Annotated in this window: 40 protein-coding genes and 1 tRNA gene (1 of these 41 only partly in view); 22 read left to right on the top strand and 19 right to left on the bottom strand. The window is 62.1% G+C overall.

Annotated features, from left to right (window positions below; genetic code table 11):
• The 3 genes from galE to dapD form a co-directional block, all read right to left on the bottom strand.
• Window positions 1-340, bottom strand: partial view of a UDP-glucose 4-epimerase GalE gene (gene galE, locus HMPREF2527_RS08115; RefSeq protein WP_049341848.1) — the beginning only. The gene continues 674 nt to the left of window position 1, outside the view; the window shows 340 of its 1,014 coding nt (coding positions 1-340); the start codon lies at window positions 338-340; its stop codon lies beyond the left edge, outside the window.
• Window positions 341-541: 201 nt separating this feature from the next.
• Window positions 542-1,423, bottom strand: coding sequence for a DUF4253 domain-containing protein (locus tag HMPREF2527_RS08110; RefSeq protein ID WP_070507646.1), 882 nt, complete (start codon window positions 1,421-1,423; stop codon window positions 542-544).
• A 261-nt stretch (window positions 1,424-1,684) separates the two neighbouring features.
• Complete coding sequence (gene dapD, locus HMPREF2527_RS08105) at window positions 1,685-2,650, bottom strand: 2,3,4,5-tetrahydropyridine-2,6-dicarboxylate N-succinyltransferase (RefSeq protein WP_070507644.1); 966 nt, start codon at window positions 2,648-2,650, stop codon at window positions 1,685-1,687.
• A gap of 101 nt (window positions 2,651-2,751) precedes the next feature.
• Between dapD and dapE the strand changes: the two genes are divergently transcribed.
• From dapE to HMPREF2527_RS08085, 4 genes are all read left to right on the top strand, one after another.
• Window positions 2,752-3,945 (top strand): succinyl-diaminopimelate desuccinylase, encoded by a 1,194-nt coding sequence (dapE, locus tag HMPREF2527_RS08100; protein WP_049349379.1) that lies wholly within the window; start codon window positions 2,752-2,754, stop codon window positions 3,943-3,945.
• 104 nt (window positions 3,946-4,049) lie between these two features.
• On the top strand, window positions 4,050-4,451 hold the full coding sequence (locus tag HMPREF2527_RS08095) for a taurine ABC transporter substrate-binding protein (RefSeq protein WP_070507642.1): 402 nt from the start codon (window positions 4,050-4,052) through the stop codon (window positions 4,449-4,451).
• A 5-nt stretch (window positions 4,452-4,456) separates the two neighbouring features.
• Window positions 4,457-5,827: a hypothetical protein gene (locus HMPREF2527_RS08090; RefSeq protein ID WP_070507640.1), complete on the top strand. Its 1,371-nt coding sequence runs from the start codon at window positions 4,457-4,459 to the stop codon at window positions 5,825-5,827.
• A gap of 193 nt (window positions 5,828-6,020) precedes the next feature.
• Window positions 6,021-6,398, top strand: coding sequence for a twin-arginine translocase TatA/TatE family subunit (locus HMPREF2527_RS08085; protein ID WP_049349385.1), 378 nt, complete (start codon window positions 6,021-6,023; stop codon window positions 6,396-6,398).
• A gap of 104 nt (window positions 6,399-6,502) precedes the next feature.
• Here the strand turns inward: HMPREF2527_RS08085 and HMPREF2527_RS08080 are convergent, their stop codons facing one another.
• Genes HMPREF2527_RS08080 through HMPREF2527_RS08070 form a run of 3 tightly spaced genes read right to left on the bottom strand, consistent with a single transcriptional unit; the run spans window position 6,503 to window position 9,960 of the window.
• A complete protein-coding gene (locus HMPREF2527_RS08080) occupies window positions 6,503-7,705 on the bottom strand; it encodes a P-loop NTPase (RefSeq protein WP_070507638.1) in 1,203 nt (400 codons plus the stop codon).
• Complete coding sequence (locus tag HMPREF2527_RS08075; protein WP_070507636.1) at window positions 7,695-8,639, bottom strand: DUF1003 domain-containing protein; 945 nt, start codon at window positions 8,637-8,639, stop codon at window positions 7,695-7,697. The genes HMPREF2527_RS08080 and HMPREF2527_RS08075 overlap by 11 nt, the downstream gene beginning before the upstream one ends.
• The gene (locus HMPREF2527_RS08070; protein WP_070507633.1) at window positions 8,632-9,960 is read right to left on the bottom strand and encodes a magnesium transporter MgtE N-terminal domain-containing protein; all 1,329 of its coding nucleotides are present in this window, start codon (window positions 9,958-9,960) and stop codon (window positions 8,632-8,634) included. Before HMPREF2527_RS08070 ends, HMPREF2527_RS08075 begins: the two co-directional genes overlap by 8 nt.
• Window positions 9,961-10,091: 131 nt before the next feature.
• Here HMPREF2527_RS08070 and HMPREF2527_RS08065 point away from each other — a divergent pair, with 131 nt between their 5' ends.
• Complete coding sequence (locus tag HMPREF2527_RS08065; protein WP_070507631.1) at window positions 10,092-11,111, top strand: hypothetical protein; 1,020 nt, start codon at window positions 10,092-10,094, stop codon at window positions 11,109-11,111.
• A 147-nt stretch (window positions 11,112-11,258) separates the two neighbouring features.
• Here the strand turns inward: HMPREF2527_RS08065 and HMPREF2527_RS08060 are convergent, their stop codons facing one another.
• A complete protein-coding gene (locus HMPREF2527_RS08060) occupies window positions 11,259-12,788 on the bottom strand; it encodes an aminopeptidase P family protein (protein WP_005508501.1) in 1,530 nt (509 codons plus the stop codon).
• 215 nt (window positions 12,789-13,003) lie between these two features.
• Here HMPREF2527_RS08060 and HMPREF2527_RS08055 point away from each other — a divergent pair, with 215 nt between their 5' ends.
• Together HMPREF2527_RS08055 and HMPREF2527_RS08050 are read left to right on the top strand one after the other, a co-directional pair.
• On the top strand, window positions 13,004-13,972 hold the full coding sequence (locus HMPREF2527_RS08055; protein ID WP_083294481.1) for a PHP domain-containing protein: 969 nt from the start codon (window positions 13,004-13,006) through the stop codon (window positions 13,970-13,972).
• Window positions 13,973-14,152: 180 nt separating this feature from the next.
• A complete protein-coding gene (locus HMPREF2527_RS08050) occupies window positions 14,153-14,980 on the top strand; it encodes an S-layer homology domain-containing protein (protein ID WP_246823834.1) in 828 nt (275 codons plus the stop codon).
• A 53-nt stretch (window positions 14,981-15,033) separates the two neighbouring features.
• On the opposite strand, the gene HMPREF2527_RS09915 is transcribed toward HMPREF2527_RS08050, so the two are convergent.
• Window positions 15,034-15,480, bottom strand: a complete 447-nt coding sequence (locus tag HMPREF2527_RS09915) for a hypothetical protein (protein ID WP_246824795.1) — start codon at window positions 15,478-15,480, stop codon at window positions 15,034-15,036.
• A 129-nt stretch (window positions 15,481-15,609) separates the two neighbouring features.
• Between HMPREF2527_RS09915 and HMPREF2527_RS08040 the strand changes: the two genes are divergently transcribed.
• Window positions 15,610-16,449 carry an S-layer homology domain-containing protein gene (locus HMPREF2527_RS08040; RefSeq protein ID WP_246824794.1) on the top strand — a complete coding sequence of 280 codons (840 nt, stop codon included), beginning with the start codon at window positions 15,610-15,612 and terminating at the stop codon, window positions 16,447-16,449.
• A gap of 133 nt (window positions 16,450-16,582) precedes the next feature.
• Here the strand turns inward: HMPREF2527_RS08040 and HMPREF2527_RS08035 are convergent, their stop codons facing one another.
• The 4 genes from HMPREF2527_RS08035 to HMPREF2527_RS08020 all read right to left on the bottom strand — a co-directional run bounded on the left by HMPREF2527_RS08035 (window position 16,583) and on the right by HMPREF2527_RS08020 (window position 21,761).
• Window positions 16,583-17,848: a DNA-methyltransferase gene (locus tag HMPREF2527_RS08035; RefSeq protein ID WP_070507622.1), complete on the bottom strand. Its 1,266-nt coding sequence runs from the start codon at window positions 17,846-17,848 to the stop codon at window positions 16,583-16,585.
• 8 nt (window positions 17,849-17,856) lie between these two features.
• On the bottom strand, window positions 17,857-19,542 hold the full coding sequence (locus tag HMPREF2527_RS08030) for a DEAD/DEAH box helicase (protein ID WP_070507620.1): 1,686 nt from the start codon (window positions 19,540-19,542) through the stop codon (window positions 17,857-17,859).
• Window positions 19,543-20,056: 514 nt separating this feature from the next.
• Window positions 20,057-20,284, bottom strand: a complete 228-nt coding sequence (locus tag HMPREF2527_RS08025; RefSeq protein WP_070507618.1) for a DUF3107 domain-containing protein — start codon at window positions 20,282-20,284, stop codon at window positions 20,057-20,059.
• Between the two features lie 214 nt (window positions 20,285-20,498).
• Window positions 20,499-21,761 carry a glutamyl-tRNA reductase gene (locus tag HMPREF2527_RS08020; protein WP_070507616.1) on the bottom strand — a complete coding sequence of 421 codons (1,263 nt, stop codon included), beginning with the start codon at window positions 21,759-21,761 and terminating at the stop codon, window positions 20,499-20,501.
• 222 nt (window positions 21,762-21,983) lie between these two features.
• Here HMPREF2527_RS08020 and hemE point away from each other — a divergent pair, with 222 nt between their 5' ends.
• From hemE to hemB, 7 genes are all read left to right on the top strand, one after another.
• Window positions 21,984-23,183, top strand: coding sequence for a uroporphyrinogen decarboxylase (gene hemE, locus HMPREF2527_RS08015; protein WP_070507614.1), 1,200 nt, complete (start codon window positions 21,984-21,986; stop codon window positions 23,181-23,183).
• A gap of 141 nt (window positions 23,184-23,324) precedes the next feature.
• The gene (gene hemG / locus HMPREF2527_RS08010; protein ID WP_049341863.1) at window positions 23,325-24,875 is read left to right on the top strand and encodes a protoporphyrinogen oxidase; all 1,551 of its coding nucleotides are present in this window, start codon (window positions 23,325-23,327) and stop codon (window positions 24,873-24,875) included.
• Window positions 24,876-24,992: 117 nt separating this feature from the next.
• A complete protein-coding gene (gene hemQ, locus HMPREF2527_RS08005; RefSeq protein ID WP_070507612.1) occupies window positions 24,993-25,814 on the top strand; it encodes a hydrogen peroxide-dependent heme synthase in 822 nt (273 codons plus the stop codon).
• A complete protein-coding gene (locus tag HMPREF2527_RS08000) occupies window positions 25,811-27,259 on the top strand; it encodes a ferrochelatase (RefSeq protein ID WP_070507610.1) in 1,449 nt (482 codons plus the stop codon). Before hemQ ends, HMPREF2527_RS08000 begins: the two co-directional genes overlap by 4 nt.
• Window positions 27,260-27,443: 184 nt before the next feature.
• Window positions 27,444-28,577, top strand: a complete 1,134-nt coding sequence (locus HMPREF2527_RS07995) for a hydroxymethylbilane synthase (protein WP_070507608.1) — start codon at window positions 27,444-27,446, stop codon at window positions 28,575-28,577.
• 5 nt (window positions 28,578-28,582) lie between these two features.
• Window positions 28,583-29,464, top strand: coding sequence for a uroporphyrinogen-III synthase (locus tag HMPREF2527_RS07990; protein WP_083294479.1), 882 nt, complete (start codon window positions 28,583-28,585; stop codon window positions 29,462-29,464).
• 55 nt (window positions 29,465-29,519) lie between these two features.
• The gene (gene hemB / locus HMPREF2527_RS07985) at window positions 29,520-30,521 is read left to right on the top strand and encodes a porphobilinogen synthase (protein WP_049358985.1); all 1,002 of its coding nucleotides are present in this window, start codon (window positions 29,520-29,522) and stop codon (window positions 30,519-30,521) included.
• 89 nt (window positions 30,522-30,610) lie between these two features.
• On the opposite strand, the gene HMPREF2527_RS07980 is transcribed toward hemB, so the two are convergent.
• From HMPREF2527_RS07980 to HMPREF2527_RS07960, 5 genes are all read right to left on the bottom strand, one after another.
• The gene (locus HMPREF2527_RS07980; protein WP_049349423.1) at window positions 30,611-31,783 is read right to left on the bottom strand and encodes a hypothetical protein; all 1,173 of its coding nucleotides are present in this window, start codon (window positions 31,781-31,783) and stop codon (window positions 30,611-30,613) included.
• 131 nt (window positions 31,784-31,914) lie between these two features.
• Window positions 31,915-33,096 (bottom strand): hypothetical protein, encoded by a 1,182-nt coding sequence (locus HMPREF2527_RS07975; protein ID WP_049349425.1) that lies wholly within the window; start codon window positions 33,094-33,096, stop codon window positions 31,915-31,917.
• A gap of 32 nt (window positions 33,097-33,128) precedes the next feature.
• Window positions 33,129-34,478, bottom strand: coding sequence for a glutamate-1-semialdehyde 2,1-aminomutase (gene hemL / locus HMPREF2527_RS07970; protein WP_049349427.1), 1,350 nt, complete (start codon window positions 34,476-34,478; stop codon window positions 33,129-33,131).
• Between the two features lie 209 nt (window positions 34,479-34,687).
• Window positions 34,688-36,055, bottom strand: a complete 1,368-nt coding sequence (locus tag HMPREF2527_RS07965) for a threonine/serine exporter family protein (RefSeq protein WP_049354247.1) — start codon at window positions 36,053-36,055, stop codon at window positions 34,688-34,690.
• A 151-nt stretch (window positions 36,056-36,206) separates the two neighbouring features.
• Window positions 36,207-36,902 (bottom strand): 3'-5' exonuclease, encoded by a 696-nt coding sequence (locus HMPREF2527_RS07960; RefSeq protein ID WP_012903182.1) that lies wholly within the window; start codon window positions 36,900-36,902, stop codon window positions 36,207-36,209.
• A gap of 171 nt (window positions 36,903-37,073) precedes the next feature.
• Here HMPREF2527_RS07960 and HMPREF2527_RS07955 point away from each other — a divergent pair, with 171 nt between their 5' ends.
• On the top strand, window positions 37,074-40,937 hold the full coding sequence (locus tag HMPREF2527_RS07955) for a UrvD/REP family ATP-dependent DNA helicase (protein ID WP_049349432.1): 3,864 nt from the start codon (window positions 37,074-37,076) through the stop codon (window positions 40,935-40,937).
• A 79-nt stretch (window positions 40,938-41,016) separates the two neighbouring features.
• On the top strand, window positions 41,017-45,792 hold the full coding sequence (locus HMPREF2527_RS07950; RefSeq protein WP_070507606.1) for an ATP-dependent DNA helicase: 4,776 nt from the start codon (window positions 41,017-41,019) through the stop codon (window positions 45,790-45,792).
• Window positions 45,793-46,885: 1,093 nt separating this feature from the next.
• Here HMPREF2527_RS07950 and HMPREF2527_RS07945 read toward each other — a convergent pair.
• Window positions 46,886-47,887, bottom strand: a complete 1,002-nt coding sequence (locus tag HMPREF2527_RS07945; protein ID WP_049358995.1) for a phosphotransferase — start codon at window positions 47,885-47,887, stop codon at window positions 46,886-46,888.
• A gap of 345 nt (window positions 47,888-48,232) precedes the next feature.
• Between HMPREF2527_RS07945 and HMPREF2527_RS07940 the strand changes: the two genes are divergently transcribed.
• Window positions 48,233-50,137 (top strand): ATP-dependent helicase, encoded by a 1,905-nt coding sequence (locus HMPREF2527_RS07940; RefSeq protein WP_070507604.1) that lies wholly within the window; start codon window positions 48,233-48,235, stop codon window positions 50,135-50,137.
• A complete protein-coding gene (locus HMPREF2527_RS07935; RefSeq protein WP_083294478.1) occupies window positions 50,121-50,744 on the top strand; it encodes a M48 metallopeptidase family protein in 624 nt (207 codons plus the stop codon). The genes HMPREF2527_RS07940 and HMPREF2527_RS07935 overlap by 17 nt, the downstream gene beginning before the upstream one ends.
• A 162-nt stretch (window positions 50,745-50,906) precedes the next feature.
• Here the strand turns inward: HMPREF2527_RS07935 and HMPREF2527_RS07930 are convergent, their stop codons facing one another.
• Complete coding sequence (locus tag HMPREF2527_RS07930) at window positions 50,907-52,370, bottom strand: zinc-dependent metalloprotease (protein WP_070507602.1); 1,464 nt, start codon at window positions 52,368-52,370, stop codon at window positions 50,907-50,909.
• A 297-nt stretch (window positions 52,371-52,667) separates the two neighbouring features.
• Here HMPREF2527_RS07930 and HMPREF2527_RS07925 point away from each other — a divergent pair, with 297 nt between their 5' ends.
• The 3 genes from HMPREF2527_RS07925 to HMPREF2527_RS07915 all read left to right on the top strand — a co-directional run bounded on the left by HMPREF2527_RS07925 (window position 52,668) and on the right by HMPREF2527_RS07915 (window position 57,671).
• Window positions 52,668-53,891, top strand: coding sequence for a YlbL family protein (locus HMPREF2527_RS07925; RefSeq protein WP_070507600.1), 1,224 nt, complete (start codon window positions 52,668-52,670; stop codon window positions 53,889-53,891).
• 251 nt (window positions 53,892-54,142) lie between these two features.
• Window positions 54,143-57,250 (top strand): UPF0182 family membrane protein, encoded by a 3,108-nt coding sequence (locus tag HMPREF2527_RS07920; protein ID WP_070507599.1) that lies wholly within the window; start codon window positions 54,143-54,145, stop codon window positions 57,248-57,250.
• 348 nt (window positions 57,251-57,598) lie between these two features.
• Window positions 57,599-57,671, top strand: a tRNA-Met gene (locus HMPREF2527_RS07915).

The raw sequence follows: 57,671 nt of genomic DNA, 5'->3' as shown, positions 1-57,671 counted from the left end.
CCTCGTCCATTGCGTACAGCAGGTTCAGGGTGCCAGCCACGTTGGTCTGGTAGTACCACAGCGGCTTCTCTGCGGACTCGCCCACAGCCTTCAGGCCCGCAAAGTGAATCACAGCGTCGGGGCGAACCTGCTTGAAGAGAGCCTTCATGCCTTCGAGGTCGAGCAGGTCAACCTTGTGGAACTCGGGGGCGCGGCCAGCGAGTTCAGCGACGCGCTTGAGGGACTCCTCGGAAGAGTTCGCGAGGTTATCCATGACGACGACGTCGTGGCCTGCCTTGAGCAGTTCAAGTACAGTGTGGGAGCCGATGTAGCCGGCGCCGCCGGTAACGAGTACCTTCATGATGTCCTTTCGGGCTTTATATATCCGGAAAAAGTGCTCCGGATGGGGGACAAAAGCTGTTGAGCTGTATCTAATGGTACAGCCGTGCATGGGGTGTAAGTACCCTCGGACACTGTGCGCTTGTGCACTCTGGTGTGAGCATGTGGGAAGCGTTCTTTAGGTGTGTCGCCACTCGCCCCCACCTCGCTGTATAGTTTGCGTCTAATCCCACCAGAAATACCACTGGCGGCTCTGGTGAATAAACTCCGTCAGCTGCTCAAAATCCTCAAACACCTGGAACGGAAGATCGGAACAGAATGCGAATTGCTCGACCGCCACCTTCTTCGCCTCGACCGGGTCTGCTACGGGGCGTTCCACCAGAAATTCCAGACAATCGGCATTGTCAAGAGCCGCCGGGATTGCGCCGTACTTTTCACGCCAATAGTGGGTGAACGCCAGCTGCGTTTCGGCGTTCGGGCAGTCATTCCAGCCGCCGAAGGGCAGGTACGCGGGAATATCGGCGGGGTCATCGGTCGGAATCTGCAGCAGGAGCATCTCGCCCTGCTCCTCATCCTGGAGCTCGTAGCAGAGTAGGGCAGAAAGAATCGGGGCGTCATCTTCGGGCTCCTCATCGGGCAGAAAATCGGAGCCCATAAACTCGTCAACAAGCTCATTGAGGTTGAAGTCGTCCGGGTCGTCTTCGCTAGTATCTTCGCCATCGTCCATAACCCGGCGCAACTGCTGAGCAATGACTGCGCTACCGTACTCTTCGGCGGAGGCGGCACCCCGGGCGGTACGGTAACGCTGCAGGACGGCACGAGTGTAGGCGCTCACCTGCTCGGGGGTCAGAGTCTCAACATCGTCAATGATGTCGTGCTCAAGGGATACCGCAATGACCATGCTTTCAAGCACCGTATCGTTCAGGTTCAGGAAGAAGGGGACGAACCCCTCCGTGCGCCCCAGCTGAGCCAACTCATCGTAACGAGCCATGGCATCAGTAGCAGGAACGCCCACCGCAATACGCTCGTGCGGGTAGGGGAAGAGGCGCGTAAAGTGCCGGTAGGTTTCGCTCATCGTCGACTCTGACTTAGTTGATTCAGGCATCTGAGTTCCTCTCTGAACTGTACAAGTGGTCAGTCATGGCGGGTACGCTGTACCCGGTACTACCAGCCTAGCGAAAGCCCAAGCATCCCGCCCTGAAAACGGTCATCGTAGCCACCGCGGATTCGCGCCCAGCCTGTGAAAGCGGCGGAAGAGAGAACACAGGGCACAGAAAAGGGGCCGGGATGCTTCACGCATCCCGACCCCGAAAGTTCACGAACCCCCAACGTTCGCAAGGGCAACCAGCGCTAGTCCAGGTACAGACTAGTTCAGGTGCAGCGCCTCGTTCAGCTCCACGGTGTTCTTCGCACGCGGCAGAACCTCAATCGCGCCGCTCAGCGAATTACGGCGGAACAGCAGGTTCGACACGCCGGACAGCTCCGCAGCCTTCACCACGCGCGCCTCCTGACCGGGCAACAGAACACTCACGCGCGACCCTGCGGTCACGTACAGGCCCGCCTCAACCACGCAGTCATCACCCAGGGCAATACCGATACCGGACTCCGCGCCCAGCAGGGAACGCTCACCAATGGATACGCGCTTCTTGCCGCCGCCGGAGAGGGTGCCCATCGTGGAGGCGCCGCCACCCACATCCGAGCCGTCGCCCACCACAACGCCCTGCGAGATACGGCCCTCAACCATGGAGGTGCCCAGGGTGCCGGCGTTGAAGTTCACGAAGCCCTCGTGCATCACGGTCGTTCCGGAGGCCAGGTGCGCACCCAGGCGCAGGCGATCGCCGTCGCCAATACGCACGCCGGCGGGAACCACGTAATCCACCAGGCGCGGGAACTTATCAATGTGGCTCACGCTCAGGTGGCCCAGCTTGCGCAGACCAATTGCGAGCTTCTGGAACTCGGCAGCGAGCACCGGGCCGTGGTTGGTCCACGCCACGTTCGCGAGGGTGCCGAACAGGCCGTCCAGGTTCAGCTCGTTGGGGCGAACCAGGGTGTGGGAGAGCAGGTGCAGACGCAGGTACGCGTCGAGTGCGTCTTCGGGTGCCTCATCCAGGTTGATGGAGGCGGTGCGCACCTCGGTGCGGGCATTGCGCGCCGGGTGCTCGGCGGCCAGTTCCTCCAGCTCGTCCGCGATGGACAGGTCGGGGGTCTGGGTGAGGGAGGGGGCGGGGAACCAGGCATCCAGGACGGTGCCGGCGTGCTCGCCAGAGACAACAACATTGACCAGTGCGACGCCGGAGGCGTAACGGGGAGTGTTTTCAGACATGCCTTCCATTATAGGTTTGGGGCTTGGCGCCCCTTCAAGACCGTCTCATATGCTCGATATGGGCGTTGTGTGCGCGGGTATGCGCACGGGGGAACCTGTAAGGTTGAAGGATGAGCGTTTCCCCGAATACTTCTGAACGTCACCCGGTTCCGGCACCGCCCCTGAATTTGGACGTGTCTATGCCCGAGCTGACGCGTGCCCTGCTGGATCTTGAGTCGGTTTCTGGTAACGAACGAACGATTGCTGATGCCGTGCACACGGCGCTGTCGTTCTGCCCCCACCTGCACCTGACCCGTGACGGGGACGCCATCATTGCCCGCACCGAATTCCCGCCGCTGCCTGGAGCTGAGGGGGAGAGTGCTGAGGGGGAGCGTACCCGCATTATCCTCGCCGGTCACCTGGATACCGTGCCCCTGCCTACCGTCGAGGGTTCCCTGGGTACTGTGCCCTCTACGGTGCGTGAAGAAGAGGACGGGTACGTGCTCTACGGCCGCGGCGCCACCGATATGAAGGGCGGCGTTGCGGTGCAGCTGAAGCTTGCCGCCGAGCTGACCGCGCAGGACACCGACTACAACCTGACCTACATCTTCTACGACAACGAAGAGGTCGCTAGCGAGCTTTCCGGCCTAGCGCGCCTGATCCGCAACCACGGTGAGCTCATCACCGACGCAGATTTCGGTGTGCTGCTCGAACCGACCAACGGCACCATTGAGGGCGGCTGCAACGGCACCATGCGTTTCTTCGTGCGCACCCGCGGCCTGGCCGCCCACTCGGGTCGCGCCTGGCGCGGTGAGAACGCGATTCACGCCCTGGCACCGGCGTTGGCGGCGCTCGCCTCCTACGAGCCGAAGACCATCGCGGTGGAGGGCCTGGACTATCGTGAGGGCCTGAATGCGGTGCAGATTTCTGGTGGCGTTGCCGGTAACGTGATTCCCGATGCGGCGGCGATGCACGTGAACTACCGATTCGCCCCGGATAAGACCCTGGATGAGGCGGTCGCCCACGTGCGTGAGGTTTTCGCCGGATACGAGCTGGATTTTGTGGACCTGTCCCCGGCGGCTCGCCCCGGCCTGGACACTCCGCTGGCGGCATCTCTGATTGAGGCGGTGGGCGAGGAGCCCCAGCCGAAGTACGGTTGGACGGATGTGGCTCGCCTGAGCGAGATTGGTATTCCCGCCGTGAACTTTGGGCCCGGTGACGCCCTGCTGGCTCACACCGATAACGAACACGTGAGCTTTAGCCAGCTGACCCGCTGCCACGCGGATTTGCGTGCCTGGCTGCTCAGCGACCGTGACGAGGACTAGCCGCGGCGCTAACTCTGTTGGTGCTGATTCTGCCGGTGCTGGCGCTACTATTTGAATTTAGGTGACCGTCAGGGGTTGACGGTCCTGCATGATATGAGATTGACATGAACTTTCTTCTGATTCTGCTTGCCCTGCTGATTTCGGGCATCGCGGTGCTCTCCGTTGTGGCGCTCGGCGGTGAGCGTGCCGTGCCCGGCGCCGCGTTCTTCAGCGGCGTGGGCCGTGACGGCCTGGGCACCTTCGACCGTGTGGAGGATTTGAGTACTTCGGTTCGTTTCTTCGGCGATCCCGAGGACGAAAAGGCGCTTGAGCCGGCATCCGGTGATGCTTCTGCCGATGCAACCGCAGAATCTGCTGATGCTAACGTCGCTGCCGCTGAGCCGGTTCGCCGCGGCGCGGTTCCCCTGTCTGATGATGCGGAGAGCACCTTGAGCGCGCATGACTTTGTGGAGAAGCGAAAGAACCCGCAGGCTGAGGGTGTTCCTTCGGTGGCTGAGGGGAGCTAGCGCCGGTGAGTGTTCCTTCTGCGCACACTAGCCCTGTTCCGCCCGCCCGCGCTAACTCCGCCGCTGACTCGGCACCTCGCACCTCCTCCGCGAAGGAAGAGCAGGGTGAGTCCTTTGACGAGCTTCTGACCTGGGCGTATACCGCCTCCGGTGAGCGCCTGCACCGGGTGGGGGAGCGTCTGCGTGCCCTGCCCGCGTGGCTGTCGGTACTGCTGATTTACGGTCTGTCCCGCGTGTGGGGCTTCATCGTGTTTGCCGTGGTCGGTCAGCAGCAGCTGCGCAGCCCGTGGGGTCAGCACCTGGATTATTTGTCGTTCATTAGCATCTGGGATGCCGGCTGGTATGAGCAGATCGCGGTACAGGGCTACCCGAGTGAGCTACCGGTGAACGCAGCGGGTGTGGTTCAGCAGAATCAGTGGGCTTTTTACCCGATTTTCCCGCAGCTTTCCGGTGCTATTAGCCATGCGACGGGCATCGGGTACTACCCGGTGGCGGCGACGGTTGCTCTGCTTGCTGGTTTTGCGGCGGCGTGGGTGATTTACCTGCTGTTTGAGGCGTCCTTGAAGGCGACCGGTTTCAAGAGCGAGGAGTCGCCTTCTGCCCTGTCCATGTGGGCTGTGGCGTTGGTGTCGTTCTTGCCGGTGGCGCCGGTGCTTCAGGTTCCGTATGCGGAGTCGCTGAACCTGGTGTTCCTTGCCGGTGCGCTGCTGTGCCTGGTTCAGGGACGCTACGGCCTGCTGGTTCCTATGGCGGCGTTGGCGTGCCTGTCCCGCCCGGTGGGTGTGCCCCTGGGTGCGGCTGCTGGCCTGTGGTGGTTTGCGTGCTGGGTGCGTTCGAGCCGCCAGTCGGGTATGGGTGCGGCGTTTGTGCGTCATCTGGGGCAGCTGGTGAGTGCCTTGGTGGTGTGTGCGTGTGCGCTGGTGTGGCCTGCGATTGCGTGGTGGGCTACGGGCCGTGTGGATGCGTACACCGCCACGGAGACGGCGTGGCGCGGCACCCATTTGGCGCCGATTCAGCCGTGGCTGTCGCAGGGTTACCTGTACTTTGGGTATGCGGCTCCGGTGCTGTTGACTCTGCTGATTTTGGGCTTTATTGCTCTGTGTCTGAGCCCTCTGGCGCGTAGGGTTTTGGCGGCTCCGCTGAACCTGTGGTGCCTGAGCTATTTTGCGTATTTGATTCTGTTTTTGAATCCGCAGTCGTCGACGTTCCGCCTGTTGTTGCCGTTGTTCCCGTTGGTGATTGTGGTGGCGGCGGCGAGCCGTTCGCGGGCGTATCGTTGGGCGTTGCTGGTGGCGGGGGCGTGTGCGCAGTGGGGCTGGGTTGGCTGGCTGTGGCATTGGAAGCAGCTGCCCGGCGGTGGAGATTATCCGCCGTAAACCGCTGATTCTTTCCAACGGGTGCTTGAGACCGCCGGTGTGCTGCCGGCGGTCTTGTGCGTTCTTAGCCGTGGGCGCAATGCCCCTCCGTAGCGCGGTAGCGTACGCCTTCTGCTTGTCCAGAGCTTAAAGACACGTCCAGAAAGCGCCGTGGGTTCGGCGGTGCTGGCTTGGAACTGATAATCTATATTCTGTGTTTGGTATTAGTGGCACCGAGTTTATTATTTTGGCCGTTATCACGTTCTTTGTGATCGGTCCCGAACGCATGCCCGAATACGCCCGCCAGATCCGTGAATTCGTCAAGACCGTGCGCCGCATGGCGTTCGACGCGAAGGACGACTTCAAGGAAGCCCTGGGCGAGACGGGTCTGGAAGATATTAACTGGCGCCAGTACGACCCCCGCCAGTACGATCCGCGCGTGATTGTGAAGCAGGCGTTCGCTGAGGATGACGCTGAGCGTGAGCGTGAGGCGAGGGAACGTGAAGAGGCGCTGCTGAAGGAGAAGGAGAAGGCTGAGAGCCGTGCTCTTCCGCGAGGCGCATACGCCCCCTTCGACGTGGACGCCACCTAAGATTTTGAAACGAAAGAACCCCGCACCGTGATGGTGCGGGGTTCTTTCTGTATCAGCTGTCTGACCGTCAGCTTCTAGATGCTTGGGCCTAGACGGCTACATCTCTAAACGAAGAGCGGCAGGCTCTGACCCGCCCTCGACTCGCCGGATTGCAACAGCTGCGAGGCGATGGACTGGATTTCTTCTGCGGTGGCGGAGTCGGGGTGACCCCACACGACGGGCATGCCATCGTCGCCGCCGGTACGCAGGTTCACATCCAGCGGGACAGAACCGAGCAGCGGTACCGGGTAGGAGAGCGCCTCCGAAAGACGCTCAGCGAGCACCTGACCGCCGCCAGAACCGAACATGTCGAGCACGGTACCGTCCGGTAGGGTCATTGCCGCCATGTTCTCCACCACGCCCACGACCTTCTGACCGGTCTGCAAGCTCAGGGTACCGGCACGCTCCGCCACATCCACCGCGGCGTGTTGCGGGGTGGAAATGAGCACCAGCTCCGCATTCGGCAACAGCTGAGCCATGGAGATGGCAATATCGCCGGTGCCGGGCGGCAAATCGAGCAGCAACACATCCAGGGCGCCGAAGTGCACATCCATGATGAACTGCTCCAGGGCACGGTGTAGCATGGGGCCGCGCCACGCCACCGGCTCGTTGCCCTTGAGGAACATGCCGATAGAAATCACGCGAATAAAGCCGCCGCTGACCTTCTGCTCACCCCAACGCTGGGCGGGGGCGGGCACATCCACGGTCGGCGGAAGAATCAGGTCATCCAGGCGGGTCGGGGCGTCGGTAATACCCAGCAGACCCGGGATGGAGAAGCCGTGCACATCCGCGTCAATAATGCCCACCGCAAGCCCGCGCGAGGCGAACGCGGCGGCAAGGTTCGCGGTCATGGAGGACTTACCCACGCCACCCTTACCGGAGACCACGCCGAACACGCGGGTCAGCGAACCGGGCGCGGTAAACGGGTTAGAACGCTCCGGCTTGAGCATCGAACGCAAGGCAGAACGCTGCTGCGGGTTCATCGCACCCACCTGCAGCTGCACACGCTCAATCCCCTCAACGGTTGCGGCGGCGTCACGAACCTGCTGCTCGATGGTGTTCTTCAGCGGGCAGCCCTCAATGGTGAGCAGCACCGTGACCTCAGCCCAGTGGCGGCCGGGAATCGGCTCACCGTGCTCATCCAGTTCAGGATGCACGAGCGCCGTCTCAACCATGCCCAGCTCCGTAATGGGGCGGCGCAGTTCGGGGTCCTCGACGCGGGCAAGCGCCGCGTAGAGGGCATCCTGCAGCGGGTTATCAGCGGTCACGGGCACCTCCCTCACGGGTGCGCTCTGCATGCTGCTGTGCTTGCTGAGATTCGCGGCTCTGAGGCTGGCTCAAATCGCCGTGACGGGAATCCTGCGCGGAGTCCTTTACAGAGTCCTTCGCGGAGCGTTCAGCCTTATCAGAGGACTTATCGGCGCCGTTATCGGCACCCGCAGACTCCTTCTTCTCAGAGTTCTGGTCCTCAGAGCCCTGCTCCTCAGCGTCCTTTTCCTCGCCCTCGGAGATATCGATATCGTCGATAGCCTCCTCCAGGTCCTCAATGTCCTCACTGATGTCCTGCAGTTGCTCGGCGTGACGCTCCTGCTCCTGCGCAATGTTCTGCAGTTCCTCAAGAATGTCACGCAGCTCGCTACGAACGAAGTCACGGGTCGCAACCTCACGCAGAGCAATACGCAGCGAAGCAATCTCGCGGGTCAGGTACTGGGTCTCCTCCAGGTTCTGCTGGTCACGCTTACGGTCCTCAGAGGCCACCACGCGGTCGCGGTCATCCTGACGGTTCTGCGCCAACAGCAGCAGGGGAGCAGCGTAAGAAGCCTGCAGGGACAGCATCAGGGTCAGCAGGGTGAAGTTCAGGCTACGCGGGTCGAACTGCATCTCCTCCGGCGCCAGGGAGTTCCAGGCAAGCCACACGCCACAGAAAATGGTCATCCACATCAGGAACTGCGGGGTACCCATGTAGCGTGCAAAGCCCTCGGTCATGCGGCCGAAAGCGTCCGGGTTGGGGCTCGAGAACAGCTTCGGCTTGCGGGTGCCAGGGGTGCTCAGCTGTGAGTCGCTACGCTGCGGGCGGGAGTCGCCGCGCTCGCGGTTGCGTTCAGCGTACTTCTTCTCCAAGCGGTCTTTGAGAATGCGCGCTTTATCGATGCGGGGGTTCTCTTCGGTACGGTTTGCGTCGCGGCGGTTCGAATCAGCCAAAGCGTCGTCCTACCTTTCGTACGGGAGTTCCATCATCGTAAGTTCGCCAGTCTTCAGGCAGGAGCGCATCGAGCACGTCGTCGATGGTCACTGCGCCTACCAGGCGGTGCGATTCGTTCACAATGGGAACGATGGTCAGGTCGTAGGTTGCCAGCACGCGTGCCAGCTCTTCCAAACTTGCCTGGTCAGAGACAGGCTCAGTATCGGTATCGAGGATGTGACCAATCGGCTCGCTCGGCGGCACACGCAGCAGTTTCTGCATGTGCACCAGGCCCAGGTACTTGCCGGTCGGGGTTTCCAGGGGCGGGCGGGTCACCATGACGGCAGCCGCCATCGCCGGAGGGATCTCCTCGGCGCGGATGTGCGCGAGCGCCTCCGCGACGGTCGCCTCGGGGGAGAGGATGATCGGCACCGGGTTCATGAGCGAACCGGCGGTACCTTCGTCGTATTCGAGAAGTCGACGCACGTCGTCTGCTTCGTCGGGTTCCATGAGTTCGAGCAGCTTTTCACGCTGGGTGTCGTCCAGTTCGATGAGCAGGTCGGCGGCGTCGTCCGGTTCCATCTCTTCGAGGACCTGCGCGGCACGCTCGTCGTCCAGGTGCGAGAGAATCTGCACCTGGTCCTCGGCGGGCAGCTCCTGCAGAACGTCCGCGAGGCGTTCATCCTGCAGCTCGGCGGCGATTTCGACCATGCGCTTATCGCTCATCTCGTGGATGGCGTCCGCAAGGTCGGCGGGCTTGGAGTTCTCATGGTTCGCCACGAACGCGGTTGCCGCCTGCGGCTCCACGTCGGTGGAGAGCAGAGCCTCGTCCCAGTCGACGATGAGGGTCTCCTTGGAGCGGCGGCGCCACGTGCTGGAGGAGGAGCTGACGCGGGAAACGAACAGTTCGGTCACGCCCCAGTCGCCGTTGCGGCGCTGCTCAATGGCGACGTCCTCAATGACGGCGTCGCCGCTGCCGTCGAGCAGACGCACGCGGCGGTCGAAGAGCTCACCGACGATGAGAGTCTCAGAGTTGCGCTGTTCGAAGCGGCGCAGGTTCACCAGGCCGGTTGAAATAATCTGGGAGGCGTCGATGCTACGCACTCGGGTCATGGGCATGAACACGCGTTTCTTGCCGAGCACCTCAACGATGATGCCGACAACAATGGGTTCGCTGCCCTTGGCGGGGCGGGCGCCCGCAATGGATGCGCCCAGGCCGCGTTTGAGCACGACGACGTCTCGGAGACGGCCGAGGCGGTCACCGAAGGGGTCAAAAACGTCGAGGCCCAAAAGGCGGGCAATGTAAATCTTGCTGGGGGTGCTGAACTTCGAATTGCTCACCTCTCTAGGGTACGCTCCGCCGCGGGGATTCGCACTTTGAGAAGCCGAAATTGAACGGGTGTTCGCTACGCCTATAGAGGAGCTAACTGCCCACCGGGTCCAGGGTTGGGGCGGGCGGTAGAATAGAAGCCATGACTTCTAACCTGCCGAATATTCCCTCGACCCCGACTTCTTCTTTCGTTGCCTCGCGCCTGGCGCAGGCTCAAGGCAAGCCCCTGCCCGCCGGTGAGGCGATCGCCTCCTTCGTGCGTCACGATGATGCGCTCGCCGCCTTTGACGTGCTCAGCGAGCAGGATTACCCGGTCACGGCGCTGTACCTGGTCAATGACGGTATCCGCCAGGTGGAGTACCCGGTACCGTTGCCGTATGGCCGTATCTTGACTTTTGCAGCGCTTCGAGGGGCAGGATTCGGTGCGTTTTTTGCACTGCTGGTTATAGCCTCGACTAATGACTCCTCTGCGTTTGAGGTAATAAAGTATGTGCTGCTGTCGATGGCTATGTTTGTGCTCTGGCAGATGTTCGTTTTGCGTCGCTCTCATGGGAGCCGCCATCCGATGCGTGCCGAATCAATTCCCTCGCGTACCGTGATGTACGCTCTGCCGGAGTACGCTCAGGATGCGCGCCGCGTGCTGGGTGCGCATCCTCGCTTTTCGGCGGCGGTTGCGGCTGCTCGTGCGGCGGCTGCCCCGGAGGCTTCGCAGGCTCGTGCGGCTCAGAGCACCGTCTCGATGAATGGTGCACCGGTTCCGACCGGTGCGCCGAAGGCTCCTTCGTACCGTGCGCAGGCGGGTAGCCAGCCGGCGCCGAACCAGAACCTGCCCGAGCGTGATGCGACCGCGCAGAACGCGGTGGCTCAGAGCGCGGCGCAGAACATGCCCGCGCCCACCCAGCCTACGCAGACCGTTCAGCCCGCTCAGCCTTCTCAGCCTGCTATCCAGGAGCCGGCAACCACTGAACCGGCGACCGCCCTGAAGTCGGATGCACAGAAGTCGGAGCCGCAGAAGCGCCCGGCACAGCGGTACGGTCTGCGCGTGGACGACCCGGAAGAATACGCGAAGCTGATTCAGCCCAAGCCGCAGCGTCCGACCCCGCGCCCGCAGGGCCTGCACGATAAGTCCTCGCACGATAACTCCTCGCAGGACTCCGAATAACCGAACCTGCAATGGCGGTAGCCACCCACAACGGCGGGAAACCGGCATAGAAGACAGCACTTAGAAGACACGCGAAAGCCCCTCACCGAACGAATCGGTGAGGGGCTTTCCCTATAAAACGTTACTAACGTAACTGGGAGCTAGACGTTACTTCGCCAGCTTCGCCATCCACTCCTCAATGCCCTCAACGGTGCGGGGCAGTGCAGCGGAGAGGTTCACGTTGCCGTCCTCGGTGCAGAGCACGTCGTCCTCCAGGCGGATACCGATACCGCGGTACTCCTCGGGAACCGACAGGTCCTCGTCCTTGAAGTACAGGGCCGGCTCAATGGTGAAGACCATGCCCGGCTCCAGCTCAGCCCACATGTACAGCTCAGCCTTTGCCTGCGCGCAGTCGTGCACGTCCAGACCCAGGTGGTGGCTGGTGCCGTGCGGCATCCAGCGGCGGTGCTGACCGCCCTCAACGGTGAGCGAAACATCAGCGGAAACCGGCAGCAGGCCCCACTCTTCCAGACGGTGCGCCAGAACGTTCATGGCAGCTTCGTGAATCTCGTAGAACTTGGTACCCGGCTTAGCCACAGCGAATGCGGCGTCAGCGGCATCCAGCACAGCGTTGTAGACCTTCGCCTGAACCTCGGTGAACTTACCGTTCACGGGGAAGGTGCGGGTCACGTCTGCGGTGTACAGGGTGTCGTCCTCAACGCCTGCGTCCAGCAGCAGCAGCTTGCCGTCATCGACGGTGCCGTTGTTACGGATCCAGTGCAGGATGGTTGCGTTGTTACCGCACGCTGCGATGGTGTCGTAGCCCAGGTCGTTACCGTCGGTACGTGCCACGGAGAAGAACGCAGTCTCAACGACGCGCTCACCGCGGTGGTGCTCCTTAGCCTTCGGCAGTGCACGAATGACCTCTTCGAAGCCCTTGACGGTCATGTCAACGGAACGCTGCAGGTTCTCAACCTCGATAGCGTCCTTAATCAGGCGAGCCTCGGAGAGAGCCACAGCCAGCTCGGAGTCCAGCTTGTCAGCCTGCTCCAGCTCCACGCCGGTGTTGTAGCGGGAGGTGTCAACCAGCGCGTCAACAGCCGGGTCAACGTTGCGGACCAGGCGGATGTTCACGCCGCCCAGGCCCTGGTTACCGGCGTTCTTGGTGATAGCAACCTCAAGCTCGGACAGGTCGCGGGTACGCAGACCGAAGCGCTCGGAGAATTCCTTCAGGGTGGGGCGGGGACCAACCCAGAACTCGCCGTAGCGTGCATCCGCGTAGAACTCGGTGGTGTCGCGGCCAGCCAGCGGGCGGAAGTACAGGGTGACCTCGTGGTTGGAGCCGTTGTCGCCGGTACCCTCTTCGACGGGCTCGAAGATCAGCACGGCGTCAGGCTCGTGGTCGATGCCCAGGCCGGTCTGGTGCGCAAACGCCGAGTGGGGGCGGAAGCGGTAGTCGCAGTCGTTGGAGCGGACCTTCAGCGGGCCTGCAGGCAGGACGAGGCGCTCGCCGGGGAATGCCTTGGAGATCTTGGCGCGGCGCTCAGCTGCGTAGTCTGCTACGGGCTCGCGGGTGTAGCCGTCATCTTCGGCCTTGGCCCAGTCCTTAGCAATGAATTCGGTGAACGCAGACGCCTTAGGGGTGCTGCGGTGGTCGTTCTTCTGAGCTTCGGTGCTCTTCTCGTTGTTCTCAGTCATGGGTTAATCATATCTCCTTCACCACAGGTGGGCAGGTGTTTTAGCGCTTTTGACCATAAGAGGGGCGCGGTGGGGCAGAATATATCTTTGACTTGCGACCGGGTGCCTGATATTGCGCCGCCGATATTGGTAGGGTTGAATCAGAAGAGTAGATGACATACCTTAAAACCCCGCTGAGGTGGCGACGAACTAGCAGGGGCGGGGAAGGAGAGAATATGACGCAGACAGAACACCGAAATAGTGCACCTAATGCGCAGCAGGCACTGCAGCCCGCTGAATCGGGTGCGCCTGAAAATCTGAACCGTGCCGGGCGTTACGATTTGCATATTCACTCCGCTATTTCTGACGGCACGCAGAGTCTGACCGAGCTGGTGCCGCTGATTGCTCGCGCCGGGTTGGCTGGGTTTGCGCTGACTGATCACGATACGACGGCTGGTTGGGCGCAGGCGGCTCAGCTGGCGGATGAGCACGGTCTGGATTTTCTGCCGGGTGCAGAGTTCTCTTGCCGTTACCGGTACACCGACGGTGAGGGCCGCGCACGCACGAAGACTATTCATCTGCTCGCTTATGGTTTTGATTCGGTGGGTTCGGAGTTGGCGTGCCGTGTGGAGGCGATTCGTGCCAGCCGTGAGGGCCGTGCGCAGGCTATTGTGGGCCGTCTTGCCGCTGACTACCCGCTGACCTGGGATGACGTGTTGGCGCAGGTGGGGGAGGGGAACACGGCGGTGGGCCGCCCCCATATTGCTGATGCGCTGGTTGCTGCCGGTGTGGTTACTGACCGTTCTGAGGCTTTCGCGAAGCTGCTGTACACGGGCAGCCCCTACTATGTGCCGCAGGATGCGCTGGACCCGTTGGAGGCGGTGCGTCTGGTGCGTGAGGCTGGGGGCGTGCCGGTGATTGCGCATCCGATGAGTACGATGCGTGGACCCGCGTTGAGCCTGGAGTACCTGGGTTTGATGGTGGATGCTGGCCTGGCGGGCGTGGAGGTGTATCACCGTGAGAACTCCCCGGAGGACCGGGCGCGTCTGCTGGAGTTCATTGAGCGTCAGCGTGCGGCGGGCCGTGAGGTGCTGGTGACGGGTTCGAGTGATTATCACGGTGCGGGTAAGCCGAACCTGCTGGGTGAGAATACGACGGATGCGGTGACGGTGGCGCGTATCCGCGAGCAGCTGGCGGCCCAGTAGTAAGACGAAAGAGTGTGGGGCGGGTTCCCGGTAAAGGAACCCGCCCCACACTCTTTTGTTTTCACCTCATTGCATATTCTCTAAATCTCTACCTGAAGGTTAGGATTTTTGATACGCTGAGAACGTTCTACTCATGAGGGTGCACAAAGATTGTGCCTCCCCTCTTATTTTGAAGGAGCTATGATGCTTCGACAATTATTCGCCCGTCCTACGAAGCGGGCTATCCAGGCTGGCGGCACGGTACTGCTGGCTGGCGCCATGGTGTGCGGCAGTGTTCCGGCGTATGCCACCGGGCATTTGAAGCCTCACGAGGTGACCCCTATTGTGCAACCGGACGAACCGGCAGTGACCTGTAACGACCGCGCAGAATATGAGTATTATCGGCAAGATGGCGAGTTGGGGCGTCGCGTTATCTTTAGTTGGGCACAGTGTGTTGGTCTGATTTCTGAGCGTCAGAAGTACAAAATGGTCAAGAAAGATAGTGTTATTTCTCGCGGCCAGTTTGTGGAGTATCTATACCGTCTGTCAGGTTCTCCCGAAGTGAAGAATCTTCCGGCTCAGTCTCCGTATGGTGATATTAAGACTGATGATCCGCGTTTTCCCGTGGTGATGTGGGCTCGTCAGCGGGGCATTACCTGGGGTTGGAGTGATGGGAATTTCCATTACGATACCCCTGCTAGTGAGGCTGCTACTGCCTTGATGGTGTATCGATTGGCGGGTAGTCCAAACGTAACGGTAGAAGTAGACGATCCTAATGCCTATTTCCTATATACTCCTTGGAAGGAAAAATGGCCGAATATGCCCTATAATTCGGAGCTTCATAAGGCATACACCTGGTTATACTATGGTCTTCAGAATCCAAATAATAAAGATTCTGTCGAGAACGTATCGTATCGACAGCATGGTATCGTATCACCTAATGATGAATTTGAGTGGTTGACTTACGCTACGTATGAGCAGGCCTTTGAAGTGATTCGTCTGGCAGATAAATCTTTCAAATTTAAATAAGAAACGTATCCCCGCTTATGTATCAATACATAAGCGGGGATATGTTTATGAATTTATTCCACAACTATATATTCTTTTTTATTGGAAGTTCCCACTGGAGTCTCAGTAGATTTATAGACATACTGATTAATTTCAATCTTGTAGGGTGGGTTCAGGGAATTTTTAATAGAAAACTTCCATTTATCGTTCAGAACCTTGGGTTTAGGTTTGTTATTGTCTTCGTAGTCCATGTGGCATTCGTCGTATGCGTTTGCTCCAATAATATTCAAACGCCTAACACTACCTTCAAGATAGAAGCCCCACAGTGAAGCAAGGATTGTTTCTAGGGGTACTTCTTTGCTTGGCCCGTAGGGGTTGTCTGAGCGTACTCCTGTAAAGGTGCAGTCGCTAGCCCATGAGCTGATATACCAGTTTGCTGCCTCGTGGTTATGTGCTGGCTTTGAGACTGCGTCATGCCAGCTGGAGGATTCACCGATACAGCCCTCATATTTATATAACACTCTTTTACTTTCGTATCATTACATGTTCCCTAAATCTCTACCTGAAGGTTAGGATTTTTGATACGCTGAGAACGTTCTACTCATTGGGGTGCACAAAGATTGTGCCTCCCCTCTGTTCGTGAAGGAGCTATGATGCTTCGACAATTATTTGCTCGCCCTACGAGGCGGGTTATCCAGGCTGGTGGCACGGTACTGTTGGCTGGTGCCATGGTGTGCGGTAGCGTGCCGGCATATTCTCTTGGTGTTCTGAAACCTCGCCAAGTGACCCCTATTGTGCAGCCCAATGAACCGGCGGTGACCTGTAACGACCGCGCAATCTACGAATATAAGTACCTTCCGAATGCTTATGTGACTTACGGTCGCAAGATTATCTACGACTGGGCTGAGTGCGTTGGTCTAATTTCTGAATACCAGAAGTATCAGCTAATCGAAGAAAACACCGTAATTTCCCGTGGGCAGTTTGTGGAGTATTTGTATCGCCTGTCGGGTTCTCCTGAGGTGAAGAATCTTCCGGCTCAGTCTCCGTATGGCGATATCAAGACGGATGATCCGCGTTTTCCTGTGGTGATGTGGGCTCGTCAGCGGGGCATTACCTGGGGTTGGAGTGATGGGAATTTCCATTACGATGCCCCCGCGAATGAAACGACGACAGTAATCATGGCATACCGCCTAGCTGGTAGTCCGGCGGTCAAGCTACCCGATATGAATCCTCCGAATGAGGAAGAGCCCTGGACCAAGCGGAACCCCAACCTTCCTTACGGCTCAGAGTTGCATCGGGCCTATGTTTGGTTGAAATACACTGGAGCCGGCTCTGATAAGAAGTACACTGGCTTCCACGAATCGATTAGACACCATGACGTAGCGAGCATGGACTATGAAGGTCGACGAGTGAGCCAATGGACTTTCCAAGCAACATATGAACAGGCTTTTGAAGTATTGCGCATGGCAGATACTCGAGGTGCATTCTAAAAACATTTATAAAGAGAAGGCACCTTAGAACAGAACACTAGGGCAACGCAAAAGAGTGTGGGGCGGGTTCCTTATCGGGAACCCCGCCCCACACTCTTAACACGTGCTCTCACGAACGCCCAGAAAAGACAGCCTAGACGCTCTCACGCGAGGCATGATGCTGCAACACCGCACCCGCAGCAACCGCATCCCGCTGAGCCCGCGCCGCACGAGCCTTAGCCCGCGCCTGATGCTGACGCTGACGACGCAACTCATCACGACCATCAATACGCATCTTCTTATCCACCGCATCCATCGACCGGTGACGCACAAACCGGCACGACGCACCCTCAACCGGCTGCGTAGTCTCCGTGAGCGTATCCAACACAGCCTTCAACGCATGACGGCTCGCCGCCGTCAACGCATCACGACTCGTACCGCCACGAACACCCACCGTACGCTTCGGCGTGAACAGCACACTCGCCCCACGCGGAACACCACGATACTCAGCGAACGACACCGGATCCACGCCCAGGCGCTTAGCCATCACCTCAATAGCCGGCGGATTCTGATCCACACACACGAACTTACGACCCAGCTGAGCCGCCGCCGCACCCGTAGAACCAGAACCAGCGAAGAAATCCAACACCCAATCACCCGGGCGGGAACTCGCCGCAATCATGCGACGCAACAAACCCGTAGGCTTCTGCGTGGGATAACCCGTCTTCTCCTTACCCGTAGGCGACACAATAGTATGCCACCACACATCCGTAGGGAGCTTACCGCGAGAAGCCTTCTCCTCAGTCACCAAACCGGGAGCCATATATGGTTCACGATCAACCTCCGCAGTATTGAAGTAATAGCTGCGGTGATCCTTCGCGTACACCAAAATATTGTCGTGCTTCGTCGGCCAGCGGCGCGTAGACTTCGCACCGTAGTCATAAGCCCAAATCAGCTCATTAATGAAGTTCTCACGACCAAAAATCATGTCGCACATAATCTTCACATAATGAACCTCACGCCAATCCAGGTGCAGGTACAGGGTGCCGTCCTGCGCGAGCAGACGATGCGCCTGCTCAATACGCGGGGCTAGGAACGCCCAATAATCTTCGAACGAGTCGTTATAGCTCGCCAGAGTCTGCAGGGTGCTCGAATAGCTCTTGCCCTTAAAACCGGTGCGGTCACCCTTCTCAGAAGCCTCCGCGCTCAACGTGCGGCGCGTCTGCTTCTTACCCGTATTGAACGGCGGGTCAATGTAGATGACCGTGAATGCACCATCGGGCAGCTCACGCAGATACTCCAGGTTATCTGCCTGCACCAGCAGCGACGGGCCCTGCGGATCGAAAACAGTCGAATCCGTGCGGTTCGCCTCAGCAGCGGGGGAAGGCGCGGCGGGCGCCGGGGATGCTGAAATACCCAACCCCGGCCCTAGCCTTCAGAACCAGCACGGTCAGCGCCACGGCCCTTACCGCGAGAACCCTCAGAACGAGAGCCCTCAGCACGCGAGCCTTCAGAACGGCGGCGGGTGCGGCTGCGGCCCTCACCCTCCACGGGCTGACCCTCAACACGGCGGGTACGGCGACGCTGACGAGGCGCACGCTCAGAACGCTCGGAAGAACGCTCGGAACGCTCAGTGCGCTTGCGGCCCTCGGAACGGCTACGGCGCTCGCCGCGGCCCTCACCAGAACGACCCTCGCGGCCACCGTCACGACCGCCGCGAGAACGGCGCGAACCCTTCTCACCGTCACGACCGCCAGAACGGCCACCATCGCGGCCACCGCGAGAACGAGCCGAACGGCCATCACGCGAGTCGCGGGCGCTCTCAAAGAACTCGTCGCCCATGCCCTCAGCCACACGCTCCTCGCGCGGCAGACGGCCCTTAGTGCCAGCCGGAATGTTCAGATCATGGAACAGGTGCTCAGAGGAAGAATAGGTCTCAACCGGCTCGGGAACACCCAGCTCCAGGGCATCGTTAATGACCTTCCAACGCGGCAGATCATCCCAGTCAACCAGGGTGATGGCGGTACCCTCATTGCCGGCACGACCGGTACGGCCGGTACGGTGCAGGTAAGTCTTCTCATCCTCGGGCACGCGGTGGTTAATCACGTGGGTCACGTCTTCAACGTCAATACCGCGAGCCGCCACGTCGGTCGCAACCAGAATGTCGACCTTGCCGGTGCGGAACGCCTTCAGTGCCTGCTCACGCGCAACCTGGTTCAGGTCACCGTGCAGGGGAGCGGCAGCGAAGCCGCGGTTCACCAGCTCCTCCGCCACGCGGGCAGCGTCACGCTTGGTCTTGGTGAAGATGACGGTACGGCCGCGGCCGGTAGCGCGCAGAATGCGGCCAATCATCTCGTCCTTATCCAGGTGGTGCGCACGGTAGACGACCTGGCGGATCGACGCCTTAGTCTTCGAAGCGTCCTCGGGGTCAGCGGCGCTAATGCGCATGGGCTTGGTCATGTACTGGCGTGCCATCGCAATGACCGGGCCGGGCATGGTTGCGGAGAACAGCATGCTCTGGCGGTCCTCCGGCAGGTAGCTGAGGATCTTCTCAACCGACGGCTGGAAACCCAAATCCAGCATCTCGTCAGCCTCATCGAGAACCACAATCTTGACCTGCTTCAGGTTCAGGAAGCCCTGCTGGTACAGGTCGATAATGCGGCCGGGGGTACCCACCGCAACCTCCAGGCCGCGGCGCAGCAGCTCAGCCTGAGGCTCAATCGGCACACCGCCGTACAGGGTGGCGACGCGGGCGTTGCGCAGCTTCGCAGCAATCGCCAGGTCCTCACCCACCTGAATAGCAAGCTCACGGGTCGGAACCAGAATCAGCGCCTGAGGTGCGCCGGGGTACTCCAAATCAGCCCAGCCCTCATCGTCGCGGCCGACCACACGCTGAATGGTGGGCAGACCAAAGCCGAGGGTCTTACCGGTACCGGTCTTCGCCTGACCAATGATGTCCTGGCCAGACAGAGCCACGGGAAGAGTCAGTTCCTGGATGGGGAAGGGGGAAGTAATGCCAACCGCCGCGAGGGCGTCGCTAATATCCTGGCGAACGCCGAAGTCGGCGAAGGACTTTGCAGTCTGAGTGGTTTCCTGCGTGTTCGTTTCAGTCACTGGACCGTATCTTTCTACCCCTGCTCGGGGTGTGTTTCTCCCCGTAACGGGGTGTACCAGCCAGCGCCTCAATGGTGGAGGCGGTGACGGGCGGGCGTCGAAAGCCGGCCGCGGGAAATTCTTACACGGGAAATTCTTACCGAGACGCCGCCTGCACACATGCTCAATACACATGGTTAGTGCTCATGGTTGATTCATGATGAGAAGGCGGTGCAGCCTCGGGGTCTTGAAAGGGGTACGACCGGTCATTCACTTAACCCCTCAATATTAACCCGGATTTGCTTCCGGTGCACCCCCAACCGGTTGTGGTGTGCGCCCGTGATGGGCGATATACCGCCCCAAAACCGGGTATTGCGAGGATTTTGTGCGGGTGGTTTAAAACGCAAACCCCCGCATTCGGCACGGCGTAACCATACGGTGCATAAGATGCACGCACAGCGCATAAAGCGTGGTTACGCATCGTGACGGATGCGGGGGAAAGCTCAAGCTAAAGGGGGTTCAGCTACCGAACTAATTAGGCGCCGATACCGAAACCAACGTGACGCTTAGCGTCGGAACCCAGCTCGACATAGCCAATCTGAGCGCCAGAAATCAGGGTGGTGTTGCCCTTATCATCCATAATCTGCAGCAGCGAGCCATCCTCAATAGCCTTCGAGACCTTCTCCATGAGGATTTCCTTAGCCTCACTGGTCTCAACAATAATTTCACGAGCAATGTGGCGAATGCCAATCTTGATTTCCATGAGTCTCCTCGCAGAATAGTCCGGCACAGCCAAACGTGCGCCGGGTATGGGAACTGTCTTATCTAGCATCTACTCTAGCGTGAATACGCCCATCGGCACCGTGAACGGGCGATACTTCGCCCGGGGCTAATAAAATAGGCTAATAAAATACTCGCCGCCGGATGCGCGAAAATGCGCGCGAAAAATGCCGGGAAGAGCGGGGGAGGGGAGACTCCTAAGACTCCTCCACCTGAATACCGTAGAGGGTCTCCAGCGCCTGCACGTAATCCTCTGCGCGGCCCTCCGACGCCAGCTTCTTGGCGCGCACTGTCGGGGTGTGCAGCAGGGACTTCACCATGCGGCGCATCGCCAGCTCAAACTGCTCCGTCGCCGCACCGCAACCAAACTGGTTACGTACCTTCTCCAGCTCAGAATCCAGCACATCCATAGTGTGCGAGCGCAGCGCAACAATCGCGGAGTCAATCGTGCGGGAGCGCTGACGAGACACAAACGCCGCCAGCTCAGACTCCACAATGCGCGTAGCCGTCGCCACGGATTCCTCGGTCTCCTCGGGGGCGGCAAGGCGCACCGACTCGAGGGTAATCAGCTCAACATTCGGCAGGTCAGCGACCGACGGATCAAAGTCACGCGAAAGCGCCAGGTCGAGAATCGTGTGGTGGCCGCCCGGAATCTGCTCGGGAAGTAGCGGGTCGGATCCGCCGGAGCAACCAATAATGACGTCGGCAGAAGCCATCGCCTGTTCCATGCCGTCCACCGGCACCGCAGAAACCTCGCGCTTTGCCGCGAACTCGGCGGCGCGACCAGAACGGGAATTGACCCAAATATCGGTGCAACCGCGCTCGCGCAACGCCGCAATGGTTGCACCCGCATAAGCACCCGTACCAAAAATTAGGGCGCGTCGGGTCGACCAGTCCTTCTCGGCAACCTCATCCGCAAGATCCAGGGCAACAGACACAATCGAGCGGCCCTGGGCGCCAAGCGCCGTGTGCTGACCTACCTGACGAGCCGTATGCGCCGCATGCTCAAACAGCTGCACCAGCTCACCGGGAAGAGCCACACCCTCCTCCTGAGCCTTCGCCTGCGCGGCGGCCAGCGCGCGGCGTACCTGACCGGTGATTTCGCGCTCGCCGACCACGGCAGATTCCAGGCCGGAGGCGACCGTCAGCAGGTGGCGTGCCGCTTCCTCGTCTGCGTACACGTCGAAACTGGTATTGACCAGTTCCTTGTCCAGGCCGGAGGTTTGCGCAATCGAATCAACAATCAGCTCACGAACCATGTGCACATGCGCAGAGACGTGCAGCTGAACATACATTTCAAGACGGTTACAGGTGGCAAGAACTACTGCACCCTTAACACCGAGTTGACGTGCGATATCCGCCGCCAGAACATCGGGTACGCCAGAGGCACCGGCGCTCAACGCAGCGACGGTGGTCAAATCAACGGTGTGGTGCGATGCCACAAATGCATAAGTACTCACTAGAGACTAATCATAACCACGCCGACTAAGCCCCTGTAAAGCTCATAGAACCTAAGTTCCATCATCGTAGGGGGCAAGAAAATCTGCGCGGTGGGGGATGCGGGCACGAAGAGTAGGCACGAACTAAGGTGTCCCTCACTGCTAAGAAAGCCATCATTAGGTAAGAGTCACCATGACATAGTGTCGCAAAAACGCCCACATAAACCTGTCACACTAGAGACTATGAGCGAAAACCAGCACACCACCCCCGCATCGGAAAAGGGCCCCGCGTCGGCACAGGGCACCGCACAGGCACCCGCCCTGCCCGCACACCCCACCGACGCCCAGCGACCCCTGCTCACCGACGAGCAGCTCGCACACCTACCCGCCAACCACCCCCTGCGCGCAGGCACCACCGCCGACTCGCCCATGCTCCGCGCCCTCACCGGCCGCCCCTCCAGCCACCGACCCGTCTGGTTCATGCGCCAGGCAGGCCGCTCCCTGCCCGAATACCGCCAGGTACGCGAAGGCATCCCCATGCTGGACGCATGCCTCACCCCCGACCTCGCCGCAGAAATCACCGTGCAGCCCGTCCGCCGCCACAAGGTCGACGCCGGCATCTTCTTCTCCGACATCGTCATCCCCATGAAGCTCGCGGGCGTCAACGTCGACATCGTGCCCGGTAAGGGCCCCGTACTCGACCAGCCCGTACGCACCCTCGACGAGGTGCGCGCCCTGCCCGAACTCAAAGACAGCGACCTCGACCCCATCCGCGAAGCCGTCGCCGCCGCCGTAGAAATGCTCGGCGACACCCCGCTCATCGGCTTCGCCGGAGCCCCCTTCACCGTCGCCGCCTACATGGTCGAAGGCGGCCCCTCCCGCGACCACCTGCGCCCGCGCACCATGATGCACGCCGACCCCGCCGCCTGGCACGAACTCGCCGCCTGGGCAGCCCGCACCGCAGGCCAGTTCCTGCGCGCACAGATCGAGGCGGGCGCATCCGCCGTGCAGCTCTTCGACTCCTGGGCAGGCTCCCTCGGCGAAAGCGACTACCGCCGCTACGTGCAGGCACACTCCGCAACCGCCCTCGATATGGTGCGCGAATACGGCGTGCCGCGCATCCACTTCGGCACCGGCACCGCCGCCCTGCTGCCCGCCATGCACGAAGCCGGCGCAGACGTCATCGGCGTGGACTACCGCCTGCCGCTGTCCGCAGCGAACACCCTACTCAACGGCGCCGTACCCCTGCAGGGCAACATCGACCCGGCACTGCTCGCCGCAGGCAACGAAAACCTCTACGCACACGTAGACGAAGTGCTCGCAGAAGGCAACGCCGCCCCCTCGCACGTGGTCAACCTCGGCCACGGCGTACCCCCGACCACCGACCCGCAGGTGCTCACCGACCTCGTGGCATATATCCACGAACGCACCGCGCAGGCATAGGATAAATAACGATAAATAGACGGCGCAGATGCCGGACACCCTCCGGCATCTGCACCGAACATCTGCACCCCGAACCAACCACCACACCCGTTACCCCCCCCAAGGGCAACTCCACCGCAGACAGACCGAAGGAGAACCACCATGGGCCACACCAACCAGGCACCGCACCGCACCGCACAGGTCAGTTCCTCCGCCGCGCCCCAGAACGCACGAGCTTTCACCCGCAACGAGAAGGCACCCACCGCCATCGTCATCGGCGGCGGCCCCTCCGGCCTGATCTCCGCACGCCGCCTCGCCGCAGCCGGTATGCGCGTCACCCTGCTCGAACAGCGTCACCACCTTGGCGGTGCCGTTGGTGCCCACGAAGTTGGCGGCCTTCTGCTGGACTCCGGCGCAGAATCCTTCGCAACCCGCAGCCCCATTGTCAGCGACCTCGTCAAGGAACTCGGCCTGGGCGACCAGATCGTCACCCCCAACTCCTACGGCTCCTGGCTGTACCTGCCGCAGGGCGCCCGTCGCACCCCCAGCACCGGCATCATGGGCATCCCCGGCAATGTGAACGATAAATCGCTGATCCCCGTCATCGGTAAGAACGGTCTGCGCCGCGCCCAGGTGGACAAGTTCCTGCCCGTCTCCGCAGGCGAGAACGCGAAGACCCTCGGTGAGCTCGTGCGCATCCGCATGGGCCAGAAAGTGCTCGACAACCTCGTCGCACCCGTCGTGTCCGGCGTGTACTCCACCCACCCCGACAAGCTCGACGTCGATGCGACCATCCCCGGTCTGCGCGAAGCCTTCCGCAAGCACCGCTCCCTCTCCGCCGCAGCGCACGCTTTCCGCTCGGCAGCCCCCGCAGGGTCACAGGTCGCCGGTATCGTGGGCGGCATGAACCAGCTGTCCGAACGTCTCGTCGAAGACCTGTACGCCGCTGGCGTTCGCATCGTCACCGGATTCGACGTCATCGCCGTTGACCGCGACGAATCCACCGGCCAGTGGTTCATCATCCAGCGCCACACCACCGACGGCGAAAACACCCCCCTCTACGCCGACTACCTGGTGCTCGCCACCGACGGCCCGACCGTGGCACGACTCATCGGCCCGCACGTCTCCACCGCCCTACCCGCCATGGAACCCGGCCCCGAAGTCGCCCTCGTCACCCTCGTCGTCGACGCCCCCGCCCTGGACAAGCACCCCCGCGGTACCGGCCTGCTCGTCTCCGAAGAAGCCACCGCCGTACGCGCCAAGGCACTCACCCACGCCACCGCCAAATGGCAGTGGGTCGCCGAGGCCGCAGGCCCCGGACGCCACGTTGTGCGCCTCTCCTACGGCCGCGGCGGCGAAGACTCCCGCTTCTCCGAAGTCGCCCTCGCAGACGAGCAGCTCATCACCCTCGCCCTGCGCGACGCAAGCCGCATGATGGACGTAGCCCTCACCCACAACAACCTCGTTGACGCGGACGTCGTACGCTGGCGCGGTGTACTACCCGCCTCCACCCCCGGCCACCGCGACCGAGTCAAGGAATTCCGCGAACGCGCCAGCGAACTCGGAACCCTCAGCACCGTCGGCTCCTGGGCGGCAGGCTCCGGCCTGGTCTTAACCGTCAAAGACACCTACGAACAGATCGACCGCCTCATCTACCACGCGGCACAGGACTGGGAAGGCGTCACCGCACCCAAGGCCGCAACCGCCAAGTAGACGGCGCAGCGGCGGCAGAAGCTCAGCCAGTAACTAGACCAAAAAATTGAGAAAACGCGCAGCTACGGAAGCCGCGCCTCCAGCACAGCGAACCCTCGCTGAAGAAAGGAACACACAATGTCTCACGATCACGCAGCACACGGCCACGGCGGCGCACACGGCGCAGGTCAGGGCGGCTACACCCACGCAGGCCACGGCTACGGCGGCGCACCCAAGGGCTACGCAGTCCAGCACTCCGCAGCTGACGAGAACCGCCGCGGTCGCGAAGAAGGCGAAACCCTGCACTACGCCCTGTACACTGTGTTCGCACGCTCCGGCGCACGCCCCGCAGAGTCCAACACCGACGAGGCACGCGCCGAGTTCGAGAAGGTCGTAGAACAGCTCGCAGCAGAGGGCGTGACCCTGCGCGGCATCTACGACGTCTCCGCAATGCGCGACAACGCAGACGTCATGATCTGGACCCACGGCGCAACCCCCGAAAAGCTGCAGGCAGCAGTCCGCAAGATCCGCCGCACCGCACTCTTCGCAGGCACCACCATCGTCTGGTCCACCATGGGCGTACACCGCGAAGCAGAGTTCACCCGCAACCACGCACCCGCCTACGCACGCGGCAAGGCACCCGAAGCATGGGTCTGCGTCTACCCCTTCGTACGCTCCTACGACTGGTACTACATGAACCCCGAACGCCGCGCAGAAATGCTCAAGAACCACGGCATGAAGGCAATCGACTTCCCGCAGGTTCTGGCAAACACCGTCGCAGCATTCGGCATGAACGACTACGAGTGGGTCCTCGCCCTCGAAGCACCCGAACTCGTTGACCTCGTCGACATGATGCGCCACTTCCGCAACACCGAGGCCCGCCTGCACGTGCGCGAGGAAACCCCCTTCTACACCGGCCGCCGCATCGGCGCAGACGAAGTAGCAGAGGTTCTGGCGTGAGCCATCAGCCGAATGACGGCGTAACCCTCAACGGCACGCTCCTGCCGGACGACGTGGTACCCAACCGCACCGACCCGGCGAACACCGCCTCCAACGGCCCCGCCGCGCTCAACGAGCAGACCCTCGGTGACTACCGAAGCGAACGCAGCATCACCCGTGACCGTGCCGAAGAGGTACGCCCCTACGACCTGGTGATTCTCTCCTCCTTCGGTGGCCCCGAGGGGCAGGAGGACGTCATCCCGTTCCTGCGCAACGTGACCGCCGGCCGCGGTATTCCGGATGAGCGCCTCGAAGAGGTCGCCACCCACTACCGCGCCAACGGTGGCGTCTCGCCGATTAACGAGCAGAACCGTGCCCTGCTCGCCGCACTGCAACAGGCGCTCGCTGAGCGCGGCCCGCGCATCCCGATCACCTGGGCGAACCGCAACTGGAAGCCCTACGTGAAGGACGTGCTCGCCGAAGCCTACGAGAACGGGCACCGTAATGTGCTCGTGCTGGCGACCAGCGCCTACCCCGGCTACTCGAGCTGCCGCCAGTACCGTGAGGACTACGGCATGGCGATTGAGCAGCTCGGCCTGGAAGGTCGCGTGCACGTGGGTAAGATTCGTCAGTTCTTTGACGTGCCCGGCTTCTCCCGCGCTTTCGCTGACGGGCTGAAGGACGGTCTGGCAACGGTGCGTGAGCAGCTTGCCGCACGCGATAGCGGTTCGCTGAACCCGCGCCTGCGCATCATGTTCTGCACCCACTCGGTGCCGACCTCCGCGGCGAATGAGGCAGGTCCGCGCGGCGTGAACTACGAGGGCGGCTCCGCCTACGTGGAGAAGCACCTGCAGGTCGCCCGCGCCGTGCTTTCGCTGGTTCGCGATGAGGCCCCGCAGCTTCTGCAGAACGTCGAATGGGAGCTGGTGTATCAGTCCCGTTCCGGCCCGCCGTCCATGCCGTGGCTGGAACCGGACGTCAACGACGCCCTGGAGGCGCTACCCACCCCCGCCAACCCGGCGGAGGATGGCGAAGCCCCCGTGGAAGGCGTCGTGCTGGTGCCCCTCGGATTCGTCTCCGACCACATGGAAGTCAAGTGGGATTTGGACACCGAGGCGCTGGACACCTGCGAACGCCTGGGCGTGGTCGCCGTGCGCACCCCCACCCCCGGCACGCATCCGGCGTACGTGGAGTCGCTGCGCCGCCTCATTGAGGAGCGCGTGGAGAACAGCGTTTCAGCCGACCTGCGCCCCGAACGTGAGAGCGTCCTCGCCCCGAGCGCGAGCGGTCAGTACGGCTGGTTCGACGAGTGCGAACCCGGCTGCTGCAAGCCCGGTCGTGGCGCGCCGAAGCCGGTCATCGCCGAATACGCAGCCGGTGCTGACGGCGCTGAGGACAGCGCTTCTGAGAACGCACCCGCCAGCCGCTCCGGTGGATGCGGCTCCGGCGGATGCTGCTCCCACTAACACCACCCCTGTAGCTCCGGCTCGCCCCAACACCCCCTGACCGGGGCGTGCGGGCGGGTCGGAGCGCACGTGCCTACAGGCTACCCCCAGAATTTAGACAAACACACAGCGTCGCAAACACACAGCCTTTGGGGGAAACGCACACGCCTACGGGCTATCACACACATCACCGAAAAGGAGAGATATGAGCCATCACGAGTACATCTTGGGCACCCGCGGGTCTGCTCTCGCCCTGACCCAAAGCCGTATTGCCGCTGAAACCGTCACCTCCCTCTACACCGAACACCAGGCACACCACGGCGCCGCAGATGCCGAGGTTGTGGACTTCACCCTGCGCACCGTCAAAACTGAAGGCGACGTGCTCACCGGCCCCCTGGCGACTCTCGGCGGCACCGGCGTATTCGCTGCGGCACTGCGCCAGCGTCTGCTCGACGGTGAGAACGCCTCCGAAGAAAACCGTGTGGACATGGCAGTACACTCCCTCAAGGACCTGCCCTCCGCGCCCTGCCCCGGCCTGGTGGTCGCCGCAACCCTCAAGCGTGAAGACCCCCGCGACGCCCTCGTGGCACGCGACGGCCTGACCGTCGACACCCTGCCGGAGGGCGCCCGCGTGGGCACCGGTTCGCCGCGCCGCGCCGCCCAGCTGCGCGCCCTACGTCCCGACCTTGAAATCGTTGACATCCGCGGTAACGTGGGCACCCGCATCGGCCGTGTGAAGGGCCTTGAAAAGCACGCCGGTAAGCAGGTCGTACTCCGCCAGAACGCTGAAACCTCCGAACGCGCCGACCACGGCGTAGGCACCGAACGCAGCGGTGACTGCGACGCCGTGGTGCTCGCCGTCTCCGGCCTCAAGCGCCTGGGCAAGGAAGAACTCATCACCGAGTACCTTGACCCCACCCGCATGCTGCCCGCCCCCGGCCAGGGTGCGCTCGCCCTGGAAGTGCGCGAAAGCGAATTCGAGAACCCGGACCCCGCCGTGCTCGCCGACCCCGAGGTAGCGCGCCCGGTGCGTGCCCTCGGCCGTGCCCTGCTCGCCGCAAACCACCACGAAACCCGCCTCGCCGTCAGCGCCGAACGTGCCCTGCTGCGCCGCCTCGAAGCCGGATGCGCCGCACCCATCGGCGCGTACGCGCACGTGGTTGAAGGCGACCTGGTGCTTAACGTTGTGGTGGCGTCCCCGGACGGCACCGACATGCTGCGCCACACCTCGGCAACCGCCGAACTGGATGTGCCCGGCGCCGAACGCCTGGGCGTGCGCGTGGCAGAAGACCTGCTGCAGATGGGTGCCGCCGCCCTGGCCGGATTGGATCTGAAGTAGGCGCCATGTCTGCCGCTAGTCCGCACGCTGAGTCCGCGCCAGCTGAGTCACCGGAAATTGATACCCCGCGCACGGTTCTGCTGACCCGCTCCGCCGCCCAGGGCGCCGCCTTCGCACGCGCCCTCGCAGAGGAATGTGCCCAGAACCGCCTGGGGGAGCCCCGGGTACTCTTCGCCCCGCTACAGCAGGCACGCACCGTCAAGCCGGACGCAGACCACGCCGCCGCGCTGGAGGCGCTCGCTTCCGGTCACTATGCGTGGGTGAGCTTCACGAGCGCCAACACGGTTCGCACCTGCGCCGAGCTGTGGGGTGCGGAGTTTGCACCCGCCTGCGCGAGCGGGGGAGTGCGCATCGCCTGCGTGGGTACGGCAACCGCCCGCGCCGTGCACACCCAGCTGGGGCTGAACACGGATTTTCAGCCGCAGGTGCAGAGCGCCGCCGGTATGCTCGCGGAGTTTGAAAAGCCTGCAACCGAGCCCGCCGCCGTGCTGGTTCTGGAAGGCTCCAACGCCCGACCGACCCTGCGCGAAGGCCTCAAAAACCTGGGCTGGGACAGCCACCGCTGCGTGCTCTACGACATGGTGCCCGCCGAGCAGGTAGCACCCGGCGAGCTGAGCCTCAGTGCCGCCCGCGCGCTCGTACAGGGGAATGCCGCAGATGCCCCCGCCCCGGAAACCCCAGCGCTGGATGTGCTGGTGGTGACCGCCCCCTCCCGCCTGCACGCCCTACTCGACGGCACCCCCGCGCTATCGCCTGAATCTGTGCCGCCGGTGGTGGCAATTGGGGCGAGTACCGCCTCCGCATGCCGCGCCCTGAACCTGCGCTACGTGCAGGCCGATTCGCCGTCACCGCAGGATTTGGCGCGCGCCGCTGTATCCCTCATGTAGGCGCATCCCTCATCTACTAAGACCACATATTTTTATCGAGTTTTCAGGAGAGATCATGAACCTCACCCGCCGCCCGCGCCGCCTGCGCACCACCGCAGCCATGCGCTCCCTCGTCGCTGAGACCACCCTGCGCCCCGCGCAGCTGATTCAGGTGTTCTTCGTTCGCGACGGCATCGACGAGCCGCAGCCGATTCGTTCGATGCCCGGTCAGTACCAGCACACCCTGGAGAGCATCATCCCCGCCGTGCGTGAGGCGTACGAGGCGGGCATCCGCTGCATTGACCTGTTCGGTATTCCCCGCGATGAGGATAAGGACGAGGTCGGCTCGACTGCGTGGGATCCGCAGGGCATTCTGAACCGTGCCATTGCGGTGTGCCGTGAGGAGTTCGGCGATGACCTGGTGGTTATGGCTGATACCTGCCTGGATGAGTTCACGAGCCACGGTCACTGCGGCGTGCTGGTTGATAACGGTCACGGCACCCTCGTAGTGGATAACGATCAGACCGTGGAGCTGTACTGCAAGATGGCGGTTTCGCAGGCTCGCGCGGGTGCGCACACGGTGTCCCCGTCGGGCATGATGGACGGCCAGATCGCGGCGATGCGTGCTGCCCTGGACGAGGCCGGCTTTGAGGATGTGTCGATTCTGGCGTATTCGGCGAAGTACGCTTCTGCGTTCTTCGGCCCGTTCCGTGACGCGGTAGAGTCGACCTTCAAGGGCGACCGTAAGACCTACCAGCAGGATCCGGCGAACCGCCGCGAGTCGCTGCTGGAGGTGCGTGCTGACCTGGAGGAGGGCGCGGATATGGTGATGGTGAAGCCTGCCGGTAGCTACCTGGATATTGTGCGTGAGGTGGCGGAGTTTTCGCCGGTGCCGGTGGCGGCGTATCAGGTGTCGGGTGAGTACGCGATGATTGAGGCTGCTGCGGCGAACGGCTGGATTGACCGTAAGGCTGTGGCGCTGGAGTCGCTGCGCTCGATTCATCGTGCCGGTGCGGATGTCATCTTGACCTACTACGGTACGGAGGCGGCACGCTGGCTCCGCGAGCAGGACGCCTAACCCCTCCCTGTTAGACGCTGAGAAGCCACATGTGTTTCGAAAAGCCACGTCTTATGTGGCTTCTCGAAACACATGTGGCTTCTCGCCGTTTATGATTGTTCTTCGCTGACTGGCTTGTACCCGAGGGAGGTACACACAACGTTGCCGTTGGTGAAGTATTCCGCGAGCTTTTCGCGGTCGGCGGGGGAGCGCAGGTCCGCCCAGCGTTCCTGCTCCAGGTAGAACGCAACCTGGGAGGTCAGGCAGACGACCCGCTCATCGTGTACCGCCACAATGTGCCTGCGCAGCCACGGCATACGCTTGGCAAGGTTCGGCGGGATTCTGGACGGCACCTTGATTTCTATCTGCCACTGCGAGGGCTCGTAGAAGGTCGGCTTGATCTGTTCGGGGTTCTTCGGGAAGACGCAGAACTCCTCAATATCGGTGTATCTGTACTTCTTCGCGGGTAGGAAAAGCCGCCCGACGTAGAACGAGTCGGGGTTGAACAGCAGGTACCGCCTCATATAAACCCACCGAGTTACTGCAGTTACGGTGGTAACAATTGCCAGCGTTATGGAAGCTCCACCAATGGGCATTGGCTGAACACCTAGAACTGTCCAACCGACAAGCGAATAGAAGAAGACGATGAGAGCCACAACCAACACAAAGTGGGTTTCAACGTAGAAATCATTCTTTGCCCGAACCGGTTTAGCTTGAGGATGAGCCCCATTCGGCACAGCAAAAACGTTGAGACGCATCAACGCTGTGCTATAGATTTGAGGCAACCCGGCTGTCATGTCATCCGTATCGATGCTGCGGGCTTTACGCCAAGTGCGGCGACCTGAACGTGCACCCACGAACACCATGTAGAACGGCAACAACAGAGCCGGTAGCAGAATGCCATTATGGGCAATATCTGTGTACAGACGAAAGATGGACCGTGCGACAAGGCATGCCCACACATACATGAGCACGTGGAACCACGCCTCAATCGAGGAGATACCGTATACGCTATCGATTTCTTTGCGGGCACGGGTGAGGTTAGAGCGCAGTTTATGTTTTGGTAGCGGGTTACCCTCCAGGGAACGACGTTCGGCATACCTCATTGCATTGTTGACGGGGGAGCCGTAACGGGCGATGTAGAGCTCCTTCGCCTTTTCCGTGCTGATTGTTGCGGGGTGAGTGATAGCGGGTACTATGCATAACCCTATGTAAACGATAAAGGCGATGAGCCATATGTAGCGCAACGGCTCTAGGGGTATCCCAAAAGCGCTTAGCTCCATGAATTGTCCTCTCTACGGGTATCGGTGATGGTGTGTCTACGGTGCTGAGAAGCCACATGTGTTTCGAAAAGCAACATAAAACGTGGCTTCTCGAAACACATGTGGCTTCTCGCGGTATGTAGGCTACAGGTTTACTTGTACTGCGCCTTCTGGAAGGACGCGCGGCGTGCCGCCTCCTCCGCATGCTTACCGGCAGGCTTGTACCCCATGGTCGTGCAGATCACGCGGCCGTCCACGAAGTACTTCGCCAACATTTCACGGTCCGCCGGCGAATCCAGCTGCGCCCAGCGTCCCTGCTCAATATTGAACGCAATCTGCGCCACCAAACAATCAATCTGGTGCTCATTCAGCGAATAGTCGTGCTTGCGGCCGCCGGGGAGCAGAATCTCCAGCGTCCACTGGCTCGCGTCCTTCGGGTTCAGCTTGATAGCGTCCGGGTTCTTCGGGTACACACGGAATGCGCGAACCTCAGAGTAGGGGCGGGACTTCGCCGGAAGGAGCAGACGCCCAGCCTGGAACGAATCCGGGTTGTACAGCACGTAATCGCGGCTACGCATCAGCAATATGATAATCAGCAGAACGCCCGCCGCCAGCAAGAACCAGGATGCGTGACCGATATAGATCGCTTCCCAATCCTCGTCAATGCTCCAGCCCGCCAACGAAACCAGGAAGACCGAGGCGAGCAGGAACGCAATACCGCCGAGGATCCAGTAGGCGGTGCGGTCGTCACGGATCGGCTCTACACCCGGCACCGTGCCGCGCACACGGAACGGTGCGCTCAGCTTACCCAGCGTCGCCGAGTAGATGCGCGGCATGCCCAGCACACGGTCGTCCTTGCTGTATCCGCGAACTGCACGCCACTGACGGCGGCCAATACGCGCACCCAGGTACACCATGAGGAACGGCAGAATCAGCGCCGGTAGTACAACACCGTCGTACACGATATCCCAGTACAGGGTGAAGATAGAGACCGCCACAATCCAGCCCCACAGGTACATGACCACGTGGAACCAGCCGCTAAACACGCCGGCGCCCTCAATAGAATCCAGCTTCTTCTTCGCCTTCTTCGTGGCGCTACCCTTGCGGGAGGAGCTCAGCGGCGCACCCATCGCGGTGCGTTCCGCGGTGGCGCGGCGCGCCTCATCAACGGGCGAGCCGGACACCTCAAGGTACAGTTCGGCTGCCTTCTCCTTCTTGATGGGCACCGGGTAGGCGATATCCACCAGCAGGCACAAGCCCAGGTACACCATGAAGGCGATCAGCCACACGTCGCGTAGCTGCTCCATAGGCAGTCCCAGAGCGCTCAGATCCATGAGCGGCTCACCTCCTTACGTCTCTCAAACTCCTACGCGGATGCGGCAGCAGCTGCGGCAGCCGGAAGAGCCGAGATGATACGGTCCATCGCCTCATCGTCGTGGGCGGCAGAAACGAACCACGCCTCGAACGCGCTCGGCGGCAGGTACACTCCGGATTCGAGCATGGAGTGGAAGAACGCGTTGTAACGGCTGGTTGCCGACGCCTTGATGTCGGCGTAGTTGTGCACGCCCTCCTGAGAGGTGCCAAACGCGACCGAGAAGAGGTTACCGGCGTTCTGGATGGAGTGGTCCACACCGGCGGCGTTGAACGCCTCGGTCAGAGCCTGCTGCAGCTGGGCGCTGCGGGCATCCAGGTGCGCGTAAACGGCGGCATCAGCCAGGGTCAGGGTCGTAATACCCGCCGCGACGGACAGCGGGTTACCGGAGAGGGTACCCGCCTGGTAGACGGGGCCGACCGGCGCCAGGTGCTCCATGACCTCACGCTTACCAGCCAGCGCCGCGATGGGCATACCGCCACCAATGACCTTGCCGAACGTGAAAATATCGGGAACCCAGCCGCCATCCTCGGGGGCCGCGTAACCCCAGTAACCAGCCGAAGACACACGGAAACCGGTCAGCACCTCATCAAAAATGACGAGCGCACCATTCGCGTGAGCAATCTCGTGCAGGCCACGGTTGAAACCGGGCTCGGGGGTCACCACACCCATGTTGCAGGGCGCCGCCTCAGTAATAACCGCGGCAATCTGACCCTCGTGGTTTGCGAACGCCTCACGCACAGCGTCCAGGTCGTTATAGGGCAGAACGATGGTCTCCGCGGCGGTTGCGGCAGTCACGCCAGCAGAACCCGGCAACGCCAGGGTAGCCACACCCGAACCAGCCTCGGAAAGCAGCGCATCCACGTGACCGTGGTAGCAGCCCGCGAACTTAATAATCTTGTCGCGACCGGTCACACCGCGCGCCAGACGAATCGCAGTCATGGTCGCCTCAGTACCGGTCGACACCATACGCACCTGATCAATAGCGCCGGGAATCGCCGCGTTAATACGGTTGACCACCAGCTCAGCCAGCTCAGCCTCCGGCGCGCTCGCCGCACCAAAGGACAGGCCGCGCTCAGCCGCCTGCTGAACCGCCTCAACAACCTGAGGATGCGCATGACCCAGAATCGACGGGCCCCACGAGCAGACCAGGTCAACGTACTCGTTGCCGTCCGCATCGTACAGGTACGCGCCCTTAGCCTTCGCGGCAAACGCGGGGGTGCCGCCCACAGAATTGAAAGCACGCACCGGGGAATTCACGCCGCCGGGAATCACCGCGCGAGAACGCTCAAACAGCTTCTCGCTGGCTTCGTGGTGCAGCGGGTGGGTAGAGGAAGGAGTCATCGTATCGGTGCCTTTCAACAGAGACGGCGAACTAAAGAATTACAAGGGACGATGCGCACCAGGCAACGGAGCCCGCACGCCACTAGCGTCCCGTACCTAACCATCATAGGCGCTACAGATGAACCGCAGGTGACAAGCACCTGAACGTACCGAAAGGTGACGATAAAACACAACAGACAAGTTAGGGAACAGAGAGGACGCGCAACGCGCTAACGCAGGTGCCGGTCGGTATCCAGGCGGTTCAGAACCTGGGTGTCCTGATCGAACAGCCAGTTCTTGTCGAAGATTAGACGCACGAAGGCCAGGCCCATACCCAACGCCATGAAAATCAGCAGGGACTGCACGAAACCGCTTGCCGCCGAGTACATGTCACCGCTAGCAAAATGCGACATCGAACGGTAGAACGGAACACCCGGAACCATCGTCACCACCGCCGGAACCGACAGGGAAATACGGGTGTACTTGCGCTGATGCAGCGGCGCCACAATCTCAGCCAAAATACCCACACCAAACACGGCAATCGTCGCCGCCATATGCGCGGGCATACCAGCCTCAACCATGTGAATACGGATGGGGTTCGCCACCGCAGCAATCACGCCACCCCACACGCACGCCACTGGGGAAGCGGCAAAAAGCATCGCGAAGCCAGCCGCCGCAACACCCGAGGAAAGCACCTGCAACACCAAATACAGGGTCGGATCCAGGTTAAGAGGCGCAGGAGCCGCCAACGGCAGGTGGAAGAGCGAACCCAAAACCCACACCGCAAACGACGCACTCAGCAACAACAAACCCACATAGGTTAGACGCGAAATACCCGCCAAAAAGTCCATGCGGGAAATATCGAGCATGCCCGTCACCATGGGGAAACCGGGCACCAAGAACAGTACCGACGAAATAAAACCAATCATATGGTTCGGGCTAATCCAACCCGCCGCGACCAGCACATTAACAAGCGCAATGTACAGGCCCGCCGCCAGGAAGCCGCACGCCATCCACGTTGCCAAATGGCTCACCCCGCGCTTGAGCAGAGTCGAACGCAAAAACTGGCCGGCACCCGCCGCGAAGAACACCACCGTGCACTCCACCAGACCGCCACGGTTTAGGAACGCGAACCCGGCACACGCCACCGCCGACGCCAGCGCCAACATCCAGCGGGTGTACAGAGGCTTCGCCGAATCAATAAGGTCAAGCTCGGCGTTCGCCTCCGCAGGGGTGATCTTTTCAGGAAGCTCAGAAATGAACTTACCCAACTGATCCAGCTTATGAGCGTTAATGCCCATCGTGCGCTGCTCAGCGACCTCGGTACGGAAATTACCGTCAGTGTACGAAGAAGTCGAAATCTCGGTGAAGGTCACCTGCGCGTGATGCTCCTTCAACCCCACAGCCTTCGCCAAACGCGCCATCGACGCCTTAATACGGTATGCGCTCGCACCCGACTTCATCAGGATGCGGCCCAGGCGGAGCACCACCTGCGACTGCGCCACCAGGTGCTCATGAGCCAGACGGGTAGACCCCAGATAAATACTGCGCGTATTAGTGTCAGGGTACGGCTCGGTAGTGCGGGGCTGATCATCCATGAGAGGCCTTCCGGGTCGTGCTATTCACGTGCTATTCGTGTAGGTGCGGTTACCTTCTAGCATAGGGGAGAAGCCCCTGCGGGGATAGTGTCAGCCCGTCAGTAAAGGAGAGGTGTTTGGGGATGCTGCCTAGGTTTTTAGCGGCGCAGTTTTATCGGCGCACCGGCCAGCGGCCGTCAATGACCTCAGATTCCTTACCCGGCTGCGTTCGCAACCACGCCTGGAAGCTCGCCGCCTGCTCCGCCGCCCACTGAATCTGCTGCTCGTGCAGCTGGCGCGCATCCACGTTGAGAACCTCGGGGAACTGCTCGGTCAGCTTCACCAGCAGACGCTCCGCCGCCAGGGCATCATCAGCGGACGTGTGCGCATTCTCCAGGGAGACACCGTACTCGGCGGCAAGGACCTCAAGGGTGCGCTTGCCGCGCTTACGCGGAATCACGTGCTTATGCAGAACGTACGGGTCGAGCACCACACCCGGCGGCAGCTCACCGTTGGCAATATTGTGGCGCAGCATCTCGTGGTGCAGCACCGAAAAATCGTAGGCGGCATTGAACGCAATAATCGGCACACCGTCAAGGTTCAGTGCACCAATCGCGCCGGCAAGCTCCCACACGACCTCGCGGGCGGGGCGGCCGTGCTCACGCGCGTACTCAGTCGTAATACCGTGCACGGCGGCGGCACCGGCGGGGATCTCAACGCCGGGGTCGGCAAGCCACTCGCCACGGCGCACCACATTACCCTGAGGGTCCAGCAGGATTAGGGAAGCAGTCACGATGCGGGCGGTGGTGACGTCCACACCGGTGGTTTCAAGGTCAAAAGTGGCGCGCAGGCCGTTCATCCAGGTCATGCTATAAGACTAACCCAGCGGCGGTGCGGGCGCGCGCCCGGTTGTCACGCGGCTGTGGATAAACCCTCGGCGGGGCGGCATATTAAGTCACCGAGGCGGCACATAAGCAGCTGACGAGCCCACATGACCACCCACAAGGTACAACCGCGCTACAGCCGATAGACTGAAACCATGACAACCCAACTTCTCACCGGCATCCCCGGAACCGGTAAAACCCATCACCTCACCGAACGCGCCCTGCGCTACCTCGCCGACGGGAACGACCCCGCCCGGCTGCTCATCCTCGCACCCACCCGCACCGCTGCGACCCGCATGCGAGACACCATCGCCGCCTCCAGCGACCGCAGCCTCTCCGTAGCACCCACCCGCGCCTGGGCAGCATACGCCTTCGACCTGCTCAAACGAGCCCAAACCCGGGGGCTGCTCAGCGGCGTAGAAGGCAACCTCAAACTCCTCTCCGGCCCCGAACAAGACGTCATCATCGGCGAACTACTCGCCAACCACGCCGAAGGCATCGCACCCGGCCCCGCCTGGCCCGACGTACTCCGCGACGCCCTCGCAACCCGCGGATTCCGCCACGAAATCCGCGACTTCTTCGACCGCATGGCAGAATACGACCTCACCGCCGAAGACGTACACGCCCTCGCCACCGAACACAACCAGCCCGCCTGGCACGCCCTCGCCCAACTGCACACCGAATACCGTGCCGTGCGAGCCCTCCGCGCCAAAAACGCCTACGACCCGGCAGTACTCATCAACGACGCCTGCCGGCTACTGCTGCGTGCCCCCGAATTTCTCGCCGAAGAACGCCGCCGCTACGACCTGATCCTCATCGACGACGTGCAGGAACTCAGCCCCTCCATCTACCGGCTACTGCGCCTCATCGCCGCCGAAGTCGCCCCCGCAGACGCCGCGCACCTGACCGAAACCCACCCCGACCTCTTCGCTGAAGGCCCTCGGGTTGTCATGACCTACAGCGATGAAGCCGTCGTCCAGGGCTTCCGAGGCGCCCGCCCCGACCTCGTCACCACCCTGCAGGCAAGCTTCCCGAGCATGCGCACCCGCACGCTCACCACCTCGTACCGCCTGCCCGCGCTCATGATGCCGCTCGTGGCGGACATTCGCCGCCGCTTGCCGCGCTACACCCGGTTCGTGCCGCTCACCGCCGAACAGGCAGGGGAGAAGAACAGCGCGCAGGAGGGGGTAAAGAACGGTGCGCCCGCAACCTTCGGACGCATCAACACCACCCCCGCCGATGAAGCCCTCACCTGGGGCGCCGCCGACGAACCGCTGCTGCACCTGGGTGCCGACGGCAAAATCCTCGACCCCGCGCACTACCGCACCGCACCCGCTGGCGTGTATAAGTATGCGCTTTCCAGCTCTCAGGACGAGGCGAACCTCATCGCCCAAATGCTGCTCGAAGAACGCATCTACGGCAACCACCCCTACCGCGAGTCCGCCATCATCGTGCGTAGCAGCGCGGACGTGGCGCGCATCCGCCGCGTGCTCTCCTCGAACGGTATTCCCTCGCGTACCTCCGCGGCGCTCGTGCCGGTGCGCGACGAGCCCGCCGTACGCCCCTTCCTCGACGCGCTCAGCCTGCTCGTCTACGCACGCAAGCGCGGCGAGAAGGCGCTGAACCCCGCCGTGCATATGCTCGCCGCAGAAGGTGCAGAAGGTACGGAGGCAGCGGAGCGTGGCGGCTACGAAACCCTCAGCGCCACCGAAGCTGAAGAGCTCATGCGCCGAAGCCTCGACGACGTCATCGCCGAAGAAAGCCGCGCCAACCCCCTCGGCGGCGCGCAGAGCGCCATCACCCTGCTCACCTCCCGGCTCGGCGGCGCATCCAGCATGGACGTGCGACGACTCCGCCAGCAGCTACGATCCATCGAACTGCAAAGCGGTGGACACCGACCCAGCGACGACCTGCTCCTCGGCGCCCTGCTACACCCCGAAACCCTCCCCGAAGAGGGCGTAGGACGCGCCGTGCACCGTATCGCAGCCGTGCTCTCCGCCGGACGTAAAGCACTCGCCCGCCCCGAATCCACCAGCACCGAAGTGCTCTGGGCGCTCTGGGAAGCCAGCGGCCTCGAAAAGACCTGGGTCGCCCAGTCGCGCGGCGCAGGCCCCGATGCCGACGCGGCCCACCGCAACCTCGACGCCATGATCGGCCTCTTTGAAGCCGCCGACCGATTCGACGAGCAGATGCACGGCGCCGGTGCTGAGCAGTTCCTCGACTTCATCGACGCGCAGGACCTGCCCATGGACACCCTCGCCGCCCGCGGCGTACGCCAAGACGCGGTCGAGATTCTCACCCCCGCGCTCGCCGCAGGTCAGTCCTGGCGCACCGTATATGTATGCGGTCTGCAGGAAGGAACCTGGCCCAACACCACCGTGCGAGGCTCCCTGCTGAGCACCGGCGACCTTACGGACCTGTGCGATGCACGCCTCCGCCAGCGCGCCCAGCAGGCAGAACAACATGCGGGGGAGAGCGAGCAGCCTGTGCCGCCCGCCCGCATCCGCAGCTACCCCGAACGCGTGCGCGACACCCGCCACGACGAGCTGCGCATGTTCGCCGTCGCCGCCACCCGAGCCAGCACCCGCCTCGTGCTCACCGCCGTACGCAATGACGATCAGGCACCCGGCGAGTTCTTCGACTTCGTGCTACCCACCGACGCGGTTGGCGAATCCACGGACGTGCCCATCACCCGCGTGCGCCGCCCCGCCACCCTGCGTTCCCTCGTGGCGGAGCTTCGCCGCACCCTCGTTGAGGAATCGATGAACGCGATGCGTGCCGAAGACGCCCAGCAGGAGGACACACAGCAGAACGGCGCGCCAATGCACAACGCGCCGGAAGAGGCGCCCACCCCGGAGGCTTCCGCGTACCGACTCGATGCCGCCTCCCGCACTCTGGCGCGTCTGGCGAACGCCCAGGCACCCGGCGCCGCACCCGACGAGTGGTGGGGTCTGCTACCGCTTTCTAGCACGGAGCTGCTCTTTGCCCACCGCCCGGCAGACCACGCTGAGCTGGACGAAAACCATGGCGAAGACGGCGAAGAACAGGCTGAAAACCCCGGCCGCCGCACGATTACGCTTTCGCCCTCGCGCCTGGAAACCATCCACAGCTCCCCGCTGGACTGGCTGGTTTCCGCCGCCCGCGCGGAAGCCCAAACCGACCTGTCCCGCTCGCTCGGAACGCTCGTTCACGCCATCGCCGAGGAGTACCCGACCGGCACCCTCGAAGAGCTCCAAACCGCCCTCGACGAGCGCATTAGCTCCCTCGGCGTGCCCGCCCGCAAGGACGATGAGACCGATGAAGAGTACCGCGAGCGCGTGCCCTGGGAATCCTACGCCCTCTACGAGCGCGCCAAGCGCATGATTCTGCGCCTGAGCTACTACTACCGTCAGCACATGGGCGACGCCGGCTGGCAGAACCTCGGTGTTGAAGGCTCCTTCGCGGTGCGTGTGCCCGTGCCCTTCGACCCCGCCGGTGAGGTTGGCGAGCTGGATGCGCTGCTCACCGGTCGTGTGGACCGCCTCGAGGGTACCGCCCCGGCGGAGGACGGCACCCGCCGCTACGCCATTGTCGATCTGAAAACCGGCAAGTCTAAGCCGACCGGCTCGGAGATGGAGACGCATCCGCAGCTTGCCGCCTACCAGGTTGCGGTGGAGGCTGGCGCGGGTGAGCAGCTGGAGGAGCGTTACCGCGCCGAAGCCGCCGCCCTGGAGGCGGGCGAACCGCTACCGGATGCCCGCCCCCAGGAGCTGGAGTACACCGGCTACACGGGTCATTCCGCAGGCGCGGCGCTGGTGCAGCTGGGCGCCTCGGGCGTGAATGACGAGAGCAAGACTCGTCTGCAGGTTCAGCCGGCTCTGACGGAGCACGATTCGTGGGCGGCTGAGCTGGTGCAGCACGCCGCGGAGCTGATTGCTGGCTCGCAGGTGCAGGCTCGTCACCGTGAGGGCGGCTATGGGTGCCGTCTGCCGGAGATCTGCCCGATCTGTACGCGCGGCCGTCAGGTGACGCAGCCCTAGTAGCCGCGTACCCTACGTTTACTTTCGATATCACTCACCCCGAACCTCCCATGAGAATGATCCATGAGGAAGAGGAATCATGACTGACTCTGGCGCATACGGCGCTACTAACTCCGGTCCTGGCACCGGCGCGGTTTCCGGCATGCTCACCCCCGCCCAGTGGTGCGAGCACAATAGCTGGCAGCTGCCCAACGGAGTGCTCTTTTCTGCTGAAGCCGCCGCGAACGACCCCGCGCTGAAGCCTGCCGGCTACCGCAGTGCCCTCGACATTGCCGAGATGCTCAACGGCGCCGACGGCAAGAAGCCGACCCCCGAGCAGGTCCGCATGATTGAGGCGGGCCCCGCCCCGACCCTCGTCATTGCGGGCGCTGGTTCGGGTAAGACCGCGACCATGGTTGACCGCGTGATTTGGCTGGTTGATAACGGTTTTGTGCGCCCTGAAGAGGTGCTTGGCGTGACCTTTACCCGCAAGGCGGCAACCGAGTTGCGCAGCCGTATGCGCGCCGGTCTGAACACGTTGCGCCGTAGCCGCCGCGTCGCCCCGAGCGATGAGGAGCTGCGCGAGGGCATCGCTGACCCGACCGTGCTCACCTACCACTCTTACGCGAATAACCTCGTCAAGGAGTACGGTCTGCGCCTGGGCGTGGAGCAGGACGCGCAGATGCTCGGTGATGCGCAGAAGTGGCAGCTTGCCGCGCAGATTGTGCAGTACTGGGAGGGGGAGCTTCCTCTCGATAAGGACGGCGTGCCGGTGTCTGCGGCGACCATGATTAACCAGATGCTGCAGCTTTCTGACGAGTGCGCGGAGCACCTGGTGGAGCCGCAACAGGTTATTGACTTCTGCACCGAGCAGTTGGCGGCGTACGCGGCGGTGCCCGAGCCTCGCCGTGAGACGAAGACTGAGAAGGACATCCTGAAGGTTCAGCGTCTGCTGCGTAACCGCCGAGTGTACGCGCGCATGGTGATGAGCTATGCCCGCGTGAAGGCGCGTATGCAGGTGCTGGATTTTGGTGACCTGATGCGTTTTGCCGCCCGCATTGCGGAGGCTGACCCGGCGATTCGCGAGGGTGAGCGTGCCCGCTTCAAGGTGGTTCTGCTGGACGAGTTCCAGGACACTTCGCACGCGCAGATGAGCTTGTTCTCCTCGATTTACGGTGCCGATGAGGCGGCGGGTATTCCGGCGCATCCGGTGATGGCTGTGGGTGACCCGAAGCAGTCGATTTACGGTTTCCGTGGCGCTTCGGACGGCCAGATGTTCAGCTTCTACCGTCATTTCCCAACCAAGCATGTGCGGCCGCTGTTCCTGTCCATTGCGTGGCGTAACGACATTTCGGTGCTGAACGCGGCGAACCATGTGGCGGAGAAGCTGAAGGAGGTTCCCGAGTGGGTGCGTGCCGCCGACGGCGATATTACCGCCGCTCAGGTTCCTGACCTGCGCCCGCGCTGCGCTCTGGTGGGGGAGCCGGGCTCACCCGCCTTTGAGCAGGCTGCCGCGGGCATGGTGGGGCGCGTTGATTTGACGTACCACGACTCTGACCGCGAGGAGGCTGTGGCTATCGCTGAGCGTATTGCGGCGATGCGTACCCAGGCGGTGCGCGAGTATGAGCGCGCCTACGCGGCGCATCGTTCCGGTGATGGTTCTGTGCATCCGCGTTTGAAGATGCCTGAGATTGCGGTGTTGGCGCGTGTGCACGGTCAGCTGGACCCGATTCGTGTGGAGTGCGAGCGTCTGGGTATTCCGGTGCAGCAGGTGGGTTTGGGCGGTTTGCTTTCCCAACCGGAGGTTGTGGATTTGGTGTCGGCGTTACGTGTGCTGGCTGATCCGAACCGTTCGGATGCTCTGGCGCGCCTGCTGACGGGTGCGCGTTGGCGTTTGGGCGCGGCGGATATGTTGGCGCTGGGTGATTGGGCTCAGTCGCTGGTGCGTGAGCGTGAGCGTGCCCTGCGCGAGCAGATGGCGTTGCGTATGCTCGCCGAGGCTGAAGACGCCGACGACGCTGCTGCTATCAACCTGCAGGCAGAGCACCTGCGCGCCGCCCAGGAGCGCCTGGACGAAACCCTCAAGGGCGCGGTGGAGGATTCCTCCGGCTACGCCTCCCTGATCGAGGCGGTGGAGAACCTACCGCAGGACGGCGCGGACGGCGAACCCCTCTACGGTGAGCAGTACCGTGGCCGCCGTTTCTCCCCGGCGGCGCTGGAGCGTCTGCGTGCTTTTGCCGAGCAGATGCGCGTGCTGCGTGCCGGTTTGAGCGAGGATTTGGGCACGCTGCTGTACGAGATTGAGCGCACCATGCTGCTGGATATTGAGCTGGCGGTCCGCCCGGGTACCGACCCGCTGGGTTCGCGTGCGAACCTGGACGCTTTCCACGAGGTTGCCGCCGCCTACGGCATGTCGGCGCCGCGTATTAACGCGATGATTTACGCCGGCTCTGACGGCGTGAGCGCGGAGGAGGGCGACCCGGGTGCGCGCCGCTTCCTGCTGTCTTCGGGCGGCGTGAGCTACGTGATGGGCTTCCTCGCGTGGCTTGAGCGTGCCGATGATGAGGAGAAGGGCCTGGCGCTGGGCGCCGTGGAGCCTGACCCGAATGCGGTGCAGCTGATGACCATGCACGCGGCGAAGGGCCTGGAGTGGGATCATGTGCTTCTGCCGGGTCTGTGCGGTAGCGCGACCGGCGGGCAGACACCGAACCTGTGGCAGATGTCGGCTAATACGGCTCTGCCCTGGCCGCTGCGTGGTGACCGCGAGTACCTTCCGTCGGTCCTTGAGACGGCGGAGGAGATTACCGCCTTTGAGAAGGCGAAGGACCTGGAAGACTACCTGGCCGAGCACAAGGATGATGCCGCCGAGCATGCCGGCATGGAGGACCGCCGCCTCATGTACGTGGCGATGACCCGTGCCCGTAACCTGCTGGCGTTGAGCGCCTACCGCTGGAAGAGCGCCGCTATGCTCCCCCTGCCGGTGCAGCCCTTCTGGGAGGAGCTGATGGAGATGCTTTTCAAGTCGCTCTTCGGCCCGAATACGCCCATGGTGGATGCGCCCTCTGTGCGTTTCGAAGAGACGATGGATACCCCCTGGGCGGCGCCGCAGCTGGTGGGCATGGGCCTGTCGTACACGATGCCGAACCCCGCCGATAAGCGCAAGAAGATGCACCTGAACCATGTGCGCCGCTGGGTTGAGCAGCTGGCTGAGTCGAAGTACCGCCTGGTGGAGCCGGTGACCCTGGTGCACGGTACGGTCGTGGATCCTTCGAACCTGCCGCCCGCCCCCGATGAGGCGGCACTGCTGGAAGAGCTGGAACTCTACCCCGTAGACGCTGACGAGCTCACCCCCGTACAGGCGGAGGCGCGCGCGAACGCCCGGGCAACCTACGCCGAGCAGGTGCAACGCTACGCGTGGGCGCTGGTTGAGGCCATGGCTCCCGCCCTCGCGCAGGATTGGCAGCTAGCGGCTCCTTCCGTACGAGCACGCACGGTGGCGGAGAACTGTACCCGCCTGAACCTGCCGGTGCCCGAATGGATTATCGAAGCCACCGAGCGGGAGAAATGGCGTGAGGCGCAACCGCCTCAGCCCGGTTTCTCGCCCACGGTGGCGGCGGCGTTGCCGATTGAGGTGCGCGGCCAGTTCGCCCAGAAGAACTACGAGGACAGGAACCCGAACCTGGGTGCGGTGCTGACCGCTATGTGGCCTTTCGACCCGCTGGAGCGCCCCGTGATTTGGCGTTGGGCTTCTGACGATGCCCTCAACCGGGGCACGGAGGCGGTGCTTCGCCGCGGCCAGCATGAGCAGCTGGAACGTGAGATTGCGATTAACTCCTCGAGCCGTCGCGAGGCGGTGGAGCGTGCCGCCCTGGCGGTGGAGCTCGCTGTCGGCGCGGGGGAGGATGACCTGCACCAGAGCGGGGATGTAGCGGGGGAGAGCGCAAACCATTCTGCAACCGCCGCACTCGCTGTACACGGCGAGTCCGCCATTCCTGAATCCCTGCGCCAGCAGGCGGTGGACTGGGAACGCGAAGCCGACCTGCTACTGCTCATGATGGGCCAGACCGACCCGGTGCTGAGCGAGCAGCTGCCAGGGCACCTGTCCGCATCCACGTTCATTCGCCTAAGCGAGGACCCGCAGGGCACGGTGCATCAGCTGATGCGCCCGGTGCCGCAGCGTCCCTCGCGCGCGGCAACGATTGGTACGGCGGTGCACGCGCTAATTGAGGAGCACTTCGGGGTGGCGCCGAGCGCCGACCCGCTGGAGGCACCCGATGCGGAGGACACGGTGGGCGTTGACCTGCCTGGTTCCGCTGCCGCCTCCACCGCGCCCGCTGAACCAGCAGATTCCTCTGATTCTGCAGACCCCTCTGAATCTGCAAATCCCGCTGACCTGCAGGAACAGGACGAGTTCACCTTCGAGGATGAATTCGAGGAGTCCGAGAGCGAACTGGACGCCTCCGTTCAGCGCCTCTGGGAGCGCTTCGCCAACAGTGAGTGGGGCAGCGACGAGTGGAAGGACCGCATCTGGGCGGTCGAATACCCGGTCGAAACCCACATCGAGGGCGTAAGCCTGCGCGGCCGTATCGACGCGGTGTTCCGCACCGAGGATGAAGACGGCGAACGCTGGGTGCTGGTGGATTGGAAGAGCGGTTCCCGCCCGAAGATGTCGACCATGCAGTCTCGACGCTTCCAGCTGGGCCTGTACCGCATCGCGTTCTCCCGCATTATGGGCGTGGACCCGGAGCGTATCAGCACCGTGTTCGTGTACCTGGGCGGCAAGGGTGTTGCGGAGGTGTGGGATCACCAGATCCGCGGCGGCCTGCCCTCGGAGGCGCAGCTGGCGAAGGTGATTCGTGAGGCGCGCAAGGGCTAGGTAGCGGATCTCAACAGCGAATCTCCCAGCGCCGGGCGGGCGGCGCTCGCGTGCTAGCGCTTACTGTCACCGAATAGAGAAAAGCAGCTCACGTAGGCGTTGCGCCTCGTGAGCTGCTTTTCTGCGTGGACTTCTGCGGTTAATGGCAGAGAACGCCTCTTCACCCCACTGCATTAGGGTGATGAGGCGTCCTCAGCCGCTGAAGAACTATAGAGGTACTTCGTGCCCTCGCACGCTCCGGGAAAGAATCGCGCCGAACGACTGCCGCTCTCGCGGCCTCACTCGCGCCGCCGGCGCCCCGTGGGGTTTGCGTGCGTCTTTACTCTCAAACACAACCTCGAAAGTAACTCTATAGATTTCTGCCATCGGTGATTGGTTGCGCGGTGCATGAATCCGGCTCGGGTCTGACATGACCGGTCAGGGTCCCGTCCAATCTGTCTCCCCAATTTATCGCTGCCACGATATCAGCGCTGGTCAGTGCGCTATGGGGAGTGTGTCCGCTGGTATTCTCGCGGCACAGCAAAAGTATTCCAGGAGTTTTTGAAAAAATCTACAGGGTAAGTTTTTACCCTAAGATGCACTATTTTGAGCATGGTTCAAGGTGAAGTTGAGGCTCTGTGGACTCTTGGAGTCAAAAGTTGGTTTATGTGGGTTTGCGGCGTATTTGCGCCCGGGAAATATTGTGAATGGCACCTTTGGCGCACCTTCAAGTCTCAGCCTTAATCTGAGTCATTCATGCACAAAAATGCAAAACTGGTGCTCAAAAGGTGAGGGGAAACACTTAAAGAAATTTTGATAAAAAGCCCACTAAAGCCCCTCCACTAGCCCTTATAGGCATCATCCCGTCGGTTTGACAGACAGTCAGGAGAGCTGGTTTCACCGGGTGCGAGGCAGCGGACATACAACCCAGCGGATATACAACCCAGTAGATACAGTTCAGCCCCGCAGTGCAGTACTGCGGGGCTGAACTGAAAACCTAGCTGAACCGAAAACCTAGCTGAACTGAAAAACCTATGCGGCAGGTGACACCCTGGCTGACAACAACCTGGCGGCTACTTACCTTATGAGCTTCCTCGGCGGGACCGACCAATATCTACTCGGCGGGACCGACCAGCGGGCCGACCTCCTCCTGTCCGAGCAGTTCGCCGGAGGCGCGCAGGTCGTCCTGAATGTCCAGGAGCATGGACACTGCGTGGGTTGCGCCGTCGCGGTCGCCAACCTCCACGGTGTGGGTGAGCCACTGGGCGATTGCGAACTCTGCGTAGAAGTTCGCGCGTTGCGCCAGGTAGGCGTCGGGCAGCTGAGGCATCTGCTGGCGGTACACCTCGATTGCCTCGTCGGTGAAGTCAATGTCCTGGCAGGAGTACAGCCAGGCGAAGTCCTGCGCGGGGTCGCCCACGTGTACCTCGGACCAGCCGGTGACCTCGACGATGCGCGCCTCCGTAGGAGTCACATGTAGCACGAGGTTCTCGGCGCCCATGTCACCGTGGACCACGCGCGGGCGGAACTGCCACATGGGGCCGGGGGAGAGCACGGCACGCCAGTGCGCGAGCAGGTCGGCGGGTACCTTGCCGGTTGCGGCGGCACGCTCGAGCTCGGCGTTCTTGCGCAGGCGAATCTGCTCCGAAGAGTAGGAGGGCAGGTCAGCCTCGTAAATAATGTCTTCGGGCATCACGTGCAGGGTCGCAATGTCCTTGGCGATGATGGACGCCAGGGAGGGGCGGTTCGCCGCAACTTCGCGGCGGCTCAGCTCGGCGAGCTGGTCTACGTCGTAGATGGTGCCGGGGATGTGCGTGTACACGAATACGTTGCCGCCCGCGTACGGTACGGTGCCAGCGACGGTGGGCACGGCGAAGGGCAGTCGGGCGCGCAGGCCGGGGCTGAATGACTGCAGGATGAGGTGTTCAGCTTCCAGGCGCATGCTGGCGTCGGGGCGGCGCGGGGCGCAGACTCGCCAGCGGCGACCGGTAGAGTCGGCGATGATGGCCGAGTCGAAGTCGTCGCTGTCTTCGCGGACCGGTTCGGCGCCAACGGGGTAAATCCCGGGCACTCCGGCGGAGACAATGGCTGCTAGCTGAAGGGGAGATAAAGTCACGGGTTAAGGTTACCAAACCAATGTGTGCCGTTTAGTAGTTTTTGGGATCTTTATGCCAAGTGGTGAAGATACTTGCGGACAAGCCTAAACGTGCTTGTCTGCGTATTCCTGCGCATTTCGTTGAGCTTCTAACCGTGCGCATCCAAACAGGCGGGTTCCTCACGCCCTGGTTCCTCACGCCCTGAACGAAAGCAACAGCTAAGAAGCCGCGGCGGGTCTGGAGAACACAGTCTGGGAGAATACAATGGAAGACCGGCTATCACCGCCTCGCGCGCCCGCATATCCATATGTCCAGCGCGAGCGCACGCCGCCTGCCCGCACCGCCCGCCTTACTGATGGAGCATTATGACCGCCACACCTCAGCAGCCTCAGCATATGATCTCCGCAGACGATATTCTTGCCGGGCTTGACCCTGATCAGCGTGCGGTCGCCACCGAGCTGGACGGCCCCATGCGCGTGCTGGCTGGTGCTGGTACCGGTAAGACCCGCGCGATTACGCACCGCATCGCCTACGGTATTGCGATCGGTCGCTACCAGGGCCCGCGCGTACTCGCCCTGACCTTTACCCTGCGCGCGGCGGAGGAGATGCGTACCCGCCTGCATCAGCTGGGTGCGCATGGCGTGCAGGCGCGTACTTTCCACTCGGCGGCGTTGCGTCAGCTGGCGTATTTCTGGCCGCAGGTGGTGGGTGGTACGTTCCCGTCCATCGTGCAGAATAAGGCAACGCTCATTACGGAGGCGGCGAACCGTCTGCGCATCAGTACGGACCGTTCCCTGCTGCGTGATTTGGCGTCGCTGATTGAGTGGGCGAAGGTTCAGCTGCTCACCCCGGACACCATCATGCAGCGCCTGAGCGAGAAGCAGCTGCCCTTGGCGATTACCCCGCAGAATATGCAGCGTATTTTCCAGGCGTATGAGGATTTGAAGGATGAGCGTAACCTCATCGATTTTGAGGACGTGCTGCTGCTGACCATCGCCATGCTGGAGGAGGACGAGAAGCTCGCTGCGACCGTCCGCAACCAGTACCGCCATTTTGTGGTGGACGAGTACCAGGACGTCTCCCCGCTGCAGCAGCGTCTGCTGGATGTGTGGCTGGGTGGCCGCGACGATATTTGCGTGGTGGGCGACGCCTCCCAGACGATTTACTCTTTTACCGGTGCGACCAGCCGTTACCTGCTGGATTTTGCGCGCCGGTACCGTGGCGCGCACACGGTGAAGCTGACCCGCGACTACCGTTCCCATTCGCAGGTGGTGGAGTTGGCGAACCGCCTGTTGGCGGCGCGCCGTCCGCATCCGGATTCGAGCCCGCATTCGTGGGCGCCGCCGCTGGAGCTGATGTCTCAGCGCGGCCCCGGCGTGGATGTGGAGTGGTTCGGTTACGCGGATGATGAGCAGGAGGCTACCGGCATTGCCGAGGACATCCGCGACCTGATTGAGAAGGACGGCGTGCCGCCTTCTGAGATTGCGGTGCTGTTCCGCACGAACGCGCAGTCGGCGGCGATTGAATCTGCGCTGGCTGCCGCCCACATTCCGTACCAGTTGCGCGGCGCGGAGCGTTTCTTTGAACGTCCCGAGGTCAAGCAGGCGATGCTTGCCCTGCGCGGTTCGGCGAAGTCCACGGACGGTACTGAGGACGTCACCCGCTACACCCGCGATGTGCTCAGCGGCCTCGGCTACAAGGAGGAGGGCCCCCTTTCGGGAGGCGCCACCCGCCAGAAGTGGGAGTCCCTCGCCGCCCTGGTGCACATGGTGGACATGATGGCGCAGCACCGCCAAGAGCAGCTTCAGGAGCACCGAGCGAACCCGCGCCCGGGCGTGCCCGAGCCGCTACCTTTGACCATGCACGAGGTCGTGGCGACCCTGAACCACCGTAGCGAATTCAACGACGCACCGCAGGTCAACGGCGTAACCCTCGCTTCCCTGCACGCGGCTAAGGGTCTGGAGTGGGACGCCGTGTTCCTGTGCGGCCTGAACGAGGGCCTCATGCCCATTACCTTCGCGACCACCCCGGACGAGGTGGATGAGGAGCGCCGCCTGCTGTACGTGGGCATTACGCGCGCCCGCAAGTACCTGTGGCTGACCTGGACGATGACCCGCACCGTGGGCGGTCGCGGTCAGCGTAAGCGTTCGCGTTTCCTGGACGATATTGATCCGGCGAAGCGCCGCCGCAGGGCTGAGAGTGCTGGCTCGTCGTATAGCCAGCCCCGCCGTTCGTCGAAGGGAAGAGGAGATTATGGCTCAGCGTTTTAAGCGTGAAATTCTGCCCGCCACCGAGGATCGCCCGCAGATTGAGCTGGTCCGCTCGGCGCGCCGCACCCGCACCATCAGCATGCAGCGCGACGGGGAGGATGCGCACGGCAACCCCGCCTACCGCCTGCTCATTCCCGCCGCGAGCACGAGCGAAGAGATTGACGAGCATATTGCCCGCCTGCTGCCGCGCATTCAGCGTCGTGCCGCCCGCCGTGAACGTGCCACGCAGCTGACGGTCACGGACGAGTACCTGCGCTCCCGCGCCCTGCACCTGGCGCAGAAGCACCTGCCGGAGCTGGTTGCCTCGGGCAGGCTGGAGAAGCTGTCGATTCGCTGGGTGAGCAACCAGCGTCAGCGCTGGGGCTCGGCAACCTACGCGAACACGCAGATCCGCATCTCCTCGGAGCTGCAGGGCGTACCGGAGTACGTGCTGGATTCGGTGATTCACCACGAGCTCTGCCACCTGCTGCAGCCGAACCATTCGGCGGCGTTCCGTGCCCTGGAGTCGCGTTACCCGCAGCTGCTGCGGGCGCAGGCCTACCTGGAGGGGTACGCGCTGGGGCGCTCGCGTGCTGAGGGTGAGCGCGGCGAAAACAGCGCGGACTAAAATCCAGCCAGCTAAAATCCAACCGGCTAACGCGCTTCCCGAAAATCAAAGAATCAAAAACCAAACGAAACACTCGAGCGGGGGTGACTTGTACATTCACAAGCCACCCCCGCTCGAGTGTCAGCTATTTACTTTCGCCGCTCAGCGTTACTTCGCTCAGCTTTACTTTTCTTCGGGCGCGTCGCCGAAGCCGCCGTCCAGCAGCTTCTGCAGCTCCGAGTCGAAGTCCACGTCGTCCAGGCTGATTTCGTTCATGCGCGCATCGTATGCGGTGAAGTCTTCCAGCTCGGTGGGGGTGGGCAGGGTCTCCGGGGTGTCCCAGAGGCCGTCGCGTGCCTCAATGCCGTGGGATTCTTCGTACCAGCGCCAGAACTGCTGTGCTTCACGTACCAGGCGCGGGCGCAGTTCCAGGCCGACCAGGTTCTCGAAGACCTGCTCGCTGGGGCCGCCGTCGATGCGGCGGCGCGCCATGATTTCGGTCAGCTGCGGTGCCTTGGGCAGGTTACGGGTTGCGTCCTCGGTTACGACGGATACCCAGCCTTCGATGAGGGCGAGCAGACCCTCCAGACGCTGTACCGCCAGTTCCTGGTCTTCGGTGCGCTGAGGGCTGAACATGCCGCCTTCGAATGCTTCCTGTACGGCGTCGGGGTTGCTCATGTCCACCTGGGATGCGGCGTCCTGCATGCGGTTCATGTCCACACGGATACCGCGGGCGTAGCGCGCCACGAGCTGGACCAGGTCTTCGCGCAGCCAGGGGTTTGCCTTGTGCAGACGGATCAGCGCGGATTCACGCACGGCAAGGTAGAGCAGGACCTCCTGCGGGGGCACCTCGATACTGTCGGCGAGCTGCTGATAGCCGTTGGGCAGCAGAGCGGAGGAACCGGGCGCGAGGGGGAAGCCCACGTCGGTGGAGGAGTACACTTCACCGGCGAGCTGCGCGAGCGCCTGCGCCATCTGCGCACCAAAAATTACGGAACCAATGTTGTTCAAGAAGCCGCTGTTGAGAATCTGCGAGATCTCTTCGGGTACGTCTTCGGGTGCGCCGGGCATGACCATAGACTGGGTGACTTCGGCTGCGACCGGCTCGACCATTTCGCGCCAGGAGTCGAAGGAATGCTCAACCCACTCGGCCTTGGACCATGCCTGCACCGGGTGGTTGTGTCGTTCAATGGTGGTCACCGCATCCAGCCAGAGGTCGGCGAGGTTCGCCGCGTCTTCTACGGCACGCTTGAGGTTTTCGGGTACAGAGGGGTCTTCACCCATGGACGCGAGCATCTGGCGGGTCTGGTTCTTCACGTTGTCCCAGTTCACACCGCTGGGGCTGTCGGATGCGCCCGCGCCGGAGAACATTGCCTGTACCTGCGCGAACATGCTCTGCATCATGGCGGGGTCGAAGCTCATGCCCATGTTCTTCAGGTCTTCGGGGTCGATGCTGATGCCGAAGGGGTTCTGGCCGCCTTCGCCGAAGAGCGCGCTGAAGGGGTTCTGTGCGTTGGAGGAGGCGCCCTTGCCGCCCTGGCCGGTTGCCCCTGCGGAGGGGTCGAAGCCCTGCTCCTGCATCTTCTTAATGAATTCTTCGAGGGGGTCGCGCTCGTTGGAGGCGCCGCCGGTGGGGTTCTCAGACATGTAGAAGCCTTTCGTAATCCGGGGGTGGGCGTAGCTGGCCCGCTCGCTGTCCAGCCTACCGATTTTTGCTGAGAATTTCCCGTGCCATTGCTGTGGAAGCGGGTTAATCAGCTAAGGGCTCACAAGCTTGTCTTTGGGGCCGGGGTTTGGGAGTTTTTTCGTGCCGCTGTCACCGTGCGGTGCTGACAAAGCGCGGTGCGGGTCGGAACGTAAACGCCTCCTGGGGCTCTATTTTTAGCGGGGTAACGGTGCCCGCCCGCGTGTTGAAAAGCAGGTTTATCCGGTACTGTAGAAACCATGACTAAGTCCACCCCTGATGCTGAGCGGCAGTCGAACGCCGCCTCCGCGAGCGTGAAGAGTAATGAGAAGGCGGCTAAGCGCCGTTCGCGTTTTGCGCCGCGCCGCGTGAACCTGCGTTCGGTGAGCGCTGTGGCGACGTGCGCCCTGCTGGCTGGTGCTTTTGTTCTGCCCAGTTCCTATGTGAAGGAGGGCCCCGGCCCGCTCTTTGATGTGCTCGGAACGTACCAGGAGAAGGACGTCATTGAGGTTTCTGGTGCGCCCAGCTATAAGACGTTCGGCAAGATGAACATGACCACGGTGTCGGTTTCGGGTGGCCCGTACACGGAGCTGTCCGGTGCGGAGGCGTTCTACGGCTGGTTGGCGTTTGACGGTAACCGCAGCCTCGTGGTGCCGACCGATGCCCTGTACCCGCATGTGAGCCATGAGCAGGCGACGGCGGCGACCGGCGCGCAGATGGCTGATTCGCAGACTCAGGCGAAGGTCGCGGCGATGCGCCAGCTGAAGATGGCAGTGACCGAGAAGGTTCAGGTGCTTTCCACGGTGGAGGGTTCCCCGGCGGCGAGCGCTCTGAAGGCTGATGACCGCATCGTGAAGGTGGGGGAGAAGCAGATTGAGACCCTCACCGATGTTCCGAAGGCTGTGAACGCCTCGAACGGTTCGCCGCTTGACGTGACCGTGGAACGTGACGGCACGCAGCAGACGTTTAAGCTGACCCCGGTTCGTTCCAGTGACGATAGCCGCTGGATTCTGGGCGCTGGCCTGAAGCAGAGCTATGACCTGCCGGCGCACGTGCAGTACAACCTGGACGGTGTGGGCGGCCCGAGCGCGGGTCTGATGCTGGCGCTGGGTACGGTCGATAAGCTGAGCGAGGGTACTTTGCTCGCCGATGAGGACGCCGGAGGCGACCCGTACCGCAGCTACATTTCGGGTACCGGCACGATTGATGCTGACGGTAAGGTCGGCGCAATTGGCGGTATCAAGTACAAGATTCTTGCGACGGGTCGTTACGGCGCGCGCTACTTCTTGGCGCCTAAGGAGAACTGCGATTCGATTGTGAAGATGCAGGCGCAGGACCCCGACCTGTTCAACTACTATCACGCCGGTCAGGTGCGCGGCACGATGGTGGTTGTTCCGGTGTCGACCCTGGATGAGGCGGTGAAGACGGTGGAGGCGATTAAGTCCGGTACCCCGGATGATTCCCTGCCCCGCTGCGGTTCCTAACGTAACGTTTCTCTCCGCGAGGATCTAACCCATATAACGTAGAAGTCAGCCCCGGTACTTTACGGTACCGGGGCTGTTCTGCGTCCTTTTCTCTGTCCTCACCAGCGCCCCTCACCTCATCATTTCGCGCCCAAAACCTCTCAACCCGGTCATATTTCGCCCCGAGCTTCTACGAGGTTCTGCCCTTCTGCTTGACCTCTGAGATACTTAAAGGCAGTTATTTTCTCTGAACGTATGATGAGCGAGGAATTGTGTCTGAGTCGACCAATAACACCGCGCATCCCAAGCCGACGAAGCCTGCCCCCAAGCGCCGTAGCCCCCTGAAGGCAACGATTGCTGTGGTGGCGGTGCTTATTGCTGCTTTTGTGGGTGCGTCCCAGGTGTACACGGACTGGCTGTGGTTTGATCAGCTGGGTTATAGCACCGTGTTCACTACCCAGATTTTGTTGAAGGTAGCCGTTTTTGTGGTGGCTGCCGTGGTGATTGCTGTGCCGCTGTGGGCTTCGATGTCCTACGCGGTCCGTCATGCTGATGTGGCGCCGGCGTCCGAGAAGGAGCCGCAGGAGGCGCCGAAGCCGGACCAGAGCGTGCCGACGAGCGGTACGGATGCTGCCGAGCAGATGCTGCGTGACGTGTTTGGTCAGCAGCGTGCTGAGGAGAGCATGCGCCGCTACCACGAGAGTGTGGATAAGGCGCGTAAGGTTCTGCTGGTTGCGGTTCCGCTGCTGTTGGGTCTGTTTATTGCTTCGGCGACGATGACTCAGTGGAGCACCGTCGCGCTGTTCTTCAATCAGCAGTCCTTCGGTAAGACTGACCCGGAGTTCGGTCTGGATTACGGGTTCTTCCTGTTTGCGTTGCCGTTCTTCCGCATGGTGGCGACTCTGCTGACCTCCGCTGTGGTGCTGTCGGCGCTCGCGGGCGTGTTCATGCACTACTTCTACGGCGGTATTAAGGTGCAGCCTGGCGGTGTGAGTACTACCGTGGCGTTCCGTCGTCACGCTGCGATTGTGGCGGCTGCGTTCTTGCTGACTCGTGCGGTGAGCTTCTGGTTGGATCGTTATTCGTCGACTCAGCAGCAGGTGGGTCGCTGGGCTGGCGCCATGTACACGGACGTGAATTCGTCGATTCCGGTGAACGCTATTTTGGCGATTTCTGCTCTGCTGGTGGCTGTTATGTTCGTGGTGGCGGCTTCGATGAATCGTTGGCGTCTGCCGCTGATTAGCACCGCGATGCTGGTGATTGTTGCCGTGGTTGCTGGCGGCCTGTACCCGTGGATTGTCCAGCGTTTCCAGGTGGTTCCGAATGAGCAGGGTGCTCAGTCGAAGTTCATTCAGCGCAATATTGATGCGACCCGTTACGCGTACGGTCTGGACAAGATTGAGACCACTCCGTATGACGCGACGATTGATACCCGCGCCGGTGCGTTGAGCTCTTCGAGCGCGACCATTGCGAATATCCGTCTGTTGGATCCGAATGTTGTGTCCTCGGCGTTTGCGCAGATGCAGCAGTTCCGCCCGTACTACCGTTTTGATTCGCAGCTGGCGGTGGACCGCTATGCGGTGGGTAACACCACGCAGGATACGGTGTTGGCGGCTCGTGAGCTGAACCCGGCGCAGACCAGCGGCGATTCTTGGTATAACCGCCACGTGGTGTACACCCACGGTTACGGTGTGATTGCCGCGTACGGTAACCAGGTTGATTCTGCGGGTAACCCGAAGTTCCTGCAGTCCGGTATTAAGGCGACCGGTACCCTGAGCGAGGATTATGAGCCGCGTATTTACTTTGGCATGAGCTCGCCGGAGTATTCGATTGTGGGCGGTAAGGGCGACACCCTGGAGTTGGACCGTCCGCTCTCTGCTGAGGAAACCAACACCTCCGATGCGAAGTACACTTTCGCCGGTTATGGTGGTCCTCGCGTTGATTCGCTGCTGGCTCGTCTGTCCTACGCGATTAAGTTCCAGTCCTCTGACATTCTGCTTTCGGACGCGGTGCGTGAGGGTTCGCAGATTCTGTACGAACGCAACCCGCTCGATCGTGTGCGTAAGGTGGCGCCGTACCTGAGCGTGGATTCTAAGCCGTACCCGGCGATTGTGAATAACCGCGTGCAGTGGATTGTGGATGCTTACACTACGAGCGATCAGTTCCCCTATGCGCAGGGTAGCTCCCAGGATGCGGCAACCGCTGCGGGTGCTCAGCGTTCTAACTCGGTGAACTACATCCGTAACTCGGTGAAGGCTACCGTGGACGCGTATGACGGTTCGGTGACCCTGTACGCGTGGGATGAGGAGGATCCGGTGCTGAAGGCGTGGCAGGGTGTTTTCCCTGGCACGGTGAAGAGCTACCGCGAGATGAACGCTTCGCTGATGAGCCACGTGCGTTACCCGACTGACATGTTCAATATTCAGCGCACCATGCTGAATAAGTACCACGTGACCAACGCGAATAGCTTCTACGCCGGTGACGATGTCTGGTCGATTCCGAACGACCCGACTAATGATCGTAACCAGCCGATTTCGCCGTACTACCTGTCCCTGCAGATGCCCGGCGATTCTCGTGCGCACTTCTCGTTGACGACCACGTTCATTCCTCAGCAGAGCGATTCGAACTCTCGTAACGTGATGTACGGCTTCCTGGCGGCTAATGGTGATGCCGGTACCGGTAAGGACGGCGAGCGTAGCGCCGACTACGGCAAGCTGCGTCTGCTGGAGTTGCCGCGTTCTTCGGTGGTTCCGGGCCCGGGCCAGGCTCAGAATATTTTCAACTCTGATGCTGAGGTGTCGAACCAGCTGAACCTGCTACGCCGCGGTTCCTCTGAGGTTATTAACGGCAATATGCTGACTCTGCCGGTGGGCGGCGGCATGCTGTACGTTCAGCCGGTGTACGTGCAGTCGAGCGGTGACGCTAAGTACCCGCGTCTGCAGCGTGTGCTGGTGAGCTTCGGCGATAAGGTCGGTTTCGCTCCGACTCTGGAGGAGGCGCTGAACCAGGTGTTCGGTGGCTCTTCGGGCGCGAAGCTGGACGGTTCGGCGGCTAGCCCCTCGGCTTCGGCGTCTGGTTCTTCGGGTACCTCGGGTGCTTCGACCGGAGGTTCTTCGGCTTCGCAGTCTTCGGAGCTGAAGCAGGCTCTGACGGATGCTTCGAAGGCGATGACCGATGCTGATGCGGCGATGAAGAAGGGCGACTGGGCTGCATACGGTGAGGCTCAGAAGCGTCTGGAGGCAGCCGTGAAGAAGGCTCTGGAGGCCGAGGAGGCGCAGAGCGCGGCGTCCGCTAAGGCTTCTGCATCGGCAACGCCCAGTGCCTCGGCGGCTCCGAGCGCAGCGGCTAGCGCTAAGCCCAGCGCCTCGGCTTCTCGCTAAGCCTAAGAGACAGCGGGGGAGTAGCGCATACCGGATGCTCAGGGATCGGATGTCCACGGGTCTAGCGTCCTCGCTCTAGATCCGGGGCCTGCACTGGATACGGCTCCTACCGACTAGCTCTAGCGGTCTCTGCGGGAACATCTCTGCGGGAACGGGGTGGAAGTGATTCACTTCCACCCCGTTCCTGTATGTTCTACCCCTGGCACTGCCCCGTAGCCCCTATTCCTACCCAACTGCTTTCTACCCAACTGCTTTCTACCCAACAGCCCCTATTTTTGTGTGCTTGGTTACAAATCGCGTTTTTGGCTTGCATGCCCGGTTTGGGGTCTGTATAGTTGTATGAGTCGCCGCGGGGTGGAGCAGTTCGGTAGCTCGCCGGGCTCATAACCCGGAGGTCGCAGGTTCAAATCCTGTCCCCGCA

This window comes from Rothia sp. HMSC071B01 (assembly GCF_001808945.1).
Lineage (GTDB): Bacteria > Actinomycetota > Actinomycetes > Actinomycetales > Micrococcaceae > Rothia.
The sequence above is the reverse complement of the archived record's forward strand: the minus strand, read 5'-3'. Positions and strand labels throughout refer to the sequence as shown.

Coding starts and splice junctions, on each gene's coding strand:
- HMPREF2527_RS08065 (WP_070507631.1), top strand. CDS start 10,092: ATGACTTCTAACCTGCCGAATATTCCCTCGACCCCGACTTCTTCTTTC.
- HMPREF2527_RS07940 (WP_070507604.1), top strand. CDS start 48,233: ATGACCGCCACACCTCAGCAGCCTCAGCATATGATCTCCGCAGACGAT.
- HMPREF2527_RS08040 (WP_246824794.1), top strand. CDS start 15,610: ATGATGCTTCGACAATTATTTGCTCGCCCTACGAGGCGGGTTATCCAG.
- HMPREF2527_RS07950 (WP_070507606.1), top strand. CDS start 41,017: ATGACTGACTCTGGCGCATACGGCGCTACTAACTCCGGTCCTGGCACC.
- HMPREF2527_RS08060 (WP_005508501.1), bottom strand. CDS start 12,788: ATGACTGAGAACAACGAGAAGAGCACCGAAGCTCAGAAGAACGACCAC.
- HMPREF2527_RS07955 (WP_049349432.1), top strand. CDS start 37,074: ATGACAACCCAACTTCTCACCGGCATCCCCGGAACCGGTAAAACCCAT.
- HMPREF2527_RS07995 (WP_070507608.1), top strand. CDS start 27,444: ATGAGCCATCACGAGTACATCTTGGGCACCCGCGGGTCTGCTCTCGCC.
- hemG (WP_049341863.1), top strand. CDS start 23,325: ATGGGCCACACCAACCAGGCACCGCACCGCACCGCACAGGTCAGTTCC.
- HMPREF2527_RS07960 (WP_012903182.1), bottom strand. CDS start 36,902: ATGACCTGGATGAACGGCCTGCGCGCCACTTTTGACCTTGAAACCACC.
- HMPREF2527_RS08055 (WP_083294481.1), top strand. CDS start 13,004: ATGACGCAGACAGAACACCGAAATAGTGCACCTAATGCGCAGCAGGCA.
- dapD (WP_070507644.1), bottom strand. CDS start 2,650: ATGGAAGGCATGTCTGAAAACACTCCCCGTTACGCCTCCGGCGTCGCA.
- HMPREF2527_RS08025 (WP_070507618.1), bottom strand. CDS start 20,284: ATGGAAATCAAGATTGGCATTCGCCACATTGCTCGTGAAATTATTGTT.
- hemQ (WP_070507612.1), top strand. CDS start 24,993: ATGTCTCACGATCACGCAGCACACGGCCACGGCGGCGCACACGGCGCA.
- HMPREF2527_RS07965 (WP_049354247.1), bottom strand. CDS start 36,055: ATGGATGATCAGCCCCGCACTACCGAGCCGTACCCTGACACTAATACG.
- HMPREF2527_RS07930 (WP_070507602.1), bottom strand. CDS start 52,370: ATGTCTGAGAACCCCACCGGCGGCGCCTCCAACGAGCGCGACCCCCTC.
- HMPREF2527_RS08050 (WP_246823834.1), top strand. CDS start 14,153: ATGATGCTTCGACAATTATTCGCCCGTCCTACGAAGCGGGCTATCCAG.
- HMPREF2527_RS07990 (WP_083294479.1), top strand. CDS start 28,583: ATGTCTGCCGCTAGTCCGCACGCTGAGTCCGCGCCAGCTGAGTCACCG.
- HMPREF2527_RS07975 (WP_049349425.1), bottom strand. CDS start 33,096: ATGGATCTGAGCGCTCTGGGACTGCCTATGGAGCAGCTACGCGACGTG.
- HMPREF2527_RS07935 (WP_083294478.1), top strand. CDS start 50,121: ATGGCTCAGCGTTTTAAGCGTGAAATTCTGCCCGCCACCGAGGATCGC.
- HMPREF2527_RS08110 (WP_070507646.1), bottom strand. CDS start 1,423: ATGCCTGAATCAACTAAGTCAGAGTCGACGATGAGCGAAACCTACCGG.
- HMPREF2527_RS08095 (WP_070507642.1), top strand. CDS start 4,050: ATGAACTTTCTTCTGATTCTGCTTGCCCTGCTGATTTCGGGCATCGCG.
- hemL (WP_049349427.1), bottom strand. CDS start 34,478: ATGACTCCTTCCTCTACCCACCCGCTGCACCACGAAGCCAGCGAGAAG.
- HMPREF2527_RS07980 (WP_049349423.1), bottom strand. CDS start 31,783: ATGGAGCTAAGCGCTTTTGGGATACCCCTAGAGCCGTTGCGCTACATA.
- HMPREF2527_RS07925 (WP_070507600.1), top strand. CDS start 52,668: ATGACTAAGTCCACCCCTGATGCTGAGCGGCAGTCGAACGCCGCCTCC.
- hemB (WP_049358985.1), top strand. CDS start 29,520: ATGAACCTCACCCGCCGCCCGCGCCGCCTGCGCACCACCGCAGCCATG.
- dapE (WP_049349379.1), top strand. CDS start 2,752: ATGAGCGTTTCCCCGAATACTTCTGAACGTCACCCGGTTCCGGCACCG.
- hemE (WP_070507614.1), top strand. CDS start 21,984: ATGAGCGAAAACCAGCACACCACCCCCGCATCGGAAAAGGGCCCCGCG.